This is a genomic window from Pseudogemmobacter hezensis (assembly GCF_013155295.1).
GTDB lineage: Bacteria > Pseudomonadota > Alphaproteobacteria > Rhodobacterales > Rhodobacteraceae > Pseudogemmobacter > Pseudogemmobacter hezensis.
The window spans coordinates 56,739-110,685 of the sequence record NZ_JABJXT010000007.1 but is presented as its reverse complement, the minus strand read 5'-3'; the positions used below and the strand labels follow the sequence as shown (position 1 = coordinate 110,685).

62 protein-coding genes, 1 tRNA gene and 1 pseudogene (2 of these 64 only partly in view) are annotated in these 53,947 nt (G+C 63.2%); 26 read left to right on the top strand and 38 right to left on the bottom strand.

Features of this window, described 5'->3' with window-relative positions; genetic code table 11:
- Nucleotides 1–1,634, bottom strand: partial view of a DNA polymerase III subunit alpha gene (gene dnaE / locus HOY34_RS09810; protein WP_172362256.1) — the beginning only. Its footprint begins 1,855 nt before the window's first position; 1,634 of the gene's 3,489 nt are visible here — the first part of the coding sequence; its start codon is at nt 1,632–1,634; its stop codon lies beyond the left edge, outside the window.
- Nucleotides 1,635–1,957: 323 nt separating this feature from the next.
- Between dnaE and HOY34_RS09805 the strand changes: the two genes are divergently transcribed.
- From HOY34_RS09805 to HOY34_RS09780, 6 genes are all read left to right on the top strand, one after another.
- Nucleotides 1,958–3,490 carry an ABC transporter ATP-binding protein gene (locus tag HOY34_RS09805; RefSeq protein WP_172362254.1) on the top strand — a complete coding sequence of 511 codons (1,533 nt, stop codon included), beginning with the start codon at nt 1,958–1,960 and terminating at the stop codon, nt 3,488–3,490.
- 96 nt (nt 3,491–3,586) lie between these two features.
- Nucleotides 3,587–4,681: an ABC transporter permease gene (locus HOY34_RS09800; RefSeq protein ID WP_172362252.1), complete on the top strand. Its 1,095-nt coding sequence runs from the start codon at nt 3,587–3,589 to the stop codon at nt 4,679–4,681.
- Nucleotides 4,678–5,607, top strand: a complete 930-nt coding sequence (locus tag HOY34_RS09795) for an ABC transporter permease (protein ID WP_172362250.1) — start codon at nt 4,678–4,680, stop codon at nt 5,605–5,607. The genes HOY34_RS09800 and HOY34_RS09795 overlap by 4 nt, the downstream gene beginning before the upstream one ends.
- 105 nt (nt 5,608–5,712) lie before the next feature.
- Nucleotides 5,713–6,804: a BMP family ABC transporter substrate-binding protein gene (locus tag HOY34_RS09790; RefSeq protein ID WP_172362248.1), complete on the top strand. Its 1,092-nt coding sequence runs from the start codon at nt 5,713–5,715 to the stop codon at nt 6,802–6,804.
- Between the two features lie 136 nt (nt 6,805–6,940).
- Nucleotides 6,941–8,722, top strand: coding sequence for an aspartate--tRNA ligase (aspS, locus tag HOY34_RS09785; protein ID WP_172362246.1), 1,782 nt, complete (start codon nt 6,941–6,943; stop codon nt 8,720–8,722).
- A gap of 177 nt (nt 8,723–8,899) precedes the next feature.
- Nucleotides 8,900–9,619 (top strand): GNAT family N-acetyltransferase, encoded by a 720-nt coding sequence (locus tag HOY34_RS09780; RefSeq protein WP_172362244.1) that lies wholly within the window; start codon nt 8,900–8,902, stop codon nt 9,617–9,619.
- 40 nt (nt 9,620–9,659) lie between these two features.
- Here the strand turns inward: HOY34_RS09780 and HOY34_RS09775 are convergent, their stop codons facing one another.
- The gene (locus HOY34_RS09775; protein WP_172362242.1) at nt 9,660–10,481 is read right to left on the bottom strand and encodes a response regulator; all 822 of its coding nucleotides are present in this window, start codon (nt 10,479–10,481) and stop codon (nt 9,660–9,662) included.
- A 228-nt stretch (nt 10,482–10,709) separates the two neighbouring features.
- On the opposite strand from HOY34_RS09775, the gene mce reads away from it, so the two are divergent.
- Complete coding sequence (mce, locus tag HOY34_RS09770) at nt 10,710–11,114, top strand: methylmalonyl-CoA epimerase (RefSeq protein ID WP_172362240.1); 405 nt, start codon at nt 10,710–10,712, stop codon at nt 11,112–11,114.
- Nucleotides 11,111–11,422, top strand: a complete 312-nt coding sequence (locus HOY34_RS09765) for a DUF1467 family protein (RefSeq protein WP_172362238.1) — start codon at nt 11,111–11,113, stop codon at nt 11,420–11,422. Before mce ends, HOY34_RS09765 begins: the two co-directional genes overlap by 4 nt.
- A 53-nt stretch (nt 11,423–11,475) precedes the next feature.
- Here the strand turns inward: HOY34_RS09765 and HOY34_RS09760 are convergent, their stop codons facing one another.
- The 3 genes from HOY34_RS09760 to fsa form a co-directional block, all read right to left on the bottom strand.
- The gene (locus HOY34_RS09760) at nt 11,476–12,225 is read right to left on the bottom strand and encodes an EI24 domain-containing protein (RefSeq protein ID WP_172362236.1); all 750 of its coding nucleotides are present in this window, start codon (nt 12,223–12,225) and stop codon (nt 11,476–11,478) included.
- A complete protein-coding gene (locus tag HOY34_RS09755) occupies nt 12,207–12,797 on the bottom strand; it encodes a nitroreductase family protein (RefSeq protein ID WP_172362234.1) in 591 nt (196 codons plus the stop codon). The genes HOY34_RS09760 and HOY34_RS09755 overlap by 19 nt, the downstream gene beginning before the upstream one ends.
- 158 nt (nt 12,798–12,955) lie before the next feature.
- Entirely contained in the window at nt 12,956–13,609 is a 654-nt protein-coding gene (fsa, locus tag HOY34_RS09750; RefSeq protein WP_172362232.1) for a fructose-6-phosphate aldolase, read from the bottom strand.
- A 114-nt stretch (nt 13,610–13,723) separates the two neighbouring features.
- Between fsa and HOY34_RS09745 the strand changes: the two genes are divergently transcribed.
- From HOY34_RS09745 to HOY34_RS09730, 4 genes are all read left to right on the top strand, one after another.
- A complete protein-coding gene (locus HOY34_RS09745) occupies nt 13,724–15,931 on the top strand; it encodes a primosomal protein N' (protein WP_172362230.1) in 2,208 nt (735 codons plus the stop codon).
- Nucleotides 15,932–16,080: 149 nt separating this feature from the next.
- Nucleotides 16,081–16,797 (top strand): DUF484 family protein, encoded by a 717-nt coding sequence (locus HOY34_RS09740; protein ID WP_172362228.1) that lies wholly within the window; start codon nt 16,081–16,083, stop codon nt 16,795–16,797.
- Nucleotides 16,798–16,823: 26 nt separating this feature from the next.
- Nucleotides 16,824–17,735 (top strand): tyrosine recombinase XerC, encoded by a 912-nt coding sequence (locus HOY34_RS09735; RefSeq protein WP_172362442.1) that lies wholly within the window; start codon nt 16,824–16,826, stop codon nt 17,733–17,735.
- 103 nt (nt 17,736–17,838) lie between these two features.
- Entirely contained in the window at nt 17,839–18,543 is a 705-nt protein-coding gene (locus HOY34_RS09730; protein ID WP_172362226.1) for a CDP-alcohol phosphatidyltransferase family protein, read from the top strand.
- A 136-nt stretch (nt 18,544–18,679) separates the two neighbouring features.
- Here the strand turns inward: HOY34_RS09730 and HOY34_RS09725 are convergent, their stop codons facing one another.
- From HOY34_RS09725 to HOY34_RS09710, 4 genes are all read right to left on the bottom strand, one after another.
- A complete protein-coding gene (locus HOY34_RS09725) occupies nt 18,680–19,516 on the bottom strand; it encodes an EamA family transporter (RefSeq protein WP_172362224.1) in 837 nt (278 codons plus the stop codon).
- 66 nt (nt 19,517–19,582) lie between these two features.
- Nucleotides 19,583–20,065, bottom strand: a complete 483-nt coding sequence (locus HOY34_RS09720) for a methylated-DNA--[protein]-cysteine S-methyltransferase (RefSeq protein ID WP_172362222.1) — start codon at nt 20,063–20,065, stop codon at nt 19,583–19,585.
- A complete protein-coding gene (locus HOY34_RS09715) occupies nt 20,062–20,703 on the bottom strand; it encodes a DUF1176 domain-containing protein (protein ID WP_172362220.1) in 642 nt (213 codons plus the stop codon). The genes HOY34_RS09720 and HOY34_RS09715 overlap by 4 nt, the downstream gene beginning before the upstream one ends.
- Nucleotides 20,704–20,778: 75 nt before the next feature.
- Nucleotides 20,779–21,708: a LysR family transcriptional regulator gene (locus HOY34_RS09710; protein WP_172362218.1), complete on the bottom strand. Its 930-nt coding sequence runs from the start codon at nt 21,706–21,708 to the stop codon at nt 20,779–20,781.
- A 130-nt stretch (nt 21,709–21,838) separates the two neighbouring features.
- Between HOY34_RS09710 and HOY34_RS09705 the strand changes: the two genes are divergently transcribed.
- Nucleotides 21,839–22,042 (top strand): YjiS-like domain-containing protein, encoded by a 204-nt coding sequence (locus tag HOY34_RS09705; RefSeq protein ID WP_172362216.1) that lies wholly within the window; start codon nt 21,839–21,841, stop codon nt 22,040–22,042.
- A gap of 92 nt (nt 22,043–22,134) precedes the next feature.
- Here the strand turns inward: HOY34_RS09705 and HOY34_RS09700 are convergent, their stop codons facing one another.
- Both HOY34_RS09700 and ileS read right to left on the bottom strand, forming a co-directional pair.
- On the bottom strand, nt 22,135–22,722 hold the full coding sequence (locus tag HOY34_RS09700) for a hypothetical protein (protein WP_172362214.1): 588 nt from the start codon (nt 22,720–22,722) through the stop codon (nt 22,135–22,137).
- 166 nt (nt 22,723–22,888) lie between these two features.
- A complete protein-coding gene (ileS, locus tag HOY34_RS09695; protein ID WP_172362212.1) occupies nt 22,889–25,798 on the bottom strand; it encodes an isoleucine--tRNA ligase in 2,910 nt (969 codons plus the stop codon).
- Between the two features lie 223 nt (nt 25,799–26,021).
- Between ileS and HOY34_RS09690 the strand changes: the two genes are divergently transcribed.
- The 3 genes from HOY34_RS09690 (at nt 26,022) to HOY34_RS09680 (ending at nt 28,209) form a co-directional block, all read left to right on the top strand.
- A complete protein-coding gene (locus HOY34_RS09690) occupies nt 26,022–27,263 on the top strand; it encodes an FAD-dependent oxidoreductase (protein ID WP_172362210.1) in 1,242 nt (413 codons plus the stop codon).
- 109 nt (nt 27,264–27,372) lie between these two features.
- The gene (locus HOY34_RS09685; protein ID WP_172362208.1) at nt 27,373–27,750 is read left to right on the top strand and encodes a DUF2237 family protein; all 378 of its coding nucleotides are present in this window, start codon (nt 27,373–27,375) and stop codon (nt 27,748–27,750) included.
- Between the two features lie 54 nt (nt 27,751–27,804).
- Nucleotides 27,805–28,209: a group III truncated hemoglobin gene (locus tag HOY34_RS09680; RefSeq protein ID WP_172362206.1), complete on the top strand. Its 405-nt coding sequence runs from the start codon at nt 27,805–27,807 to the stop codon at nt 28,207–28,209.
- 36 nt (nt 28,210–28,245) lie between these two features.
- Here the strand turns inward: HOY34_RS09680 and trpB are convergent, their stop codons facing one another.
- On the bottom strand, nt 28,246–29,478 hold the full coding sequence (gene trpB / locus HOY34_RS09675) for a tryptophan synthase subunit beta (protein WP_172362204.1): 1,233 nt from the start codon (nt 29,476–29,478) through the stop codon (nt 28,246–28,248).
- Nucleotides 29,479–29,619: 141 nt separating this feature from the next.
- Between trpB and HOY34_RS09670 the strand changes: the two genes are divergently transcribed.
- The 7 genes from HOY34_RS09670 (at nt 29,620) to HOY34_RS09640 (ending at nt 34,913) form a co-directional block, all read left to right on the top strand.
- On the top strand, nt 29,620–30,243 hold the full coding sequence (locus HOY34_RS09670; RefSeq protein WP_216654701.1) for a (d)CMP kinase: 624 nt from the start codon (nt 29,620–29,622) through the stop codon (nt 30,241–30,243).
- A 191-nt stretch (nt 30,244–30,434) separates the two neighbouring features.
- Nucleotides 30,435–32,114: a 30S ribosomal protein S1 gene (rpsA, locus tag HOY34_RS09665; RefSeq protein WP_172362202.1), complete on the top strand. Its 1,680-nt coding sequence runs from the start codon at nt 30,435–30,437 to the stop codon at nt 32,112–32,114.
- Between the two features lie 37 nt (nt 32,115–32,151).
- Nucleotides 32,152–32,451, top strand: coding sequence for a hypothetical protein (locus tag HOY34_RS09660; RefSeq protein WP_172362200.1), 300 nt, complete (start codon nt 32,152–32,154; stop codon nt 32,449–32,451).
- Between the two features lie 156 nt (nt 32,452–32,607).
- The gene (locus HOY34_RS09655) at nt 32,608–33,108 is read left to right on the top strand and encodes a hypothetical protein (RefSeq protein WP_172362198.1); all 501 of its coding nucleotides are present in this window, start codon (nt 32,608–32,610) and stop codon (nt 33,106–33,108) included.
- A gap of 272 nt (nt 33,109–33,380) precedes the next feature.
- Nucleotides 33,381–33,662, top strand: coding sequence for an integration host factor subunit beta (gene ihfB, locus HOY34_RS09650; RefSeq protein WP_172362196.1), 282 nt, complete (start codon nt 33,381–33,383; stop codon nt 33,660–33,662).
- Between the two features lie 211 nt (nt 33,663–33,873).
- On the top strand, nt 33,874–34,236 hold the full coding sequence (locus HOY34_RS09645) for a lipopolysaccharide assembly protein LapA domain-containing protein (RefSeq protein ID WP_172362194.1): 363 nt from the start codon (nt 33,874–33,876) through the stop codon (nt 34,234–34,236).
- Nucleotides 34,233–34,913: a phosphoribosylanthranilate isomerase gene (locus tag HOY34_RS09640; RefSeq protein ID WP_172362192.1), complete on the top strand. Its 681-nt coding sequence runs from the start codon at nt 34,233–34,235 to the stop codon at nt 34,911–34,913. The genes HOY34_RS09645 and HOY34_RS09640 overlap by 4 nt, the downstream gene beginning before the upstream one ends.
- 90 nt (nt 34,914–35,003) lie before the next feature.
- Here the strand turns inward: HOY34_RS09640 and HOY34_RS09635 are convergent, their stop codons facing one another.
- The 5 genes from HOY34_RS09635 to HOY34_RS09615 form a co-directional block, all read right to left on the bottom strand.
- Nucleotides 35,004–35,564, bottom strand: coding sequence for a F0F1 ATP synthase subunit B (locus tag HOY34_RS09635; RefSeq protein ID WP_172362190.1), 561 nt, complete (start codon nt 35,562–35,564; stop codon nt 35,004–35,006).
- A 4-nt stretch (nt 35,565–35,568) separates the two neighbouring features.
- Nucleotides 35,569–36,120 carry a F0F1 ATP synthase subunit B' gene (locus HOY34_RS09630; RefSeq protein WP_172362188.1) on the bottom strand — a complete coding sequence of 184 codons (552 nt, stop codon included), beginning with the start codon at nt 36,118–36,120 and terminating at the stop codon, nt 35,569–35,571.
- Between the two features lie 86 nt (nt 36,121–36,206).
- Nucleotides 36,207–36,443, bottom strand: coding sequence for a F0F1 ATP synthase subunit C (locus tag HOY34_RS09625; protein WP_172362186.1), 237 nt, complete (start codon nt 36,441–36,443; stop codon nt 36,207–36,209).
- A gap of 48 nt (nt 36,444–36,491) precedes the next feature.
- On the bottom strand, nt 36,492–37,202 hold the full coding sequence (locus HOY34_RS09620) for a F0F1 ATP synthase subunit A (protein WP_172362438.1): 711 nt from the start codon (nt 37,200–37,202) through the stop codon (nt 36,492–36,494).
- 56 nt (nt 37,203–37,258) lie between these two features.
- Nucleotides 37,259–37,615 carry an AtpZ/AtpI family protein gene (locus HOY34_RS09615; protein WP_172362184.1) on the bottom strand — a complete coding sequence of 119 codons (357 nt, stop codon included), beginning with the start codon at nt 37,613–37,615 and terminating at the stop codon, nt 37,259–37,261.
- Between the two features lie 235 nt (nt 37,616–37,850).
- Between HOY34_RS09615 and HOY34_RS09610 the strand changes: the two genes are divergently transcribed.
- Complete coding sequence (locus tag HOY34_RS09610) at nt 37,851–38,255, top strand: ArsR/SmtB family transcription factor (protein ID WP_172362182.1); 405 nt, start codon at nt 37,851–37,853, stop codon at nt 38,253–38,255.
- Between the two features lie 172 nt (nt 38,256–38,427).
- Here HOY34_RS09610 and HOY34_RS09605 read toward each other — a convergent pair whose 3' ends face one another.
- Nucleotides 38,428–38,661 (bottom strand): hypothetical protein, encoded by a 234-nt coding sequence (locus HOY34_RS09605; protein WP_172362070.1) that lies wholly within the window; start codon nt 38,659–38,661, stop codon nt 38,428–38,430.
- Between HOY34_RS09605 and HOY34_RS09600 the strand changes: the two are divergent.
- A pseudogene (locus HOY34_RS09600) lies at nt 38,660–39,157 on the top strand (transposase); the annotation flags it as partial. The gene HOY34_RS09605 and the pseudogene HOY34_RS09600 overlap by 2 nt on opposite strands.
- Before the next feature lie 541 nt (nt 39,158–39,698).
- Here the strand turns inward: HOY34_RS09600 and HOY34_RS09595 are convergent.
- The 3 genes from HOY34_RS09595 to HOY34_RS09585 form a co-directional block, all read right to left on the bottom strand.
- Nucleotides 39,699–39,962: a helix-turn-helix domain-containing protein gene (locus tag HOY34_RS09595; protein WP_172362180.1), complete on the bottom strand. Its 264-nt coding sequence runs from the start codon at nt 39,960–39,962 to the stop codon at nt 39,699–39,701.
- A gap of 324 nt (nt 39,963–40,286) precedes the next feature.
- Complete coding sequence (locus HOY34_RS09590; RefSeq protein WP_172362178.1) at nt 40,287–40,520, bottom strand: hypothetical protein; 234 nt, start codon at nt 40,518–40,520, stop codon at nt 40,287–40,289.
- A 288-nt stretch (nt 40,521–40,808) separates the two neighbouring features.
- Nucleotides 40,809–40,885, bottom strand: a tRNA-Arg gene (locus HOY34_RS09585).
- Nucleotides 40,886–41,285: 400 nt separating this feature from the next.
- Between HOY34_RS09585 and HOY34_RS09580 the strand changes: the two genes are divergently transcribed.
- A complete protein-coding gene (locus HOY34_RS09580) occupies nt 41,286–42,095 on the top strand; it encodes a division plane positioning ATPase MipZ (RefSeq protein WP_172362176.1) in 810 nt (269 codons plus the stop codon).
- Here the strand turns inward: HOY34_RS09580 and HOY34_RS09575 are convergent.
- From HOY34_RS09575 to HOY34_RS09495, 17 genes are all read right to left on the bottom strand, one after another.
- Nucleotides 42,064–42,231 (bottom strand): hypothetical protein, encoded by a 168-nt coding sequence (locus tag HOY34_RS09575; protein WP_172362174.1) that lies wholly within the window; start codon nt 42,229–42,231, stop codon nt 42,064–42,066. The two genes, HOY34_RS09580 and HOY34_RS09575, sit on opposite strands and share 32 nt — an antisense overlap.
- Before the next feature lie 297 nt (nt 42,232–42,528).
- Nucleotides 42,529–42,750: a 50S ribosomal protein L31 gene (gene rpmE, locus HOY34_RS09570; protein WP_172362172.1), complete on the bottom strand. Its 222-nt coding sequence runs from the start codon at nt 42,748–42,750 to the stop codon at nt 42,529–42,531.
- An 11-nt stretch (nt 42,751–42,761) separates the two neighbouring features.
- Complete coding sequence (gene rplS / locus HOY34_RS09565) at nt 42,762–43,136, bottom strand: 50S ribosomal protein L19 (protein WP_172362170.1); 375 nt, start codon at nt 43,134–43,136, stop codon at nt 42,762–42,764.
- 284 nt (nt 43,137–43,420) lie between these two features.
- Nucleotides 43,421–44,272 (bottom strand): tRNA (guanosine(37)-N1)-methyltransferase TrmD, encoded by an 852-nt coding sequence (trmD, locus tag HOY34_RS09560; protein ID WP_172362168.1) that lies wholly within the window; start codon nt 44,270–44,272, stop codon nt 43,421–43,423.
- Between the two features lie 178 nt (nt 44,273–44,450).
- Nucleotides 44,451–45,440 (bottom strand): hypothetical protein, encoded by a 990-nt coding sequence (locus HOY34_RS09555; RefSeq protein WP_172362166.1) that lies wholly within the window; start codon nt 45,438–45,440, stop codon nt 44,451–44,453.
- A 557-nt stretch (nt 45,441–45,997) separates the two neighbouring features.
- Nucleotides 45,998–46,504 (bottom strand): ribosome maturation factor RimM, encoded by a 507-nt coding sequence (rimM, locus tag HOY34_RS09550; RefSeq protein WP_172362163.1) that lies wholly within the window; start codon nt 46,502–46,504, stop codon nt 45,998–46,000.
- A 74-nt stretch (nt 46,505–46,578) separates the two neighbouring features.
- Nucleotides 46,579–46,938, bottom strand: a complete 360-nt coding sequence (gene rpsP, locus HOY34_RS09545) for a 30S ribosomal protein S16 (protein ID WP_172362161.1) — start codon at nt 46,936–46,938, stop codon at nt 46,579–46,581.
- A gap of 44 nt (nt 46,939–46,982) precedes the next feature.
- Complete coding sequence (locus HOY34_RS09540; protein WP_172362159.1) at nt 46,983–47,279, bottom strand: chorismate mutase; 297 nt, start codon at nt 47,277–47,279, stop codon at nt 46,983–46,985.
- Complete coding sequence (locus HOY34_RS09535; protein WP_172362157.1) at nt 47,276–47,809, bottom strand: GNAT family N-acetyltransferase; 534 nt, start codon at nt 47,807–47,809, stop codon at nt 47,276–47,278. Before HOY34_RS09535 ends, HOY34_RS09540 begins: the two co-directional genes overlap by 4 nt.
- Complete coding sequence (locus tag HOY34_RS09530; RefSeq protein WP_172362155.1) at nt 47,806–48,324, bottom strand: GNAT family N-acetyltransferase; 519 nt, start codon at nt 48,322–48,324, stop codon at nt 47,806–47,808. Before HOY34_RS09530 ends, HOY34_RS09535 begins: the two co-directional genes overlap by 4 nt.
- The gene (locus HOY34_RS09525; protein ID WP_172362153.1) at nt 48,321–48,887 is read right to left on the bottom strand and encodes a demethoxyubiquinone hydroxylase family protein; all 567 of its coding nucleotides are present in this window, start codon (nt 48,885–48,887) and stop codon (nt 48,321–48,323) included. The genes HOY34_RS09530 and HOY34_RS09525 overlap by 4 nt, the downstream gene beginning before the upstream one ends.
- Nucleotides 48,884–50,419 (bottom strand): signal recognition particle protein, encoded by a 1,536-nt coding sequence (gene ffh, locus HOY34_RS09520; protein WP_172362152.1) that lies wholly within the window; start codon nt 50,417–50,419, stop codon nt 48,884–48,886. Before ffh ends, HOY34_RS09525 begins: the two co-directional genes overlap by 4 nt.
- A 268-nt stretch (nt 50,420–50,687) precedes the next feature.
- Entirely contained in the window at nt 50,688–51,191 is a 504-nt protein-coding gene (locus HOY34_RS09515) for a SixA phosphatase family protein (RefSeq protein WP_172362150.1), read from the bottom strand.
- Complete coding sequence (locus HOY34_RS09510) at nt 51,188–51,835, bottom strand: ferredoxin (protein WP_253944354.1); 648 nt, start codon at nt 51,833–51,835, stop codon at nt 51,188–51,190. Before HOY34_RS09510 ends, HOY34_RS09515 begins: the two co-directional genes overlap by 4 nt.
- Before the next feature lie 111 nt (nt 51,836–51,946).
- Entirely contained in the window at nt 51,947–52,849 is a 903-nt protein-coding gene (gene argB, locus HOY34_RS09505; protein WP_172362146.1) for an acetylglutamate kinase, read from the bottom strand.
- Between the two features lie 86 nt (nt 52,850–52,935).
- Entirely contained in the window at nt 52,936–53,706 is a 771-nt protein-coding gene (locus tag HOY34_RS09500; RefSeq protein ID WP_253944364.1) for an ABC transporter permease, read from the bottom strand.
- A protein-coding gene (locus tag HOY34_RS09495) for an ABC transporter permease (RefSeq protein WP_172362142.1) crosses the window boundary here: on the bottom strand, nt 53,706–53,947 show its end. The gene runs 484 nt beyond the window's last position; only the last 242 of its 726 coding nucleotides appear in the window; its start codon lies off the right edge, out of view — the gene reads right to left on this strand; it ends in the stop codon at nt 53,706–53,708. Before HOY34_RS09495 ends, HOY34_RS09500 begins: the two co-directional genes overlap by 1 nt.

Genomic DNA, 53,947 nt, shown 5'->3' with positions numbered 1-53,947 from the left:
AACTGGGTGGCCGGGGTTTCCGAGCGCGGATCCTGATACAGCGGCACCAGCTCATCCAGCGGCCGGTCGCCGATCACCACACCGGCGGCGTGGGTGCCGGCCGAGCGGTAAAGCCCCTCGACCTGTTCGGCATATTTCAACAGCCGCCCGACGACCTCTTCCTTCGCGGCCTCACGCAGGCGCGGCTCATCGGCCAGCGCCTTGGTGATGGAAACCGGCTTGACCCCCTCAACCGGGATCATCTTGGCCAGGCGGTCGACCTGGCCGTAAGACATCTGCAGCACGCGCCCCACATCGCGCACCGCCATCTTTGAGAGCAACGCGCCGAAGGTGATGATCTGCGCCACTTTGTCATGGCCGTATTTTTCCTGCACATAGCGGATCACCTCTTCGCGGCGATCCATGCAGAAGTCGATGTCGAAGTCGGGCATCGAGACCCGCTCGGGGTTCAAAAACCGCTCGAACAGCAGCGCATAGCGCAGCGGATCAAGGTCGGTGATGGTCAGCACATAGGCCACCAGGCTGCCCGCCCCCGAGCCCCGCCCCGGCCCGACCGGAATATCGTGCTCTTTGGCCCATTTGATAAAGTCAGACACGATCAGGAAATAGCCGGGAAAGCCCATCCGCTCGATGATCGACAGTTCAAACTTCAGCCGTTCCTCATATTCCTCACGCGGTGCGGCCAGTGGGATCACCGCAAGGCGCTTCTCCAGCCCCTCCCAGGCCTGGCGACGCAGCTCTTCCACCTCATCATCGGCGAATTTCGGCAGGATCGGCTTGCGCTTATAGGCCATGAAGGCGCAGCGCTTTGCGATCTCGACGGTATTCTCCAGCGCCTCGGGCAGATCGGCGAAAAGCGCGCACATCTCGGATTCGGACTTCAGATAGTGCTGCGGCGTCAGGCGGCGGCGCGGCTCCAGCTGGTCGACATAGGCGCCCTCGGCGATGCAGATCAGCGCGTCATGCGCCTCATACATGTCGGTTTTGGGGAAATAGACATCATTGGTGGCAACCAGCGGCAGGCCAAGCGCATAGGCCAGCTCGATATGGCCGCGCTCTGACCCGGCCTCGGCGGGCGGCAGCTTGCCGCCCTCGCCCGGATGGCGCTGCAATTCGACATAAAGACGGTCGGGATAAATCGCCGCCAGCCGCTCCAGCAGCGCCCGCGCTTTCGGCTCCTGCCCGCCCTGCAACAGCCGCCCCAAAGGCCCGTCAGGCCCGCCGGTCAGGCAGATCAGCCCCTCGCCATGCGCGGCCAGCTGGTCAACCGTGACCTGCACCAGCTGACCCGCCTTATCGAGATAAAGACACGAGTTCAGCTTCATCAGGTTCATATAACCCGCCTCGGACTGCGCCAGCAGCACGATGGGCGCGGGCATCCGGGGCTTTTCGCCAGGCGCCGAGGGGTCATATTCCAGCGCGACCTGACAGCCGACAATCGGCTGCACGCCCGCATCCTTGCAATGGCTGGAAAACTCCAGCGCGCAGAACATGTTGTTCGTGTCGGTGACGGCAATCGCGGGCATTTCTGCCGCTGCGGCCAGTTTCACCAGCTTTTTGACCGGGATCGCGCCCTCCAGCAAAGAGTGCTCGGTATGGGTGCGAAGATGGATGAATCGGGGTGCGCCTGACATGGGGCCAACCTAACAACTGCCAGCCCCCCGTGAAAGGGGGCGGTTCGCCGCCTGCGCCCTTCACACCCCCTGCGCGAAAGACCCGGGCGAGAGAATCGGTCCCGGCGGATCACCCCCGATTTGGCCATGCATTCCGGCCTGGCTGGCCGCCCGGGCGGCATCAGGCGGCTGAAAATTCACGCATCCCCCGCCCGATTGACGATATCCGCGCCAGCAAACACCCGCAGGCCATTGCGGTCAGGGGCGCGGTGCAACTATTGAGGCCCGGATGGAAACCGGGATCAGGCCCGGCCCTCCGGACAGCAGAAAGGCAGAATGCGGGGATGACAGCCGCCACGGATGAGCTTTTGCGCCTCGAAGGCCTGACCAGGGCCTATCCCGGCGTGATCGCCAACAGCGATGTCTCGTTCACCATCCGGACGGGCGAAATCCATGCGCTTTTGGGCGAGAATGGCGCGGGCAAATCGACGCTGGTCAAGATGATCTATGGCCTCGTGCGCCCGGACCAGGGCCGCATGCTGCTGTCAGGCCGCCCCTATGCCCCCGGCCGCCCCGCCGAGGCCCGCCGCCAGGGCGTGGCAATGGTGTTCCAGCATTTCTCGCTTTTCGAGGCGCTGACGGTTGCGGAAAATGTCGCGCTCGGGATGGAGACCCCGCCCCCCCTGCGCATCCTGTCGGGCCGTATCCGCGAGGTGTCAGAGGCCTATGGCCTGCCGCTGGACCCTGCCCGCCATGTCGGCGACCTGTCTGCGGGCGAGCGCCAGCGGGTCGAGATCATCCGCTGCCTGCTGCAGGATCCGAAACTGCTGATCATGGACGAGCCGACCTCAGTGCTGACCCCCCAGGAGGTGGAAATCCTCTTTGGCACCCTGCGGCAGCTGGCGGCGGCAGGCACCTCGATTCTTTACATCAGCCACAAGCTGGAAGAGATCCGCAGTCTTTGCGATGAGGCCACGATCCTGCGGCGTGGCAGGGTGGTCGCCACCTGCACCCCGCGCGAGCGCTCGGCCCGCGAGATGGCCGAGCTGATGGTCGGCGCATCGCTTGCGGTGCCATCGCGCAGCCCCGCGACACATGGCGCAGTGGCGCTGCAGGTTTCGAACCTGTCGCGCCCCTCGCCGATCCCCTTTGGCACCCCCCTGCGCGAGATCAGCTTTTCACTCGCCAAAGGTGAGATCCTGGGCATCGCAGGCGTGGCCGGAAATGGCCAGGATGAGCTGCTGCTGGCGCTTTCAGGCGAGCTGCGTTCCGCGCCCGGGGCGATCACGCTTAACGGTCAGCCGATTGGCGCGGCAGGCCCGGCGCAAAGGCGCAAAGCAGGCCTCGTCGCCGCCCCCGAGGATCGCTATGGCCATGCCGCTGCCCCGGATATGAGCCTGACAGAAAACGCCTGGCTTACGGCGGGGGCGAGGATGCCCCTGTCGCGCAACGGCTTTGTCAGCTGGGGCAAAGTGCGCGATTTCGCAAAAGCGGTGATCCGGGATTACGACGTCAGAACGCCCGGGCCGGATGTGGCGGCAAGGGCGCTGTCGGGCGGAAACCTGCAGAAATTCCTGATGGGGCGAGAGCTGCAACAGGGGGCAGATGTGATCGTGATCAATCAGCCCACCTGGGGCGTGGATGCGGCAGCAGCCAGCGCAATCCGCCAGAAAATCCTCGACTGTGCGGCGGCGGGTGCTGCGGTGGTGGTGATCAGCCAGGATCTCGATGAGCTGATGGAGATCGCGGACACCTTCGCAGTGCTGAATGCTGGCCGCCTGACCGCCCCGCGCCCGATCCAGGGCCTCGACACCGAACAGATCGGGCTGATGATGGGCGGCGCCCACGGCATGGAGGAAGCGCATCTTGCAAACTGACGCGCAATGGGCAGCCACAAGCCCGATTTCTTGCAAGAAATCGGCCCAATTCCTTGCAAGGAATTGGTTGCGCAACGATGGCCCCGGGGGTGATCTGTGCTGAGGCTGGAAAAGCGCCCAAATCCCTCACGCTTCTGGCTGTGGTTCACGCCAGTGCTGGCTGTTCTTCTGACGATGACAGCGGCTGGCCTGCTGTTTGCGGCGCTCGGCTCGAATCCGTTCACCGTGATCCGAACCATTTTCTGGGAGCCTCTGGCCGGATCCAACGCCTCCTATTTCCGCGCTCAGCTCTTTATCAAAGCGGCCCCCCTGATCCTGATCGCGGTCGGGCTGGCGATGGGGTTTCGCGCCGGGATCTGGAATATCGGCGCTGAAGGCCAGTATATCATGGGCGCGGTCATCGGGGCCTCAGTCGGGCTTGCCTTTTACCCGACCGAAAACCGGCTGATCTTTCCGCTGATGGTCGCGGCCGGGGCTTTTGGCGGCTGGGCCTGGGCCATGATCCCTGCGATTTTGCGCACAAGGTTCAACACCAATGAGATCCTTGTGTCGCTGATGCTGGTCTATGTCGCCCAGGCGATCCTTGCAAAGGCCTCATTCAGCTTTCTGCGAAACCCCGAGGGCATGGGCTTTCCTGGCAGCCGCAACTTCTCGACCTATCCCGCCGCCCGCAATTTCGACCTGATCGAGCGCAGCGGCTTGCATTGGGGCGCATTCACCGCGCTGGCCGTAGCCGTTGCGGCCTATGTGTTGCTGACCCGCCATGGCATCGGCTTTCAGATCCGCCTTGCAGGCCAGGCCCCGCGCGCGGCCCGCTTCCATGGCGTCAGCCCGACGCGGCTGATAATCTTTTGCCTCGGCACCGCCGGGATCCTTGCAGGTATGGCCGGGATTTTCGAGGTCAGCGGCCCCGCCGGTCAGCTGACCGAGAATTTTGCCACCGGCTATGGTTTCACCGCGATCATCGTTGCCTTCCTTGGCCGGCTGAACCCGCTGGGCATCGTGCTGGCCGGGCTGTTGATGGCGCTGACCTATGTCGGCGGCAGCCTTGCGGAATCGCGCCTGAACCTGCCTGCGGCCTCGATCCAGGTCTTTCAGGGCATGCTGCTTTTCTTCCTGCTGGGCGTCGATGTGCTGACCAATTACCGCATCCGCCTGAGCCGCAGCCAAAGCAAAGGAGCGGGCGCATGATCATCGGCGGCATTGATATTGCGGTTCTGATGGCCTCGCTGATGGTGGGTTCGGTGCCGATCCTGCTGGCGGCCCTTGGCGAGACCGTGGTCGAGCGTTCGGGCGTCCTGAACCTGGGCGTTGAGGGGATGATGATCATCGGCGCCGTCTCTGGCTTTATCGCCGCCGTCACCTTCCAAAGCCCCATCCTGGGCTTTCTGGCGGGCGCGGCCTGTGGCGCGGCTTTCTCGCTGATTTTTGCCTTTCTGGTCCTTGTGCTGCAGGCCAATCAGGTTGCCACAGGGCTGGCGCTGACACTCGTCGGCATCGGCATCTCATCGCTGGCCGGACAGGGGTTCAACGGGATCAAACCGCCGGTAACGGGCGCGGTGCCGATGGGGCCGCTGCGCGACATTCCCTTCCTTGGGCCGATGCTGTTCCGCCATGACTGGGTGGTCTGGTTCGGGCTGGCCATGGTCGCGGTGACCTGGTGGCTTCTGAACCGCAGCCGCGCCGGGCTGATCATCCGCGCTGTCGGCGAGAACCATGAGGCCGCCCACGCCCTTGGCTATAAGGTCAACCGGATCCGCCTGCTCTGCATCCTTTTTGGCGGCGCGATGGCCGGAATCGGCGGGGCTTATATCAGCCTGGTGCGGGTGCCGCAGTGGACCGACAATATCACCAATGGCATCGGCTGGATCGCATTGGCCATCGTGGTCTTTGCCTCCTGGCGGCCCGGGCGCGTGCTGTTCGGGGCCTGGCTTTTCGGCGGGCTGCTGGTGCTGGGGCCGAACCTGCAGGCCGCAGAATACCGCATCCCGGTCGAGTATCTCAGCATGGCGCCCTATCTGATCACCATCGTCGTGCTGGTGGTGATGTCGGCGCGCAAAGGGGCCAGGATGGGCGCCCCGGCCTCTTTGGGGCAGAATTTCCACGCCTCTCGCTGAGGCTGGATCAGGGCCACGGGCCATGCCCGGGCAAGGTTTTCACGCCCCATAGCGGGGCAGAATTTGCGGGGGCACCAAGGCCCCTGCCACAACGGGGAGACTGTTATGAAACGCAGAAATCTGCTGGCGGGTGCCGCCATTGGCCTTGGCCTGTCGCTGACCAGCGGCGCGGCTATGGCGCAGGGCCTGGATCATGTGAAGGCCTGCTTCATCTATGTCGGCCCCATCGGTGACGGCGGCTGGACCTATCAGCACCATCAGGGCGCGCTGGCGCTGAAGGAAGAGTTCGGCGACAAGGTCGATATCGCCTGGCAGGAATCGGTGCCCGAGGGTGCCGACGCCGAGCGTGCCATCACCCAATTCGCGCTGGATGGCTGCAATATCATCTTCACCACCTCTTTCGGCTTCATGGACGCGACCCAGGCGGTCGCGGCGCAGTTCCCGGATATCAAATTCGAGCATGCCACGGGCTTCAAGCGCGACCAGCCGAATGTCTCGACCTATGACGCCCGCTTCTATGAGGGCCGCGCCGTCATGGGCACCATCGCGGGCCATATGACCAAATCGAATAAAATCGGCTATATCGGCTCTTACCCGATCCCCGAGGTCATCCAGGGCATCAACGCCTCTTACATCCACGCCAAAAAGGTGAACCCGGATGCGACCATGACCGTGGTCTGGGCCTATACCTGGTTCGACCCCGCCAAAGAGGCCGATGCCGCCAAAGCGCTGATCGACCAGGGCATCGACGTGATCCTGCAGCACACCGATTCCACCGCACCGCTGGCCGAGGCCGCCAAGGTCGAGGGCGTGATCGGTTTCGGTCAGGCCTCTGACATGTCGGCCTATAAGCCCGCGCCCCGCGTCTCGGCGATCATCGACAACTGGTCGCCCTATTACATCAAGCGCGTCGGCGCGCTGCTGGATGGCTCTTACGCGCAATCGGCCGCCTGGGAAGGCATCGCCGGCGGTGAGGTCGAGATCGGCGAAATCACCGAGGCCGTTCCGGCCGAGGTGAAAGCCGCCGCTGAAAAGCTGCGCGATGATATCGCGGCTGGCACCTACCACCCCTTCACCGGGCCGCTGAACAAACAGGACGGCTCGGAGTGGCTGGCTGATGGCGTGGTTGCCGATGACGCAGCCCTTGCCACGATGGATTTCTATGTCGAAGGCATCACCGGCGATATTCCGAAGTGATCTGACACGACAGAGACCCGTGAAAGGCCCGCTTTTGGCGGGCCTTTTGCTGTTCAGAGGGGCGCGGGCTTGACTTCGCGCGGCACTCGGCGTTTTACCGGGGCCGATGAAACACACCTCTGAAAGGGGAACGCCGATGCACGCCTATCGCAGCCATACCTGTGCAGGCCTCAATAACGCCAATGTCGGCGAGACCGTGCGCCTTTCGGGCTGGGTGCACCGTGTGCGCGACCATGGGGGCGTGCTGTTCATCGACCTGCGCGACCATTACGGCATCACCCAGGTGCTGGCCGACAGCGACAGCCCGGCCTTTGCCGAACTGAGCAAGGTGCGCTCGGAATGGGTGATCCGCATTGATGGCCGCGTGAAGGCGCGTGACGCCAGCCTGATCAACACCAAAATCCCGACCGGCGAGATTGAGGTCTATGCGACCGACGTCGAGGTGCTGGGCCCGGTTGATGGCGACCTGCCGCTGCCGGTCTTCGGTGAGACCGAATATCCCGAGGAAACCCGCCTGACCTATCGTTTCCTCGACCTGCGTCGGGACACGATGCACAAGAACATGATCCTGCGCTCGAACGTCGTGCGCTGGCTGCGCAATGCCATGTGGGATCAGGGCTTTAACGAATTCCAGACCCCGATCATCACGGCGTCTTCGCCCGAGGGCGCACGCGACTTCCTGGTGCCCTCGCGTCTGCATCCGGGCAAATTCTACGCCCTGCCCCAGGCGCCGCAGCAGTTCAAACAGCTGATCCAGGTGGCGGGCTTTGACCGCTATTTCCAGATCGCGCCCTGCTTCCGCGACGAAGACCCGCGGGCTGACCGCTCGCCCACCGATTTCTACCAGCTCGATATCGAGATGTCTTTCGTCACCCAGGAAGACGTTTTCGCCGCCGTGCAGCCGGTGCTGCAGGGCCTCTTCGAGAAATTCGGCGAAGGCCGCAAGGTCCATGCCGACTGGCCGCTGATCTCTTATCGTGACGCGCTGAAATGGTATGGCTCGGACAAGCCGGACCTGCGCAACCCGATCAAAATGGTCGATGTCTCGCAGCACTTCCGGGGCTCGGGCTTTGCGATCTTTGCAAACCTTCTGGAAAATGAGGGCACCGAGGTTCGCGCCATTCCCGCGCCGACCGGCGGCTCGCGCAAATTTGCTGACCGCATGAATGCCTTCGCGCAAAAAGAGGGCCTGCCGGGCATGGGCTATATCTTCTGGCGCAAGGCCGAAGATGGCTCGACCGAGGCGGCTGGCCCGATCGCCAAAGCCATCGGAGCAGAGCGCACCGAGGCAATCCGGGTTGAACTGGGCCTTGCCGAGGGCGACGCGGTGTTCTTCCTGGGCGGCAAGCCCGATGTGTTCGAATCGGTTGCCGGCCGCGCCCGCAATGAGATCGGCCGCGAGCTGGGTCTGACCGATGTGAACAGCTTCCGCTTTGCCTGGATCGTCGATTTCCCGATGTATGAGAAGACCGATGACGGCAAGATCGACTTCTCGCACAACCCCTTCTCGATGCCGCAGGGCGGGCTTGAGGCGCTGTCGGGCGATCCGCTGAACGTCTATGCCTATCAGTATGACCTGGCCTGCAACGGCTATGAGATCATCTCGGGCGGCATCCGCAACCATAAGCCGGAAATCATGTATAAGGCCTTTGAGCTGGCCGGATACCCGAATTCCGAGGTCGACAAGCGCTTCGGCGGCATGGTTAAGGCGTTCAAATACGGCGCCCCGCCCCACGGCGGCTGCGCGGCAGGGATCGACCGGCTGGTCATGCTGCTGGCGGATACCACCAATATCCGTGAGGTCATCATGTTCCCGATGAACCAACGCGCCGAAGATCTGCTGATGAACGCGCCCTCGGAACCCACCAATGAGCAGCTGCGCGAGCTGCGGCTGCGGGTGATCCCGAAAGACGCCTGAGACCTGCGCGGTCTGACAGATCTGAGACTGACCGGCCCGCCTGCGACAATGATCGCGGCGGGCCTTTTCATGCCCAGACCTTTCCAGATGCGCCGTGAAAATAAGTCCAGGGGCGCTGCCGCTTGCCTGGCCCCGACCAGCCCCCTAGCCTGAGTGGACATCCCCCAGAGGTGCGCCATGTCCGATCTGCCTGAACCCGCCTTCGGCGAGCCCTTGCCGAACTGGCAGCCCCCGCCCAGGCCTGAGGCGCTGCATCTGTCTGGTCGCGCCGTCGCGTTAGAGCCGCTGGATGCAGACCGCCACGCCGCCGCGCTTTTCACCGCCTTTGACGGGGATGCGCGGCTTTGGGATTATATGGGCAATGGCCCCTTCGCCTCTGCCGCCGACTATCATGCCTGGGCGCAGGCTGCCCAGGGCGGGCGGGATCCGTATTTCCTCGTGCTGCGCGATCTGAAAACCGGGCTTTACGGCGGGATCGCCGCCTATCTGCGCATCACGCCTGAGGCGGGCACAATCGAGGTCGGCCATATCTGCATCTCGCCCGCCATGCAGCGCGGAATCGCTGTCACCGAGGCGATGTCGCTGATGATGGATTGGGCGTTCCGGCAGGGGTATCGGCGCTATGAATGGAAATGCAACGCGCTGAACCTGCCTTCACGCAGGGCCGCGCAGCGGCTGGGCTTCAGCTATGAGGGCGTCTTTCGCCAGCATATGATCGTCAAAGGCCACAGCCGCGACACGGCCTGGTTCTCGGTCATCGACAAAGACTGGCCTGCGCTGTCTGCGAAAATCCAGACCTGGCTGAAGCCTGACAACTTCGACGCGCAGGGCCGCCAGAAAGCACGGCTGTCAGCGGCCACGCGTGATCTTTTGGCCTGTGCTGATCCCGCCCTCTGAGCCCTTCCCCGACCAGAGCCCGCGCGCCAAAAGACCCAGGTCAGGCCTGGGCAGAGCCCGAGGTCGCAGCCGGGTGCTGCGCCCCGCCTGCGCCGACAGCGCGCTGCAAGCGCGGTGTCAGATGCGGCTTCCGGGCCGGGTGAAGGCCGTCAGATGTGGCGATTATCGGCATCTGGCGGATCTTTTCGCTGATCAGATCGCGGATTTGGCCGCGATCACGGCTGCTGCTGATCGCATCGGCTGCTGATTTCAGCGCCGGATCACCGCTTTGCAGCGCAAGCCCCGCCAGAAAGCCCTGCAGCCAGGTTCGCGCATCCTCACCTTTGCCATTTGCCAGCGCCGCCTCTGCCAGCCGCAGATCATCGCGCAGGGCCAGCGGATCGGGGGTGATCTCTGCCTCAAAGGGGGCGCTGCGCATCTCTCGATCCCCCAGATGCGACAGGATGACCGCCTGAAAGCCTGCCAGATCGGGCAAAGGCTTGCCGAGAAAGCCAACCGCCCCCGCCGCAAAGGACCGCTGAGCGCCGTTTTCATCCCCGCTCATCCCCAGCACGACCGGGCCGCCATCCCGGCACAGGCCGCGGATCAGATCCTCACCCCGCCCGTCGGGCAGGCCGAGATCGATGATCACCACATCCGGCCGGTAAAGCCCCAGATGCGAGGCCGCGACGCCAAGACTGTCAGCCCGCCGGATACGTGCCCCCGATCGCTGGCACATCAGGCGCAGCGCCTCACTGGCGAAGCGACTGTCTTCGACGATCAGCAGCGTCAGCCCGCGCAGGGGCAGCGCCTGGATCGTCGGGGCCATTCCAGGCACCATTGCAGGAAGCATTACAGGCGTCGCGGGGGGGCGCGGGGACATCGCAGCATTCCTTTTACTGAGCAGCTGACCCCAGCCTGGCATGACCGGGTGAATCGCGCGTTAACAGCGCCACCGCAGCCCGGCCCCAGCAGGCGCTGGCTTGCGGCGCAGCACCTGGGCCTTGCCCCGCAGGCTGTCGCGGCGCATAAGCAGGCTGTCAGCCCCGTCAGGCCGCCCGATGGCACCATCTGCAGGACGGTCGGCCATCCCTTGCCCAGGAGATTACCGATGATCGGACGTCTGAACCATGTCGCCATCGCCGTGCCCGACCTTGAGGCCGCCTCGCGTCAGTATCGTGACACGCTGGGCGCGAAGGTCGGTGCCCCTCAGGATGAGCCAGACCATGGCGTGACGGTGGTCTTTATCGAGCTGCCCAATACCAAGATCGAGCTGCTCTACCCGCTGGGAGAGGCCTCACCGATCCGGGGCTTTCTTGAGAAAAACCCGGCAGGTGGTATCCATCACATCTGCTATGAGGTCGATGATATTCTGGCCGCGCGCGACCGTCTGCAGGCGCAGGGCGCACGCGTGCTGGGGACGGGCGAGCCGAAGATCGGTGCCCACGGCAAGCCCGTGCTCTTTCTGCACCCCAAGGATTTCAACGGCTGCCTCGTGGAACTGGAGCAGGTATGAACCTCACATCCGCCATCGTCCTTTTCGCCATCACCTGGTTTCTGACCTTTTACATCGTGTTGCAGCTGCGCACCCGCACCCAGGCCGAGGCCGGAGAGGTGGTGCCAGGCACGCCCCCTGGCGCGCCCGCCGAAGAGACGGTCGGCCGCAGCGCCCTGATCGCCACCGGCTTTGCAGCGGTGATCTGGGCGGCGATTTCAGGGGTGATCCTGTCGGGATGGTTCACCATCTATGACATTGATTTCCGTGGCGTTCTTGACAAAGACGCCTATGAACAGGCGCAGCAGGCCGAGCCCGCCGCCCAATAGGCGCCCAATAGACGCCCGCCGCCCAACAGACCTGGCCGTTCTGCCCGTGGCCCCTAACCGCTGCTGTGCGTTGCAGGCGCGGCGGTGCGGATGCGGTGGAAGATATGGGTGAACCACAGCGCCCCCAGCCAGGGAGCAGCCAGGTTCAGAATCGGCACGCTCAGCGATAGCGCCAGTGCCATGCCTGCCAGCCAGACTGCGCCGGACGCCTGTGACAGCATCCGGCCCGCCGCTGCGGGCGAGAGGTGGCGCAACGCGATCAGGGTAAAATACTCACGCCCGAGCAGGCGGCCATTCACCCCGAACCAGACGATCAGCGCAAAAAAGCCAATCAGCGGCAGCAATAGCAGCATAACCACCGCCGCCAGCAGATTGGCGACCAGCAACAGCCCGATGAAGTTCACCAGCCGCTTCAGGCGACTGTATCGCGCCGCTTTTGGCGGACGCATTCCCGGCCAGCGCAGCCGCTCGACCGGGGCGGCGACCTCATCCATCGACAGGCCCGCAAAGACTGCGGCCACGGGCACCATCAGAAAACTGGAGGCCGCCAGCAGCAAAAGCCAAAAAGTTGCGCCTGTCAGGGCCAGTTCCTCTGGCAAGGCGCTGTCCAGCCCGCCATCAGCCGCGCCGATGTCACCGCGCGATATCAGGACCAAAAGCAATATCGCCCAGGCCGCCACCAGCAGCGCCCCGGTCAACAAAAGCGACAGGGCCCCGGTCCGCCGGATCTGCGGCTTGCGCAGAATGCGCCATGTATCGCGCCAGGCGCGGCGCAGCAGCCCGTTCAGCCGCCCAATCCCCATTGCACCACCCGGGCCGGATCGGGGCGCGGCCGGTCGGTGAAGGCCCGCGCCGGGGTGGCGATATGGACGATACCCGCCACGCTTTCCTCTGCGCTGCAGCCAAAGGCACGCGCGCGGAAGACCGCATCATGCGAGGGCCAGCCGCTCAGCCAGTTTGCCCCCCAGCCCGCCGCCGTTGCGACTGTGACCAGGTTCATGCAAAGCGCCCCTGCCGAGAGGACCTGCTCGGCCTGCGGGATCTTGTCCGAGATTTTCGGCGAAGAGATCACCGCCACCGCCATGAGGCCGCGATCAAACTGGCCGCGGGCCTTTTCGGTCTTTTCCGCATCCGCCCCCAGCTCTTTCGCCCGCGCCTCGGCCAGATCGGCCAGGCGAATGAAATCGGGTTTTTCCAGCACGATCAGCCGCCATGGCTCCAGCTTGCCATGATCGGGAACCCGCAGGGCGATCTGCAAAATCGCCGCCAGCTCTTCGTGCGAGGGCACGGGCGCGGTGAACATTTTCGCAGGCTGCGACAGGCGGGTGGCCAGGAATTCCAGCGCTTCGGGGGCTTCGGGGTTTTTCGCGGGCATTCTTGTCTCCTCAGAGGGGCTGATGCAGGCTAATGCCTTGGGGCAAAAGAGGCCAGCCTCAGGCGTCCCCACCTTTCAACTCCCCGCCTCAACTCCCCGCCTTTCAAAATGAAAACGGGGGCCGAAGCCCCCGTTTACGCCTGGTCCTGATCTGACGATCAGAGGATTTTCTGGCCGGTCTTGGCCCAGTCTTTTGCGAATTGCTCCAGACCCTTGTCGGTCAGGATGTGATTCGCCATCGACTTGATCACCGAAGGCGGTGCGGTCATCACATCGGCGCCGATCAGCGCGCAGTCTTTCGCGTGATTGACCGTGCGCACCGAGGCCGCCAGGATCTGGGTGTCAAAGCCATAGTTGTCGTAAATCGTGCGGATGTCCTGGATCAGATCCAGACCATCGAGGTTGATATCATCGAGACGGCCGATGAAGGGCGAGATGAAGGTCGCGCCCGCTTTTGCCGCCAGCAGCGCCTGATTGGCCGAGAAGCACAGCGTCACATTGACCATGCGGCCCTCATCTGACAGCACTTTGCAGGCCTTCAGACCGTCCCAGGTCAGCGGCACTTTCACCGCGATATTTTCGGCGATTTTCGCCAGTTTGCGGCCCTCGGCGATCATGTCATCGGCTTTTTCAGCCACGACCTCGGCCGAGACCGGGCCGGAAACGATCGAACAGATCTCTTTGGTGACTTCCAGGATGTCACGGCCCGATTTCAGGATGATCGAGGGGTTGGTGGTCACACCATCCACCATGCCGAGATCATTCAGCTCGCGGATCGCATCCACATCGGCGGTATCTACAAAGAACTTCATGGCGTCATGCTCCCATTGGGCAGGCAAGGGTGGAGTAAGGGGATCGAGGCGGGTATTACCGCAAAGCGGCCCGGGGTGAAAGAGGGTCCGGGAATTGAAATGTGAGCGCTAACGGTGACAGAGCCAGCCGGATCATATGAACGCGATTTCGCCGCAGGCGAGACGGTCGCGGTTCTGACGACCGAACCGCTTGGCCCGTTCCTTGACTATCGCGCCCCCGAAGGCGGCTGCGGCACCGGCGATTTCGTCGAGGTGCCGCTGGGCCCGCGCAAGGTGCTGGGGGTGGTCTGGGGGCCGGGGGTTGGCGATTTCGACCGCGCGAAACTGCGCAGCATCGCCCGGGTGCTGGACGTGCCCCCCATGCGGGCCGAGCTGCGGCAGTTCCTGACGCGGGCTGCCGATTACACCATGACCTGGCTGCCCTCGATGCTGCGGCTGGCGACGCGGGCGCCGGGGCTGACCAGCCCGCCCTCGATGCGCAAGGTGTTGCGGCTGTCGGGCCCGGTGCCCAATCAGCTGACCGACGCCCGCCACAGGGTGATCGAGGTGCTGCGCTCCTTCGGGGGGGCCCCCGTGCTGGCGGCTGAACTGGCCGAGGCGGCCTCTGTCTCGGCATCCGTCGTCAAGGGGCTGGTGAAACTGGGCGTGCTGACCGAGGAAGAGGCGCCCCGCGATCTGCCCTATCCGCGCCTGAACGCCGATGCGCCCTCGCGGCTGGCAGGCGATCAGATCGCCGCGGGTGAGGCCCTGCGCGACTGGGTGGCGGCGGGTGCCTTCCAGCCCGTCATGCTGAAAGGCGTCACCGGATCGGGCAAGACCGAAGCCTATCTCGAAGCCGTGGCCGAGGCGCTGCGGCGCGGGCGGCAGGCGCTGGTGCTTCTGCCCGAGATCGCGCTGACCGCCGATTTTCTGTCACGTGTTCAGGCCCGCTTCGGGGCCCGCCCCGGCGAATGGCACTCCGGCGTCACCCAGACCGAGCGGCGGCGGCTGTGGAAAATGGCCGCCACCGGCGATGTCGGGCTGGTGGTGGGGGCGCGTTCGGCGCTGTTCCTGCCCTTCCAGGATCTGGCGGTGATCGTGGTCGATGAAGAGCATGACACCTCTTACAAGCAGGAAGAGGGGGCGCTTTACAACGCCCGCGACATGGCGGTGCTGCGCGGCTCGATCACCGGCTGCCCGGTGGTGCTGGCCTCGGCGACGCCCTCGCTGGAGACCTGGGTCAATGCCGATCAGGGGCGTTATCGGCGGCTGGATCTGACGGCGCGGTTTGGCACCGCCGAGCTGCCGCAGATGCGGGCCGTGGACATGCGCGGCGAGAAGCTGCCCGCAGATCGCTGGATGTCCGAGACCCTGGCCAAAGGGGTCGAGGGCCGCGTAAAGGCCGGGGAACAATCGCTTTTGTTCATCAACCGCCGTGGCTATGCGCCCGTCACGCTGTGCCGCGCCTGCGGCCAGCAGGTCGGCTGTGATCATTGCGATGCGCGGATGGTCGAGCACCGTTTCCTCAAACGGCTGATCTGCCACCAATGCGGCGCGTCAAAACCGATCCCCGAGGCCTGCCCCTCCTGCGGGGTCGAGGGGCGCATGGCCGCCATCGGCCCCGGTGTCGAACGGCTGGCCGAAGAGGTCACCGCCCGCTTCCCCGAAGCGCGGATCGCGGTGCTGTCGTCAGACCTCTTCGGCTCGGCCCGGGCGCTGAAGGCGCAGATCGAGGCGATTGCCGCAGGCGAGGCCGATATCATCATCGGCACCCAGATCGTGGCCAAGGGGCACAATTTCCCGCATCTGACGCTGGTGGGTGTGATCGACGCCGATCTGGGGCTGCAGGGCTCTGACCTGCGCGCGGCCGAGCGCACGTTTCAGCTGATGCGCCAGGTGGCGGGCCGCGCCGGGCGGGCGGGCAAGCCGGGCGAGGCCTGGCTGCAGACCCACCAGCCCGAGCATCCCGTGATCCGCGCCATCCTCGGCGGTGATGAAGAGGGCTTCTGGCGGGCCGAGGCCGAAGAGCGCCGCGCCGCAGGTGCGCCCCCCTTTGGTCGCATGGCCGGGATCATCCTGTCGGGCCCCGAGCTGCAGCCGCTGTTTGATTTCGGGGCCGATCTTGCCCGCGCCGATGGGCCGCTGCGCCGCATCGGGGCCGAGATTTTCGGCCCCGCCCCCGCCCCCATCGCACGCGTGCGCGGGCGCCATCGCGTCAGACTGCTGATCAAGGCCCCCAGATCCGCCCCCCTGCAACAGGCGCTGACGCAATGGCTGCGACAGCGCCGCCAGCCCAAAGACATCAAACTGGCCATCGATATCGACCCGCAGAATTTCCTCTGAACGGTGCGGGGGAAGGCTGCGCCGGACCTGCCGCAGATATGCCACTGACCCGGCGCTTTGCGAAACGGGTGCAGGAAATGCTTCCCCGCGCTTTCCCTTTTTTGCTATATACCGCCCCAGATAAGCAAAAATAATCCGAGCAAATATCAATGATCGAACCTGACCTGCGCGACCGCATCCTTGCGGAGCCTGAGAACCTGCTGGATGACCGCGACCTGATGAATGCCCTGGTGGCCGCGAATGAGCGCACGATGGGATCAAATGTCGTCGATCTGCGCGGGCTGGCGATGCAGCGGCTGGAATCGAAACTGGACCGGCTGGAAGACACCCATCGCTCGGTGATTGCCGCCGCCTATGAAAACCTGGCGGGCACCAATCAGATCCACCGCGCGATCCTGCAGATGCTGGACCCGCTGGATTTTTCAGAGTTTCTGGCCGGGCTTTCGGGTGATGTCGCCGCCACTTTGCGGGTGGACCGGATCCGTCTGGTGCTGGAAAGCGCCGCCCCCCCCGCAGAGGGCAAGGCCGATCCCGCGATGGAACGGCTGAGCGATGTGATGATGATCGCGGGCTCGGGCTTTACCTCGGCCTATATCGCAGCGGGCCGCACGGCGCCCTTGCGCATCGTGACGCTGCGCCCGCTCAGCCCGCGCATGAAAACGGCCAGCGAAAAAATCTATGGCGCTGAGGCAGGCTTTATCGGCTCTGAGGCGCTGCTGCGGCTTGATTTCGGGCCCGGCCGCCTGCCCGGCATGCTGGCGCTTGGGGCCGAGGATCCGCATCAGTTCCGCCCGACCCAGGGCACCGATCTGCTGACCTTCTTCGCCGGCATATTCGAGCGCAGCATGCGCCGGTGGCTGTCGTGAACGACCTGATAGCGCTGACCCCACAGATGCGGGCAGCGCTGAGCGACTGGCTGGCGGGGCTTTCGGCGCTGAAGGGGGCCTCAGACCATACGATCACCGCCTACCGCCATGACGTGCTGGGCTGGCTAAGCTTTCTGGCCCATCACACCGGATCGCCGCCCGGCCCGCAACAGCTGGCCGGGCTGAGCCAGGCCGATCTGCGGGCCTGGATGGCGCATGAGCGCGGGCGCGGTCTTTCGGCCCGCTCGCTGGCACGGGCGCTGGCATCGGCCCGCAGCTTTTCGCGCTGGCTGACCGAGCGTGAGGACCTGCCCGGCGAGGCTTTGGTGCTGCTGTCCGCCCGCGCGCCGAAATACCGCCGCCGCCTGCCGCGCCCTTTGTCCGAAGATCACGCCCAGGAGATGATTGAGACCGTCGCCCTGCAGGCACGCGGCGACTGGCAGCAGGCCCGCGATATGGCGGTGGTCACGCTGCTCTACGGCTGCGGCCTGCGGATTTCCGAGGCGCTTTCCTTGACCGGGGCCGATGCGCCCCTGCCCGATATGCTGCGCATCACCGGCAAAGGCGGCAAGACGCGGCTGGTGCCGGTACTGCCGGTGGCGCAGCAGGCGGTGGCGAATTACCTGCGCCTCTCGCCCTGGGGAGCTGAGCGCGACGCCCCGCTTTTTCGCGGCACCAGGGGCGGGGCGCTGAACCCAAGGCTGATCCAGAAAGCGATGGAGCAGGCGCGAATGCAGCTGGGGCTGCCCGCAAGCGCGACACCGCATGCAATGCGCCACAGCTTTGCCACCCATCTCCTGTCAGCAGGCGGCGATCTGCGCACCATCCAGGAATTGCTGGGCCATGCCTCGCTTTCCACCACCGAGGCCTATACAGCCGTCGATGCCGCCCGCCTGATGGATGTCTATAACTCCGCCCATCCCCGCGCCCGCCTTTAACGGGGGCGTCCTGAGGGGCGAACCTGCCGATCACCGCATGCCAGACGGGATTCCCGACCAGCCAGAGATTGCACTTCCGTCAATAATCCTGCATGAGACCCCCATGTCAGATCGCTACAAGGCCCTTTCCGTCCACCTGCTGACCGCCTCCGGGGCGGTGCTTTCGATGCTGGCCATGCTTGCCGCCGTCGAAGCGAAGTGGAGCCTGATGTTCCTTTGGCTGGTGGTGGCGCTGATCGTCGACGGGATCGACGGACCGCTGGCGCGCAAATTCGACGTTCAGAAAAACTGGCCGACCTATGATGGCGTGCTGATGGATCTGATCGTCGATTACCTGACCTATGTTTTCATTCCCGCCTATGCGCTGTTCAAATCCGGTCTGCTGACCGGCTGGACGGGCTGGATTGCGATCATCGTGATCGTCTTCGGCTCTGTCGTCTATTTTGCCGACACGCGGATGAAAACCAAAGACAAAAGCTTTGCCGGCTTCCCCGCCTGCTGGAACATGGTTGTTCTGGTGCTCTTCGCGGTGGCGCCCTCGCAGGGGATCATCCTTGCCATCGTGATCCTGCTGTCGGTGGCGATGTTCTCGAACCTGAAGTTCATCCACCCCACCCGCACAAAGCGCTGGCGCAATATCTCTTTGCCGGTTTCGGTGGCCTGGATCGTATTTGCCGCCTGGGCCGCCTGGATGGATTTTGCCGAAGGCAGCCTTTCGCATTGGGGCCTGATCGTTACATCGCTTTATCTGGCGCTGGCAGGCATCCTGCAGCAAATCATCCCCGAGAAAGTCCGGCGCCTCCGCTGAAACGATCTGTCTGCGGCTGCAGACAAAAGCCTCGGGCCGCGGTATTCCAACCAGAAAATAGGCGGCAGGATCTTCATCTGTCCTTAAATATCCCGGGGGTAAGCGGCTTTGCCGCAAGGGGGCTGGCCCCCTTTCCTCAGAAGCGCGTCAGTATCACGCCGGATATGATGACAAGCGCCGCGACCAGCTTCTCCCGGCTCATCCGCTCGCCAAAGGCCAACCAGCCGATCAGCACCGCGAAAAGGATAGAGGTCTCTCGCAGCGCCGCCACCAGCGCGATTGGCGCGAAGGTCATCGCCCAGACGGAAATCGCATAGGCCCCAAAGCTTGCCGCCGCCCCGATTGTGCCCATCCGCCAGGCATGCCCGCCCGCAGGGATCACCGCCCTGCCGCGCAGGGCCAGCATGCCAAGCGAGAAAATCAGCCCGTCTGCCACGAAGACCCAGGCGATATAGGCCACCGCATTGCCAGAGATCCGCGCCCCCTGGCCGTCGATCAGCGTATAGGTCGCAGTCGCCAGCGCCGAGCCAAGCGCAAAGGGCACCAGGCGGCGGTTCTCGCCGCTGGCGAATACCCCGCGTGCCATCAGAAGGATCCCTGCCGCCAGGATGGTGATCGCCAGATACTGGCGGTTGCTGAGCTGGTCGCTCAGGACAAACACCCCCGCCACCGCGACAATCATCGGGGCCGCGCCACGGGCAATCGGGTAGACGCGGCTGAGATCTCCACGCTCATAGGCGTAAGAGAGGAAGAATTTATAGGCGAAATGGGTCAGCCCGGCCGCGATCACCCATGGAATTGCCGCCGGATCAATCGGCCCGGCCACAAAGGCCACCGCCAGACCAATCGGCACCTCCATGATGGAAAGGATCACCATGGCCCCGATCTTTGAGGTGCCAAGTTTGATCAGCGCATTCCACAGCGCATGAAGGAAGGCTGCCGCCATAACGGCCAGAAAGACGCCGAGTGTCACGATGCCAGGCCGTTAAGAAACCGTTACACGCTCCCTGGCATGCCCGGCCTGGGCGGGCAAGCCCCCTCAGATCAGCAGACCCGCCGCCCCCTCCAGCCGCAAGAGGGCGACCTTGGTCTCAACCCCACCCGGGGCCGAGAAACCGCCTAAGCTCTTTGCGCCCAAAACCCGGTGGCAGGGGATCAGGATCGGGATCGGATTGGCCCCGCAGGCCTGGCCCACCGCCTGGGCAGGGGCGCCAACCAGCTTTGCGATCTGCCCATAGCTGCGCGTCTCGCCAAAGGGGATCGCGGCCATGGCGCGGCGCACCCGCTCTTGCAGGCCCTGCCCCCAGTCCAGCGGCAGATCAAACACCTGCAGATCACCCGCGAAATAGGCCGCTATCTGACGCAGCCCCTCACGGGCCAGCGGGCTGGGCGTGCCCACCTGCTCCTCCCAGACCAGTGCCGTGATCCGCTGCCCGTCATCGCGCAGCGAGACCGGGCCGAAAGGGGTCTGGCAGCTCGCGCTGGTTGCCGGGCTGTCTGAGGGTTTATGCGGCTGCGTCACCGGAAATCGACCAGAGTGACCGGGTTGATTTCTCCATCATAGCTGGCATCCGCCTCGAAATGCTGCAGCCGGAAGGCGCGGTCCTGCAGGCTCCAGAGGCTGCTATCCGAGGCATCGCCCAGCCCGCGCCAATAGGTATGGGCCCGGATGGTCAGGGTGGCGGGATCAAATTCGGCATTTATCGCCAGCAGATCGGCGCTCCAGCCGTTGATTTTCAGCACGCTGACCACGCTGTCGGCCTCGCCGGGGGCGGCGGCCTCTTCGTCATATTCGATCTGCAGCGTCGGGCAGGCCAGGGCCACGGGTTGCACCCCGCCGCCCTCATCCATGATCATAAAAACCTGCGCAGTATTATAGGCATAGAGGGCGCAGCTGAACTGCCAGACGGTCACCGGCTCTGGCTCGCCCCAGCTGCTGGGGGCCAGAACCTCATGGCGCTGCGGGGCCTCGACCAGGCTGCCATCCTCTTCAAAGGCACCGGCACAGCTTTCGCTGAAGCTCGCTGAGAAGAGGGCGATTGCCGCATCGTCTGCGCCAGTTCCAGTGCCTTCGGCCTGGGCAGGGGCCGGGCCTGCGCAAAGGCAAAGGGCCAGCGAAAGCGCTGAGATGCGGGCGGGCGAGTGGGAAAAGCGGATCATCGGGCCTCCGGTTGCCAAAATACAGTGCCATGCAGCGGGCCCGCCTGCCAAGCCCTGCCCAGCCTCGCACCACCCCTACATGCGGGGCGCCAAAGCCTGGGCCTCGGGCGAAAGTGGCTCTGCCGCGCCGGGTGTGCGGGCGACGGTCAGCGGGCGGAAGGCCTCTCGCAACACCGCCGCCATCCCCTCAATCGCGGGCGAGGTGCCGCGTGGATTGCGCCGCAGCAAGACCCGCGCCGAATCAATCGCCGGGAACCCCTCTTCGGCGGTCAGCTCGCGGCAGCCTGCGGGGATGGTCGAGCGCGACAGCGGCGAAATCGCCATCCCATTCGTCACCGCATTGCGCATGCCGCTGGCCACATCGCAATACCAGGCGCGCCGCCAGCGCATGCCCTGGTGGTTCAGCGAGGCCTCGGCAAATTCGCGGCACCATTCGCTGTGCAGATAGACCGCCACCGGAACCGGGCTGCGCAGATGCTGCATATGGGTGATCGAGGTGACCCAGACGCTGGGGTCGATCGTTAAAAGCTCGCCCTCCTGGAAATAGCTGGTGTCATGGATCACCGCGATATCAAGGCGGTCCTCTTCCAGCGCGATCAGCTGACGGTCAGAGTGGTCGCATAAGACCGAGACCTGCAGCCCCTCATGGCGCTCATCAAAGGCGGCCAGCGCGCGCGGCAGGATGGTGCCGGAGTATTCATCCGGGATGCCAACCCGCACCGGCCCGGTCAGGGGCTTTTCGCGCAGGGCCAGCGCTGCCTCATCCAGCAGCGCCACCACCCGCTGCGCATAGGGCAAAAGCTGCTCGCCGCGTGCGGTCAGGGTGACGCCCCGGGCCTGGCGCTCGAACAAAGGCTGGCCGAGGTTGTCCTCAAGCCGGCGGATCATCAGGCTGACCGCCGATTGCGTGCGCCCGATCCGCGCCGCCGCCAGCGTGACAGAGCCAGACTCGGCCACCGCCAGAAAACCGCGCATCAGATCGCTTTCGAGATTTGGCTGTCCCATCCGCCCACCCTATCCGTCAGACCTGTCCGGCCAACCCATCAACAAAACTCATCGCAGATATTAAATCTATTCGTTTGAGAAATGTCAAAGCCGGACGCATATACAGCCCAACCGTTTATTGGAGGCTAAAATGTTCACCCGTCTGAAATCGCTGATGCAGCTGCGCCGTTCGACCGCGTTCCTGCTTAATCGCGCGGATGATCGGTTGCTGGACGATATCGGCCTGACCCGTGGCGATCTTCTGGCCATGCATGAGGGCCTTGGCGATGACAGCGGGGCCGCCAATGCGCGCATCCTGCTGCCGCTCTGGCTGGGCCGCAAACACGCCACCTGAGCTGCGCCTGCCTTACCGAAAAACAAAAACGCCGACAGGATCCCTGTCGGCGTTTTTCATTGTCCAATAAGCGCTTTGACCAATCGGCCCTTTCAGAGATAACCCGCCTGCCCTGCCTGGCTGCGCAGCTCTTCGCGGCTGAGATCCAGCACCGTCTCGCCCGCATGGCTGACGGTGGCGCGGGTTTTGTCGATACGGAAGATATCCTCACCGACCCGGAACACGATCTCAGGGCTCAGCGCCAGAAAGCCGCGCTTTGCCGAAAGCGTGTAAAGCGTTTCCTCAAAGCCCTGCTCGCGGTCGCGGTAATAAAGCGCCATCAGCTGCGGCAGCTGCATGCGCAGCGCCTGCGCCCCGGCCTTGCGGGCATCGGGCAGCGGCACCTTGAAGACCCGCGACGGGCCAGAGGCCAGCTTAAAGGTGACATCATCGCCGAAAATCTCGCCGCTTACCTTTTGCACCGTGCGCTTTTGGCGCGGGTTTGCGGGGATCTCCTGGTATTCGGCGCTGAACGACTCGCGGGCGCGGATCGGCTGGCGATCAGAGACCGAGACGACGCGCATCTGCGGCGCCTGCTCTCCGGCGATCAGCGCAAGGCCCACCAGCAGCGTGTCGCCAAAGAAGGCCCGCGCCCGATCAAGCGTCTGGGGCGCTGCGACTTCGCTGACCTGGATATTCATCGGCGGGATCCCTGGGCTAAGTAACTCCTGGCCCAAAATCCCGGAAAACCTGGCCGAATTCAGAACAAATTGGGGTGATCTTTGGGCCAGATCCCTAAAATACCGTTAAGAAAGCCGCGCCCCGGTTGGGGACGCGGCTTTTTAACCGTTGTTCAGATTGTCTGCCTCAGCCCAGGGTGCTGTTGCAGCGAGCGCAGGTCTCGGGATGCGCATGGCTGCCGACATCGGGCAGGATCTGCCAGCATCGCTGGCATTTCGCGCCCTCGGCCGGGTGGAACACCACGCGGATCGCGGGCGTATCGGCCAGTGCAAAGGCCCCTTCCGGCGCAGCCGCATCCGAGAGGCTGATCCCCGAGGTGATGCAGATATCGGCAAAAGCGACCGAGTTCAGCGCCGCCAGCATCGCGCTGTCAGAGACATAGACGCTGGGCTTTGCCTCAAGGCTGGCGCCGATCACCTTGGCGGTGCGCTCGACCTCCAGGGCGCCGGTCACCACGCGGCGGGCAGCGCGAATCTGCTCCCATTTCGCGGCGAGGGCGTCGTTTTTCCACGCCTCGGGCGTTTCGGGGAAGTCCTGCAGGTGGACCGAGGCCTCATCGCCCGGGTGGCGCGACAGCCAGACATCCTCCATCGTGAAGGGCAGGATCGGCGCAAGCCAGGTGGTCAGGCGCTGGAACAGGAGATCCAGCACCGTGCGCGCGGCACGGCGGCGGAGGCTGTCCGGCCCGTCGCAATAAAGCGCATCCTTGCGGATGTCGAAATACCAGGCCGAGAGATCCAGTGTCGCAAAGTTGAAGAGCGTCTGGAACACGCCCGAGAAGTTGAAGGCGCGGTATTCGCGGCGGATTTCCGCGTCCAGCTCGGCCAGGCGGTGCAGCACCCATTTCTCCAGCTCGGGCATCTCGGATTCGGGAAGGCGCTCGGCCTCTTCAAACCCGGCCAATGCGCCCAGCATGAAACGCAGCGTATTGCGCAGACGGCGATAGCTGTCGGCGGTGCCTTTGATGATCTTCGGCCCGATGCGCTGATCCAGCGTGTAATCGGTCTGCGCCACCCAAAGCCGCAGGATATCGGCGCCATATTCCTTGATGATCTCTTGCGGTGCGACGGTATTGCCGATGGATTTGGACATCTTCATGCCCTTCTCATCCAGCGTAAACCCATGCGTCACCACATTGCGGTAAGGCGCCCGCCCGCGCGTGGCCGAGGCCTGCAACAAGGACGAATGGAACCAGCCGCGATGCTGGTCGGTGCCCTCAAGGTAAACATCCGCGATGCCGTCATCGGTGCCGTCGGCGCGGTCGCGCAGCACGAAAGCATGGGTAGAACCCGAGTCGAACCAGACATCCAGCACATCAAAGACCTGGTCATAATCCGACGGATTGACCACGCCTTCGAGCGCTTTTTCCTTGAATCCTTGCACATACCAAACATCGGCACCGTCTTTCTCAAACGCCTCGGTGATGCGCTGGTTGACGGTGTCGTTGCGCAAAAGGAAATCAGGGTCGGTCGGTTTCGCGCCTTTTTTGGTGAAACAGGTCAGCGGCACGCCCCAGGCGCGCTGGCGCGACAGCACCCAGTCGGGGCGATGCTCGATCATGGAATGCAGGCGGTTCTTACCGGAAACGGGCGTGAACTCGACGAGATCCTCGATCGAGGTCAGCGCACGTTTGCGGATCGTATCACCGAACTCGCCCAGGCCGTCATTCAGCTTTGCGTCGATGGCGGCGAACCATTGCGGCGTGTTGCGGAAGATCACCGGCGCTTTCGAGCGCCAGCTGTGCGGATAGCTGTGCTTGATCTTGCCCTTGGCCAAAAGCGCACCCGCATAGGCCATCTGCTTGATATTCGAGACATTGGCCGGGCCTTCCTTGCCATCGGCCAGGATGATGTGCTGGCCTGCAAACAGGGGAAGATCGGCGCGGTAGCTGCTGTCCTCGGTGACGTTATAGGTCATCGGCAGCCTGAATTTCAGGCCCATCTGATAGTCGTCATCGCCGTGGCTGGGCGCGGTGTGAACGAAGCCGGTGCCCGCATCATCGGTGACGTGATCGCCGGGCAGCATGGGGACATCGTAGTCCCATTCGCCATTTGCGCCCTCAACCCCGTGATAGGGGTGTTTCAGGATCACGCCGTCAAACTCGGCGGTCGCCACGTCGCGCAGCCGGGTCCAGGCCTCGACCTTCGCCGCAGCCTTGACGCCTTCTGCCAGCGCATCGGCGAGGATCAGGGTCTCGCCCACCACCGCCGTCGATTTTTCATCAACCGCATCAACGCGATAAAGGCCATAGGCGATCTCTGGCCCGTAAGCCACCGCGCGGTTTTGCGGGATGGTCCAGGGGGTCGTGGTCCAGATCACCACGCTCGCGCCCTCAAGGCCCGAGACAGGCTTAAACCGCACCCAGACCGTGTGGCTGGTGTGGTCGTGATATTCGATCTCGGCCTCGGCCAGGGCGGTTTTCTCAACCGGAGACCACATCACAGGCTTCGAGCCCTGATAGAGCGAGCCATTCATCAACAGCTTCATGAAATCCTGGGCGATCACCGCCTCGGCATGATAAGCCATTGTCAGGTAAGGATCTTCCCAATTGCCATAGACACCCAGGCGCTGGAACTCATCGCGCTGGACATTCACCCAACCCTCGGCAAAGCGACGGCATTCCTGGCGGAAATCGACGATATTGACGTCGTCTTTGTTCAGGCCTTTGGCGCGATATTGCTCTTCGATCTTCCACTCGATCGGCAGGCCGTGGCAGTCCCAGCCCGGCACATAGCGCGCATCATGGCCCATCATCTGATGGCTGCGGGTGATGATGTCCTTGATCACCTTGTTCAGCGCGTGGCCGATATGCAGATGGCCATTGGCATAGGGAGGGCCGTCATGCAGCACGAAAGACGGGCGGCCCGCCTTTTCGCGCAGACGGTTATAGACGCCAAGGCGCGCCCAGCGGTCCAGCCAGCCCTGCTCGCGGTTGGGCAGGTCGCCACGCATGGGGAAATCGGTCTCAGGCAGGAAAACGGTGTCGCGGTAATCGGTGCCGGTTTCAGCGGTCGTATCGGTCGTATCGGCGCACATGTGATGCGGTCCTTATCAAAGGTGAATGGCTGCGCCCGGCCCCCGCGCCAGTTGCTGCGGGGCATGGCCGTGCGAAATCTCCCGGCGTGCTGGATTTCAGCGCGCCGGGCCGCTAATTCGGACACCCGGAGACCGGGCAAAGATCGCAAATGGATACGCCATGATACGCGCCTTATAAGCGCGGCGAAATCGCGGGTCCAGAGGCGGGTTGAAGGAGTGATGAATGCAGGCCCAGGGAAAAGCGCTGAAAATTGCGGTGATCGGCGCGGGCATGGGGGGGCTGGCGGCCGCCAGCCTGCTGGCGCGTGATGGTCACCGTGTCACCCTGATCGAGCGGTTTGAAAGCCCGCGCCCGCTTGGCTCGGGGCTGATGGTGCAGCCGGTGGGGCTGGCGGTGCTGGATGAGCTGGGTCAGGGCGATGCGGCCCGGGCACTGGGCGCGCCGATCCGGCGCATGCGCGGCTGGTCTGCACAGGGCCTGGACGGGACGGCGACGGGTTTGACGGGCGCATTCCACGAAGCGCTGCAGGGCCGTGACGCGCTTGACGTGCATTACCCCCCGCAAGAGCCCGCCTTTGCAATGCTGCGGGCCAGCCTGTTCCATGTGCTTTGGCAGGCGATGCAGGCGTCAGATCTGCAGCTGATCACCGGCGAGACGGTGGTTCGCGCCCTGCCCTATGGCGGGGGCCGGGTGCTGCATTCGGAACACGGCGAGATCGGGGCCTTTGACCTGGTGGTCGATGCCTCGGGCGCGGGCTCGGCCCTGTCGCCGCTGCGGGCGCGGGCGCTGCATTACGGGGCGATTTGGGCGCATGTGCCATGGCCCGAGGCCTCGGACATGTCGCAAGACCAGCTGCGCCAGCGTTATTTTCGCGCCAGCCGCATGGCCGGGCTGATGCCGATCGGCAGCCTGCCGGGCGAAAGCCAGCGCCGCGCCGCCGTGTTCTGGTCGATGTCGCGCCCCGAGTTAGAGCAATGGGGCGAGGACCGCTTTGACGCCTGGAAGGCCAGCGCCAGCACCTTCTGGCCGCAGATGCAGCCCTTCCTTGCCGGGCTGACCAGTGCCAGCCAGATGACGCCCGCTTTTTACAGCCACGGCACATTGCGCCGCCCCTACGCGCCCGGGCTGGTCTTTATCGGCGACGCGGCCCATCGCGCCAGCCCGCAGCTGGGCCAGGGGGCGAATATGGCGCTGCTGGATGCGCTGGCCCTGCGCGAGGCGCTGCGCGGCCCGCCGGATGAGGCGCTGACCGCCTATGCCCGCATGCGGCGCTGGCATGTGCGGCTTTACCAGCTGTTCAGCGCCTTTCTGACGCCGGCCTATCAGTCTGACAGCCGGATCCTGCCGCTGATTCGGGATTTTGGCCTCGCCCCGATCTCACTGGTGCCGCCGGTGCCCTGGCTGCTGACGCGGCTGGTTGCGGGGCGGCTGATCCCGCCGCTGGCCTCAAAGCGCTGGCCCTAGATATGCTGGCCCTGGTTATGCTGGCCCTGGTTATGCTGGCCTCTGATCCGCGCAGAGTTGACCCCGTGCCGCGCAGCGATCAGGCTGGCCGCATCAGAAAGGTTGTCCCATGAAATACCCATCCGTGAACGTGCTGGGCACCGCGCTTGAGGGCTGCTCAACCCGCCCTCTGACCGGGTTCTTCCGCGATGGCTGCTGCAACTCCGGCCCGACCGATCAGGGCCTGCACACTGTCTGCGCCGAGATGACGGCCGAGTTCCTGGCCTTTTCCAAATACCTGGGCAATGACCTCTCGACGCCGCGCCCGGAGTTTGGCTTCGCCGGGCTGAAGCCGGGCGATCAGTGGTGCCTTTGCGCCAGCCGCTTTTTGCAGGCCCATGATGAGGGCGCCGCGCCAAAATTGCGGCTGAAAGCCACCCATCTGGCCACGCTTGAGATCGTCCCGCTGGAGGTTCTGCGCCTTTATGCCACCGATAGCGAGAGCTGAGCGCTTTCACTTATCAAACATTGCCCCCCCCATTTACCCCCGGAAAACCGCCCCATGTCGCTTGCCAGATTCCCTATTTCCGACATTGAGCTGCGCGGCGTGGTGCATGACTTCTATGCAGAGATCCGCCGCCATCCGGTGCTGGGCCCGGTCTTTGCCGCCCATGTCAGAGACTGGCCAGAGCATGAGGAAAAGATCATCGCCTTCTGGCGCAACGCCATTCTGCCCGGGGAAAGCAAAGACGGGCGCAGGTATGACGGCAATCCGATGGCCGTTCACAAGGCTGCGGGAAATGTGCGGGCGGGGATGTTCATCCCCTGGCTCAGGCTGTTTGATACTGTGCTGCAGCGTCGTCTGCCGCCGGAGACCGCCAGCGCCTGGTCGGCGCTGGCGCATCGGATCGGGCGCGGTCTCAGCCTGGGACTGCAGGACTTCGGGGGGATTCCAAAACTGAAATAGCCCCCAGCAGTCCCCTGTCAGCCCGGCAGTCCCGGATCAGCCCTGGATCTCGACACCCAGATGGCGGGCGACGGTGAAGATATCCTTGTCGCCGCGCCCCGAGAGGTTGACGACGATGATGTGATCCTTCGGCAGCGTCGGCGCGATTTTGATCACATGCGCGATGGCATGCGACGGCTCGAGCGCGGGGATGATGCCCTCGGTCTGGCAAAGCAGCTGGAAGGCCGCCAGCGCCTCATCATCGGTCACGCTGACATATTCGGCACGACCGATATCATGCAGCCAGGAATGCTCGGGCCCGATGCCGGGGTAATCAAGACCGGCCGAGATCGAGAAACCTTCGAGGATCTGGCCATCCGCATCCTGCAACAGATAGGTGCGGTTGCCGTGCAGAACACCCGGGCGGCCGCCGGTCAGGCTGGCGCAATGCTGCATCCGCTCATCCACGCCTTTGCCACCGGCCTCAACGCCGATGATCTTCACCGTTGGATCGTCGAGGAAGGGGTGGAAGAGGCCCATCGCATTCGATCCGCCGCCGATGGCTGCGATCACGGTGTCAGGCAGACGGCCCTCGCCTTCCTGTTCCTGCAGCTGCTCGCGGGTTTCACGGCCGATGATCGACTGGAAATCGCGCACCATCGCCGGATAGGGATGCGGGCCTGCGACGGTGCCGATGCAATAGAAGGTGTCGCGCACATTGGTGACCCAGTCGCGCAGCGCGTCATTCATCGCGTCTTTCAGCGTGCCACGGCCCGAGGTGACCGGCACGACCTCGGCGCCCAGAAGGCGCATGCGGAAGACGTTCGGGGCCTGACGCTCGACATCATGGGCGCCCATATAGACGATGCATTTCAGACCAAAGCGCGCGCAGACGGTCGCGGTGGCGACGCCATGCTGGCCCGCCCCGGTTTCTGCGATGATGCGCTTTTTGCCCATGCGGCGGGCAAGCAGGATCTGGCCCAGCACGTTGTTGATCTTGTGGCTGCCGGTGTGATTGAGCTCTTCGCGCTTGAGGTAGATCTTTGCGCCGCCGAGGTGTTCGGTCAGGCGGGGGGCAAAGTAGAGCGGGTTGGGGCGGCCGACATAGTATTTCCAGAGGTCGGCCATCTCGTCCCAGAAGCTCTGGTCGGTTTTGGCGCGTTCGTATTCGGCTTCGAGATCGAGGATCAGCGGCATCAGCGTTTCCGAGACGAAACGTCCGCCATGAATGCCAAAGCGGCCGCGCTCATCCGGGCCGTTCATGAAGCTGTTGATACCGTCCTCGGCCATGCTGTGATCCCCTGTTCAGACGCGACAGGTGTAGCGCCGTTGACAGCCGGGGAAAAGGGGGCGCTGCCCCCTCGCCGCGTTGCGGCTCTCCCCCGGGATATTTATAGACAGATGAAATTGGATCAGGGAGCGGCCGGGCAGATGTCTGAGGTGGTTTTTACGGTGGCAATCGACGGGCCGGCAGCGGCGGGCAAGGGCACGATCAGCCGGGCGGTGGCCGAGCGGTTCGGCTTTGCGCATCTGGATACCGGGGCGCTTTACCGGGCGGTGGGCGTGAAGGGCGGCGATCCGATCCTGGCCGCGCAGACACTGGAGGCGGCGGATCTGCAGCGCGGTGATCTGCGCAGCCTGGAGGCAGGTCAGGCCGCCAGCCGGGTTGCGGCCATTCCCGAGGTGCGGGCAGCGTTGCTGGAGTTTCAGCGCCGATTTGCGCGCCGGGACGGCGGCGCGGTGCTGGATGGGCGCGATATCGGCACGGTGATCTGCCCTGCGGCTGAGGTGAAGCTTTATGTGACAGCCAGTGCCGGCATCCGGGCACGGCGGCGCTGGCTGGAGCTGGGCGGCGAGGCAGGCCCCAAACCCTTTGAGGCGGTGCTGGCCGAGGTGGTCGAGCGCGACGAACGTGACATGAACCGCGCCGACGCGCCGCTGAAGCCTGCGGAGGATGCGCTGATCATCGACACCTCTGATCTGAGCATCGAAGAGGCGGTGGCGGCGGCGGTGGCGGCGGTCATCGCCGCCCGTGCGGCGTCTCAGGGCGAATAAGGGCCACCCGGGCCTTTGCCTGTTGCCCTTTTGCTTGCTGGGGCAGCCGATTTCCTTTATAGGCGGCACATCCCGCGCTTGAGTCGTCTTGTCCCGGTTTATCGGGGAAGCAGGCGTTTTGTCACGGGGCCAGCAAAGACCGGCGGAGCCAACCGCATGGCCAGAAAACACCAAAAAGGAAAACACCACTTATGTGCGCTAAAAACGCTATGGACGAATTCGAAGCCCTTCTTGCTGAAAGCTTCGAAATTGACACCCCCGATGAGGGCACGGTTGTCAAAGGCAAGGTCATCGCTATCGAAGCGGGCCAGGCCATCATCGATGTCGGCTACAAAATGGAAGGCCGCGTCGATCTGAAAGAATTCGCAAATCCAGGCGAAGCCCCTTCGATCAATGTTGGCGACACCGTCGAGGTCTATCTGGACCGCGTCGAGAACGCCCGTGGCGAAGCTGTCATCTCGCGCGAGAAAGCTCGCCGCGAAGAGGCATGGGATCGTCTTGAGAAAGCCTATGCTGACGAGATCCGCGTCGAAGGCGCGATCTTCGGCCGCGTCAAAGGCGGCTTCACGGTTGACCTGGGCGGCGCTGTTGCCTTCCTTCCGGGCAGCCAGGTTGACGTGCGCCCCGTGCGCGACGCTGGCCCGCTGATGGGTATGAAGCAGCCGTTCCAGATCCTGAAAATGGATCGCCGTCGTGGCAATATCGTGGTTTCGCGCCGTGCGATCCTCGAAGAGAGCCGCGCCGAACAGCGCGCAGAAGTCATCGGCAACCTGCACGAAGGTCAGGTTGTGGACGGCGTGGTCAAGAACATCACCGAATATGGTGCCTTCGTTGACCTCGGCGGCGTTGACGGCCTGCTGCACGTCACCGACATGGCATGGCGCCGTGTGAACCACCCGTCGGAGATCCTGTCGATCGGCGAGACCATCAAGGTCCAGGTCATCAAGATCAACAAAGAAACCCACCGTATCAGCCTGGGCATGAAACAGCTGCAGAACGATCCGTGGGATGCTGTTGAAAAAGCATATCCGATCGGTTCGGTCCACAAGGGCCGCGTCACCAATATCACCGATTACGGCGCCTTTGTTGAGCTGGAAGCCGGTGTTGAGGGCCTGGTTCACGTCTCGGAAATGTCCTGGACCAAGAAGAACGTGCACCCCGGCAAGATCGTTTCGACCTCGCAGGAAGTCGAAGTCATGGTGCTGGAAATCGACTCGGCCAAGCGTCGCGTTTCGCTGGGCCTGAAGCAAACCATGCGCAATCCGTGGGAAGTTTTCGCGGAAACCCATCCGGTTGGCTCGACCATCGAAGGCGAAGTCAAGAACATCACCGAATTCGGTCTGTTCATCGGCCTCGACAACGACATCGACGGCATGGTTCACCTCTCCGACCTGTCCTGGGACAAGCGCGGCGAAGAGGCGATCCAGGAATACCGCAAGGGCGACATCGTCCAGGCAGCGGTTTCCGAAGTCGACATCGAGAAAGAGCGTATCTCGCTTTCGGTCAAAGCCCTTGGCGAAGACACCTTCTCTGATGCTGTTGACGGCGTGAAGCGTGGCTCGATCATCACCGTGACGGTGACCGCGATCGAAGAAGGCGGCGTCGAAGTTGACTACAACGGCACCAAGAACTTCATCCGCCGCTCGGACCTGGCACGCGACCGTGGCGATCAGCGCCCCGAGCGTTTCAATGTCGGCGACAAGGTTGATGTGCGCGTGACCAATGTCGACAGCAAGACCCGCAAGCTGGGTCTGTCGATCAAAGCACGTGAGATCGCCGAAGAGCAGGAAGCTGTTCAGCAATACGGTTCGTCCGATTCGGGCGCGTCGCTCGGCGACATCCTCGGCGCAGCCCTCAAAGGCGACCGCTAAGCGGATCCGGCGTCGGGCTTTACCGCCTGATTGCCATATGACAGCATCGAAAGGCCGGGAGCGCATCCCGGCCTTTTCCTTAGGTGGTACCATGCATCCCTTGCGTCAGTTCCTGTTGGAAATCGGTGAGCGCCTGCGCTCGGATGAGATGGCGGCGCGGGTGCAGGGCGACTGGAAGAGGCCAGGATCGCGCCCCATAGTGCGGATCGCCCCCCCCGCCAGCCCTGCCGAAATCACGGAACCTGAAGCCCGAACAGGCCAGACGCTCCCGGAAGAGCTGTGCGAAGTTTTGGGCGAAGTTCTGGGCGAAGTGAGCCGCGAAATTCACATTGAATGATCCTTGCGCAGCCGGAAGCCCTTCAGCTTCCGCAAACGCGCCCCTGTCCTCGCGGTCGACCTGCCAGAGGCGTTTATGCATAAGTGTTACGGCGATGCTCCCGATGGCACCCGCTGCTCACCCTCACAACTGGTTCCCCGTTTCATAAATGGGAAGATGAGCTTTGGCGTCAGTGTCCTCGAGAACGCATTCATCAAGCATGCAGAATTACTTGAAGATCATTCGCCGCTGCCCTTCATGGCGCTCTCAGATGCCGGGTATTTCTACGATATTCACACCTTTCTCAGCCGAGGCTTTCCCGTCTCGGTCTCCCCCTGCGAAGATTGGCTGGCGATAGACCGTCATGCAGGCGCGAACACCATGTTGCAGTTCAGCACCAACGTATTTGACACCGGTGCCACTGAGATCAGCCTCGGTCTCGTGCCGTTCCTCGCAGTTCAGGCCGCCTTGGGACCGACAGAACCTGACCTGGACTCAATAAGAGCATTTTCAACCGGGTATACTCAGATACCTGCGCGCGGAGGATTAAACAGTCCAACCGGCTTCGCGATAGACACCCCCAATAGCATGATCTGGCGCGACTGGTTCTGGGGCGGCCAGCCACCGATGCCCCCCGACAGCCTGATGCAGCGGTGTCGTGGCCCCGTCATCGGCTAAGGGTATGGGCTGAAAATCACAGGCCAATACCCGAAACGATTCGTTTCTCTTATATGGCAAGCCCCTGAAAGGCAGCCTCATCAGGCGGCTTTGCGCCATGTCCTGGCGGCTTGTAGCAGGGTTCCGCATAGGACAGCCCCTCAGCCGGGGCTCAGCACCCGCCAGGCTCTTGTTTTCATTTGCCTCATGCCGGGTTTTATTCTTATATTCCCAGATACTCGTCGTGCCCGCAAAACCGGGCCCGCCACAAGCAGCGTAATGGGAGAGACCGGATGATCCGCTCGGAACTGATCCAGAAGATCGCAGACGAGAACCCGCATCTGACCCAACGCCATGTCGAGCGTATCGTGAACACCGTTTTTGAAGAGGTGATCGAGGCGTTGTCGCGCGGTGATCGGGTTGAGCTGCGCGGCTTTGGCGCCTTCTCGGTCAAAGAACGTGACGCCCGCACCGGGCGCAACCCGCGCACCGGCGAGGCGGTCGAGGTCGAGGACAAACGCGTGCCCTTCTTCAAGACCGGCAAGCTGCTGCGCGACCGCCTGAACGGCCGCTGACAAAGCGCGATAACCCGCCTTTCAGACACTGGCGTTTTCAAACACTGGCGTAATTCACCCTGGATCTGCCTGGCCTGTCGGGCAGTATGCGGCTGCGGGTTGAACCCGGGCAGCGGAAGGGTGATATTCCCCGGCAGGGGCCTGGACATGCCCCGATGATATTCCCGGAAAGGGGCGATGGCCCCGCCCGGACTGAACGGAGTGGCAGATCATGTTGCGTTACCTTCGCCTTATTTTTGTAGCTGTCACAGGACTTGTTCTGCTGACACTGGCGCTGGCCAACCGGGGCACGGTGACGCTGCGCCTTGTGCCAGAGGGGATCGGCAATATGCTGGGCATCGGCCCGGGCTGGTCGCTGCCGCTTTTCGTGGTGATCCTGGGTGCAATCGCGCTTGGCATTCTGGTGGGCTTTGTCTGGGAGTGGCTGCGCGAGATGCGCCTGCGCCAGACCGCAAAGACCCAGACCAAAGCCGTCGCCCGGCTTGAACGCGAACTGGCGGTTCTGAAAGACAGCAATTCGGTGCCGCCAAAGGATGAGGTCCTGGCGATCCTGGCGGCGGATGACGCGAAATGAGCGCCGCAATCCGCGCCAAGATCTGCGGGCTGCGCCACCCGGCCGAGGTCACAGCGGCAGCGGCCGCAGGCGCGGCCTATGTGGGCTTTGTGTTCTTTGGCAAGTCACCCCGCAATGTCACCCCCGAAGAGGCCCGCACAGCCGCGCTGAGCGCACCTGACGGCCTGTGCAAGGTGGGGCTGGTGGTCGATGCCGATGACGCAGCGCTTGATGCAATACTGGCCCAGGTGCCGCTGGATATGCTGCAGCTGCATGGCCATGAAAGCCCCGAGCGCGTGGCCCAGATCCGCCAGCGCTTTGGCCTGCCGGTGATGAAGGCCATCGGCGTCGCGGATGAGGGCGATCTGGCGCCCCTTATGGAATATGCGCTGGTCGCCGATCAGCTGCTGATCGACGCGAAACCGCCCAAAGATGCCGCCCTGCCCGGCGGCAATGGCCTTAGCTTTGACTGGCGGCTGGTGGCGCAGCGGCGGTGGCTGAAGCCCTGGATGCTGGCAGGCGGGCTGACACCCGGCAATGTCGCCGAGGCGATCCGGCTGACCAATGCCCGCCAGGTCGATGTCTCTTCCGGCGTCGAAAGTGCGCCAGGCGTCAAGGATCTGGCAAAGATCACGGCCTTCACGAAAGCCGCCCTCGGGCCCGCGCAGGCCGACCCGGCCATCCCCCGCCTGCGCTGAGCACAGGCCGGGAAAAGCCCCAGGGAAAGGGCCACCAGATACGAAAAAAGCCCCGGAAAACCGGGGCTTTTTTAAATCTTTCAGCGCAGATCAGTGCAGCTTTGCATCAACCTGGGCAATCGCATCGTCAATCGATGCTGCCGCCCATTCTTCGCTGCTGTTCTTCGCCAGCAAATCGCCGGCTGCCGCAACAGCAACTGCCACCGCACGTTCCCGAACCTGACGGACCGCGGTCTGCTCTGCCAGAGCGATTTGCTCTTCGGCAGCCTGCAGACGACGCTCGATCGAGATCTTCAGATCCGCACGCGCCTTGTCGGCGGCTGCACGGGCCTCGTCCTTCGCGGTTGCGATGATGCGCTCAGACTGCTCCAGCACTTCTTTTTGCTTGCGCTCATAAGAAGCGAGGATGGTCTTTGCCTCTTCACGCAGGGCGCGGGCCTCTTCCAGCTCGGCCTTGATGGTGGCCGCACGCTTGTCAAGCAGACGCCCGATCATCCCCGGCACGCCTGCATAAAGCAGGATGCCGACAAAGATCAGGAAGGCGATCAGAACGACGAAATCGGTACTGCCCAGCGAGAAGAACGGGCCCGAAGCCGCCATTGCAGGTGACGCGGTCAGCGCGGCTGCGGCGGAGATGAGAAGTTTTTTCATCGCCTTATCCTTTCAGCCGGGCATTGATCGCAGCGGTCACCGAACGCGCATCAGCCGCACCACCCAAAGCCGAAACCAGCTCTTTCGCGGTGTCTTTTGCGACGGCCTGCACCGCCTCTTCAGCGCCGGCGCGGATCTCGGCGATCTTCGCTTCGGATTCCGTCACACGTGCCGTGATTTCCGCATCTGCTTTGGCCGTTGCCTGATCCAGGTCTTTCTGGATGTCGGCTTTTGCCGCTGCGATGATCTTCGCAGCCTCGGTGCGGGCGGTGGCCAGCGCCTCATTATAGGCTTTCTCAGCCTCAAGCGCCTTGAGCTTCAGCTCTTCGGCGGCGGCGAGATCATTGGTGATCGTTCCCTTGCGCTCTGCCAGAACCGCACCGATGCGCGGCAAGGCAATACGCGAGAGGATCACGAACAACACCACCAGCGCGACTGCCAGCCAGAACACCTGATTGGGCATCCAGTCTGTGCAGAGCTGCGGCATGCCCTTGGCGCCGCCTGCGTCATAAAGGCACTCCTGGTGCCAGTTAACGCCGTGGGTTTCCGTTGCCATAATGCTCTCCGTCGATCTCTTCTGAACAGGAAGGGCGCCAGCCGTTGCCGACCCGCGCCGCTTCCCACTTATCCGTCAGAAGCAGATCAGACTGCGAACATCAGCAGCAGAGCGATCAGGAACGAGAAGATCCCGAGAGCTTCTGCGAAAGCGATGCCGACGAAGAGGTTTGCGGTCTGCGATTGTGCAGCCGACGGGTTGCGCAGAGCGCCTTCGAGGAACTTGCCAACGATGTTACCCACACCGAGACCAGCGCCAGCCAGACCGAATGCTGCAAGGCCTGCACCGATGTATTTGCCGAATTCTGCGAGTTCGCCGCCCATGTGATATACTCCTGTAAGCTGGGAATGGCTGAGATTTAGACCCGGACCTTAGTGATGGGCGTCGCCCACCGCGTCTTTCAGATAGACGCAGGTCAGGATGGTGAAGACATAGGCCTGAACAAAGGCCACGAGCACCTCAAGCGCATAGATGCCAACGGCACCTGCGATCGCGAGCGGCGAGATGATCGCCATCGAGGCAAAGCCCGCGAAAACCTTCAGAACGGCGTGACCTGCCAGCAGGTTGCCTGCAAGACGGATCGAATGCGAAACCGGGCGCATGATGTAAGAGATGATCTCGATCACCGCGAGGATCGGGCGCAGCGCCAGCGGTGCCGACGAAACCCAGAACATCGAGAAGAAGCCAAGACCCTTACGTGCCACACCGATCAGCGTCACCCCAAGGAAAACCAGCATTGCCAGCGACGCAGTCACGGCAACATGCGAGGTGGTGGTGAAGCTCATGGGCAGAAGGCCCAGCAGGTTCGACAGCAGGATAAAGAGGAACAGCGTCATGACATAGGGGAAGTATTTCACCCCGTCATGGCCTGCGACTTCCTCAACCATATTGTGGATGAAGCCGTAGAAGACCTCGGCGATCGACTGCATGCGGGTCGGGATGATGCCGCGATGGCGGGTTGCCAGCACGAAAAGCGCGAAGATCGCAATGATCGCCACACCCATCCACAGCGTCACATTGGTCGGCGTGTACCAGTTGACCGGACCATCGCCGAACAGCGGCTTCACGACGAACTGATCCATCGGATGGATCGCAAAACCGCTTGCGCCTTCAGCCGTTGTGCTCTCTGCCGCCACGTTCACTTTCCTTCATCCGGGGCGACCTGTGCCGCCTGACTGTCTCTTGCGGCCGCCGCCGCGCGTTTCTCTGCGTCTTCGCGCGCCGTGCCCATCATCGTGCGGACACCAGCCACAAAGCCGAGCAGCGAGAGGATCACCAGAAAGATGGGCAGCGTGCCGAACAAATGATCCAGCCCGTAACCGATCCCCGTCCCGACCATGATGCCGGTTGAAAGCTCGATCACCATCCTCCAGGCAAGCTCGCCATGCGAGATTCCCTTTGCCACCGAGGTTCGCTGCGGCTTCGCCTTGCCCTTCAGATCTTCCAGTCGCTGTTCCAGCGCTCTCAGCCTGCCAGGATCGGGTTCAGACGCCATTTCGCCCCCATGACACTTCGTTGCCTTCTATGCGGCACCGCCCAATGAGTCAACCTTACGTGAACAGCCCGCCACCCAGGGCAACCGATTGTTTTCAATATGTAATCGAAATTAGCACGCGCCGCCGCATCCGCATCCGGCGCAAAAACGGGCCATTCCGGGCCCGGGGCGACATTCAACAAATCGGTTGACTATGCGGGATTGCGCGGCCCGCGTTGGCGGGTGATATTGCATCATGTCCCAGCCCGCCCCTCCTGCAACCTCGCCCTCTGCGCTGCCCAATGATCCGGCGCTGGATCTAACCTTCGCCGCGCTTGCCGATCCGACGCGCCGCGCGATCCTTGCAATGCTGCTTGAGGACGATATGGCGGTCACCGATGTGGCCGAGCCGTTTTCGATCAGCCTCGCGGCAATATCAAAGCATCTGGCGGTGTTGGCCGAGGCCAGGCTGATCACCCGCGAGCGTCGCGGCCGGGTCGTATGGTGCAAGCTGGATCCCGGCGCCCTGCGCGCGGCCTCGGTGTGGATGCAGGCCTTTGGTCAGTATGAGCCGGTGGATCTAGACCAGTTCGAGCGCTTCCTGGAACAGGAGTTCGCATCTGAAACAGATGGATCCCGGCTCGTTCATACTGACAAATGACGAAGCCAGAACCTGATGCCGGCGCGGTGACTGGCTTCTGCGAGAAGCCAGCGTCTGTTGTCATCACAGCCATGTCCTTGTGCCGCTGTGGAAACACACCAGGCCGGCGAGAGAGGTGCCTCGGTTTATCTGAACAGGTTCCGGGCGTTTTCTAAGTGGTTTTCCGCCTCGTTCAGGCCGCTGCCGCTTCGGGCATCGACTGGTTGAAGTTGGCTTGGTCGAAAGTGTTCCCGTCAAGCGACGAATGCGGGCGGCGGCTGTTGTAGAAGCTCAGGTAATGCCCGAACTGCAGCGGCGACAGGACCTCGACCGCCTTCACCTCGACAAATGTGGTGACCTGCCCCCCCCCGGAAGTTCCCTCGCCGTGATCTAGAGTCTGCCCAACCTGAAAAGGAGCAGACGACATGAGGAAAAGCCGTTTCACCGAAGCTCACATCATCGGGATGCTCAAAGAGCAGGCGGCAGGTTTACCGACCTCCGAGTTGTGCCGCAAGCACGGGTTGAGCCCTGCGACTTTCCACAAGCTGAAGGCCAGGTATGGCGGGATGGACCTGTCCGACGCCAAACGGCTGAAGCAGCTTGAGGACGAGAACGCAACGCTTAAGCGCCTGCTGCCCGACGCGATGGTCGACAATGTGCTGCTTAAGGATCTGCTGGGAAAGCCCTGACGACGCCGATGCAACGGCGGGACGCAGTGCTGCGGGCGATAAAGGTGGAGCCGGTAAATGCCTCCGGTTCAAATGAACCGGCGACGTGCGACCTCTCAGCGTCGGGCCTGCGTCCTGATCGGTGTCGATCCGAAGACGGTGCGGCGTGAGAGGCCGCCCGACAACCCGGAAATCCGTGAGGAAATGCACAGGATCGCCGAGAAGCGTCGCCGCTTCGGGTATCGGCGCGTGGGCACGCAGAGCATTCTCTTCGCGGATCAGCACCTGCACGAAACGCATAACATCTGCAATCGTGGGAGACTTTGTGTCGAGGCCGAACTTGTCCCAGGCCTGCGTCATCAGCACTTGCACGCGATCGTTGATGCGCGCCACCCAGTTACCCCTGAGATGATGCAGAGGGATAACTGCATCGAGCGGGTCCTCTACAGGATGAAGATTGTCGTAAATCGCCATGTATCGAACGAGAATTCGACCTTTTAACAGTGCCCAGATGTTCTTACTTTTCCCGCCGCGGGGTGCGTTCAGGTGTATCTTTTGCCCAAAAAGTGCTTGGGCGATAGCTACAATGGATTTCCGATTTCCAGGTTGAGCGATCAGATTCGCGCCGCCGAAACGCTGCGCAGATCGCCCATTGCTCCGTCGGCGCAACCGCGCCAAATTCAACCGCCGACTCTGGTGTCAGCTGGATGAGCATCGGGGGGCACAGCAATGGTCTGCAGCGGGTCGCGATATCTCAGGGAGCGCCCCGCTGCAGACCCGCGATATCGTCGCGTGGTTAGTGGGGCCGGTCCCCGCCGGTTTCGATCCACTGTGTCAGTGCCGAGGCGTAATATCTTATACTGCCACCGCATTTCACGAACTCTGGGCCGGTCCCTTTGTACCTGTAGGCCTCAAGGGTGTGGACTGAGGTTCCAAGGTGTTCTGCTGCTTGTCTGGTCGTCAGCAGGAGATCTGCAACTTTTGCGGCGGTCAAGCTCGCGATGATGGAATAGAGCTCATCGACAATGACTTTGCGGATGACCTCTTCGAACCGGATCATGTCGCTCTCGCGCAAACCGCCCTGATAATTCTTGAACGAATTCAAGTTTTGCCTAGAAATATGGCGTGTGCATGTGCATCGCGCCAGATGGACCTGAGGAAGCCCTCAGATCGTCAGAGGTTGCCTGACAAGAGGTTCGGATCGCGGAATTCACGCAACTCCGAACCGGGTAACCATATACCGTTTAACAAATATTCATACGAAACCCGACAGGAGGCAAAATCGCGGGCTTACGATAAAGTTAGTCCGTGGGAGCCGCACCGCAAGTGGGACTGCGAAATTTGACCTCTGGCGAAGCGCAATGTTCCGCCAGAGGCATTATCGTTACGGCATCATACCGTTCTGGCGGAAAAGACGACCATCCACGTAGACAGCGGGCGTTACAAGGGCGCCTGAAAGGAATTCCTCTACCTCAGTGTCGGTCATCGCATCGATGGCTTCTTCGCACAGATCTGCCAAATCGCTGACGAGAACCCCATCAGGCTGCATGTCACAGACGATGGTAAGCCGCCGCAGTTTCACCTCAAGCTGCCCGCGCTGGTTTTGAGAAATTTGCATCTGATCACTCTTTCCTGGATCAAACGGGCAATGCCCGGTGTGGATGGCTGACAAGAGAGTGGATGGGCTGTTGGGTGCGGCTGACGTTGCGTCAGAAAGTGGCGTACCGCTGCCGAAAGCTTCGTTGGATACGGTGCTTTGCAGGCGAATTTCACACCGTCCGAGTGTTTCTCCGCAACCATATGAAACAAAACAATAAAATGAATACCGTCGTCTGAACCTTGTTTCCGAGAGCCGCGCACAAATCTCGGAGTTCTCCCTTAAGATGCTGATCTTACGTGGAAAAAATGGCGATCCCGGGAGGACTCGAACCCCCGACCAGCCGCTTAGAAGGCGGCTGCTCTATCCAGCTGAGCTACGGGACCGCGTTTTGCGGCTTTTCGATTTGACGTCGGATCCGGGCCGCAATCCGGTCTTCGTTTTGGTGCATACCCTGTAACGCCCTGCCAGGAAAAGCGTTTTTTTAAGCTGAGCACCCGGGCTTTGTTGAACTGGCCGGTTTGCTGACGGATTCACGTTTTCGAGTCAGCGGGTTAGATTGGGCCATGAGCAAGCCTGCCCCCTTTGCCGCAGGACGAACTGCTCCAGCTATAGCCGTTATTTGAAACACCAGGGCTATCTGATGCTCTGGTTTGACCCGAAGTGGTCGTGGTTCCCGGCCCCGAACGGCGATGCCCGTTGCAATCCAGCCAGAAAAGGGCTTCCTCTTTTGCTTCGACCTTGCCAATAGACATGCTGGAATAGTCCTGAAAGAGAGCCACTGCCATGGCGCATATTATCGTTGTTGGAAATGAAAAAGGCGGCTCGGGGAAGTCCACCACCTGCATGCATGTCGCAACGGCTCTGGCGCGAACCGGGCACCGGGTGGGCGCATTGGATCTGGACCTGCGTCAGCGCACCTTTGGCCGCTATGTCGAGAACCGCCGCGCCTGGCTGGCCAAGGCCGGGATCGACCTGCCCTCGCCCGATTACCGCGAAATGCCCGAGGCCGACCCCGGCACGCTGGTCGACGGCGAGAACCCCTTTGACCAGCGCCTGACCATGGCTGTCTCAGCGCTGGATCCAATCAAGGATTTCATCGTGATCGATTGCCCCGGCAGCCATACCCGGCTGAGCCAGGTGGCGCATTCGCTGGCCGATACGCTGATCACGCCGCTGAATGACTCATTTGTGGATTTCGACCTTCTCGCCCGGATTGATCCCGAAAGCGGCAAAGTCAAAGGCCCGTCGATCTATGCCGAGATGGTCTGGGGCGCCCGCCAGCTGCGGGCCCAGGCAGGGCTGAAGCCCATCGACTGGATCGTGCTCAGAAACCGTCTGGGCGCGCAGGCCATGCATAACAAGAAGAAGGTCGGTGCCGCGCTGGAGGATCTGTCGCGGCGCATCGGTTTTCGCGTTGCCCCCGGCTTTTCCGAGCGCGTCATCTTCCGCGAGCTGTTCCCGCGTGGGCTGACGCTGCTGGATCTGAAAGACACCGGGGTCGAGCAGCTGAACCTGTCGAACGTTGCCGCCCGCCAGGAGCTGCGCGACCTGATCAACGCGCTCAGACTTCCTGGTGTGCAGGCTGCGTTCTGAACAGAACAGCGCGCGAGACTGACACCTGGCGCACGGCATCCAGTTTCTTCAGACGGGCGTCGAACACGTCGTCGGTCTCGGGCTGAACCTCACGCTTTGCGGTGAGGTTGTAAAAGAATTCCAATGCCTTGCCCATGATCCGTTTCCTTCTCTGCACATGCCGCGCGCCTGATCACATCTGGCAGCGGGCCGCTTCGTTTTTCTGAGGCCAGGATCGCTCTGAACCGGGGCAGGTTTGTGGCAGAGCGCGGTTGAAACATGGGCCATGCGGATCACCTGCGCGACAGACTGTTTCTCTTACGTGGCGAATCATCCCCGCCCAGGCCAATGCAACCCGGCGCAAACGATGCGGCCGCGATCATCAGCCAGGCCTCAGGCAATAAAAAAAGGCGCATCCGAAGATGCGCCTTTTCTGAACTCTGCGGGCGTGGTTTCAGAAACCAAGGCCTGCATATTTGTTTTTGAACTTCGACACGCGGCCGCCGGTGTCCATCAGCTTGGCCGACTGGCCGGTCCAGGCCGGGTGCGCCAGCGGGTCGATGTCGAGCGCCAGCGTGTCGCCCTCTTTGCCCCAGGTCGAACGGGTCTGGTAGGTCGAGCCATCGGTCATTTTCACTTCGATGAAGTGATATTCGGGGTGAATGCCCTCTTTCATCTCGGCTCTCCTTATTCCGATTTGGCTTTATAGGTGCTGTCTTCGGCGATACGGGCCGATTTACCGCGACGGGCGCGCAGGTAATACAGCTTGGCGCGACGGACTTTACCGCGGCGAACCACTTCGATCGAGTCGACATTGGTCGAATAGAGCGGGAACACGCGCTCGACGCCTTCGCCGAAGGAAATCTTGCGGACGGTGAACGAGGCTGCAAGCGTCGCGCCGCCTTTGCGGGCGATGCAAACGCCTTCATAGGCCTGCACGCGCGAACGGCTGCCTTCGGTCACTTTGTAGCCGACGCGAATGGTGTCGCCAGCTTTGAAATCAGGGATCTTCTTGTCGAGGGCAGCAATTTGCTCTGCCTCGATCTGAGCGATCAGGTTCATCGCATTTCTCCGTTTGCCTGTGGTTTAACTCCACAGAGGTGATCCTTGCCGAGCGCTCATGGTCTTCTTCCGGGTCCCTGCACCGCATTGCTGCGACAAGCCCGCCTGAGTTCGGTTCGGTTGGCTTTGCCTTTCGGCAGACCGCCCCCCGTATCCGCTGCCGCCGAAGAAAGCGGTTAGATCAGACATAGGGAATCGGGTCCGGCTGGCTTTCGCCCCCAGACCCGCTGGCTATATGCTGGCGGCTGCAATCGGTCAAGCGCCGCAGCAGGCCCTGCCCCCTCTCAGCGATCCTCACGCTGCAAAAAGGTCTGCCAGAGATCGGGGCGGCGGGCTTCGGTAATCTTTTCCGATTCCGCACGCCGCCAGCGGGCGATTTCGCGGTGATTGCCTGAACTCAGCACGGCAGGGATTTCACGCCCCTCCCAGATCGCGGGGCGGGTATATTGCGGATGCTCCAGCAGACCATCCGAGAAACTTTCCTCGACCGCAGATTCAGCATTGCCCAGCACGCCGGGCCGCAGGCGCAAAACCGCGTCCAGAACCGCCTGGGCCGCGATCTCGCCCCCGGTCATGACGAAATCGCCCAGGCTGATCTCTTCGATCTGCCAATGGTCCAGCAGGCGCTGATCGACCCCTTCGAACCGCCCGCAAAGCATGGTGACCCCTGCCCCCGCCGCCAGCCGCCGCGCGGTCGCCTGATCAAATGGCCGCCCGCGCGGCGAAAGATAGACCACCGGCCACTCGGCCCGCCCGGCGCTGACGCCTTCCATCGCGGCGCTCAGGGCGCGGTCTGTCACATCGGCGCGCAGCACCATGCCGGCCCCGCCGCCCGCCGGTGTGTCATCGACATTGCGATGCCTGCCCTCGCCGTAGTTGCGCAGGTCATAGGTGTTCAGCCGCCACAGCCCCTGATCCAGGGCTTTTCCGGTCAGAGACAGCCCAAGCGTGCCCGGAAAGGCATCCGGGAACAGGGTCACGATCCTGGCCTCGAAAGAATTGCGCAGCACGCGCGGCTCTTCCATCAGGTCGCGCGGCTTCAGCGCGACCTGCATTTTAAGCCTGCCATGGCTGCGGCTGGCCGCAGGCTCTGCAACTGTCGGGGACTGGGGCTCTGGCCGGGGATCATCATTCATGATTGCGATTTAGCGCCAAACCCGCCCTGGTGAAAGAGGACAAAGCGGGCCCCTTTCAGAACCCGCCTGCAAAGAGACAGCGGATAGAGCGCCGTTTCAGCGGCCCAGCCCCTGCGCGCCCTGCCCCTGCGCGGCCTGACCAGCATCGCGGCCAGTATCCCGGCCAGTATCATGCACCCTATGCCGAGGTCGTTTTCGCAGCGAAGCCGCGTGGCCCCGATGCCGCCCCTGATGCGGGGCGGGTGGCCGCATTTTTCTGCGCCGCGTTGGGCGGTTCCGGGACCAGTTTCGCCAGCTCTGCCGCCAGATCCGCCAATGCCAGTGCCGCCGTCCCGCCTGCGCTGTTTGCGGCCAGATCTGTCACCACGGCGCGGGGCGGGAAGTAATGCGCGGCCGAGGGCTGCTTTTGCAGCAGGGCACGGCCCCGCAGCGCCAGCAGCGCCAGCAGATCATCCGAGGTGCCTGCCGCGGCAAAAGCGGTGCGGATCTCTCCGGGGACCGCGAATTGTGATTGCGGCAGCGGATCGGTCGACTTCAGGATGACCGCGCGGCGCAGCGCGACATGTTCATTCGCGGGGCTGGTATCAAGGCTGGCCGCCAGCACGGCAAGGCGCGACCAGATATCGCCGGTGTCAAGATAATGGTCCAGCGCATCCAGCATTTGCCCGGCATCAGCCCGGCCGCGCTCTGACAGGGCAAACAGCTCTGACATCGCCAGCTGGGCCGAGACCGCAGGCCGCGCCTCGCCGCTTTGGGCGGCTGCCCACAGATCCTGATCAATCGTCTCATCGTTTTCCAGCGCCAGCTCCGGGCTCCAGACCAGGCGCATCAGCGGCAGCGCCAGCAGGGAAAGGCAAAGCGGCAGCGTCGGGTGGAAAATCGGCAGGTAGCCAAGAACGCCACCCAGCCCACGCCCGACCCCGAACAGCACCGCCACAAACAGCGTCTGCGACACCAGCAGCGTCAGCGTCAGCAGCAAGGCATCCGGCTTCAGCCATTCAGCGCCGCTTTGCGGCCATCTGTGCGGGCGCAACAGAACCAGCCAGAGCATGAAGATCGCAATGAAAGGCGGCAGAAGCGCGGGGCCGAACCCGGCCAGGCCCGCCAGCAAAGGCCCCATGTAAAGCTGAACCGTAGCCCCCTGAAGCAGACTTTTGCGATGGTTCACGACCCGCATCCCCTTAAGCCCGGCGCAAACATCCTGTCAGCACCCGTTTAACATATGGACGAGGCCTCAGCCCCGCCGCCATCCGCGCTGATCCCAGGAATGCCAAGGCTTGCCCTGCGACCGCTGCCCACCACAAACAACCGGCAGACGGTGCAGCCAGAAGAGAGGCCAGCCATGGCAAAATAATGGCGCATCGGTGGCGCGGGCCAGAAATCGCCGTTTCTTGCGCGGGTTGGCGCCTGGCGATTGCGGCAACATAGCGATAGAGGAAGCATTCTCTCTGTTCTGGCACCAATCGCCTGCAGTCCGGCCCGAAAGGGCAATACGGCTTGTGGTTGTCCGCCAGCTGTTTCCGCGGAAAGAACAATGTTCCCGCAAATCAACAAGGAACCCGCCCTGCAATCCTCAGCATGGGGCGGGCGCGGGCGCGCAAAAGCCCCGCCCTGACATATCGACACAGATCATGATCTATAAGCCGCCGGGCCCTGGAGCGCCCAGACTTGGACCGCCCCGGCCTGCATCGCCCCGAAAAGGCCCGACAGGGCCCTTCGCAAAGGTCAGTCCAGCCCCTCGGGCAGGTCAACGATCAGCAGACCCGCCGCCAGATCCACGGTCGGCACGGTTGCGCGGGTGAAGGGCAGCAAAAGCGGCGAGGCTTTGCCGGTCAGCCGGATCTCGATCAGATCGCCAGCACCGTGGTTGTGCACCGCAATCACCGTGCCCAGCCCCGTGCCACCCGGGTCACGCACCGCAAGGCCGATCAGATCGGCATAATAGAATTCATCATCGGGCAGCCTGGGCAACCGCTCACGGGCCACATAAAGTTCTGTCCCGCGCAGCGCATCGGCTGCGTCTTTATCCGTCACGCCAGAGAGGCGGGCCCCGATGCCACCGGCCACCGGGCGCGTCAGCGTCACCGCAAAGCTGCGGCTGCCGTCTTTCGTGGTCAGCGGGCCGTAAGCGGCAATATCCGTTGGCTCGGCGCAAAAGCTTTTAAGCCGCACCTCTCCGCGAACGCCAAAGGCCCCCGCGACAGAGCCGACACAGACCCGATCTTCCGACATATCCCGCTCCGTTCGCTGGTTCAGGCGCGGCTGTCGGGGGCAGACATTACCCGCCCCCGACAGCGCAGTTCAGATCACTCTTCAGCAGCAGCCGGAGCTTCCGAACGGGCAGCTTTCTTCGCGGCGCGCTCGGTCATTGCTTTGCCCGGAACAGCCGATTTCGGGTTCGAGCGGACTTTCTTCTCTTTCAGGCCAGCGGCTTCCAGGAAGCGCTGCACGCGGTCGGTTGCCTGTGCGCCCTGGCCCAGCCAGTATTGGATGCGCTCGACGTTCAGAACCACGCGGGTTTCATTGTCTTTGGCCAGCAGCGGGTTGTAGGTGCCCAGCTTCTCGATGAAACGGCCGTCGCGCGGCATGCGCGAGTCGGATGCAACGATTGCGTAGAACGGGCGCTTTTTCGAGCCGCCACGGGCGAGACGGATTTTCATAGCCATGGTTTTTCTCCTTCAGATGGCTTGGACGCGGGCGCGGGGCCCGCTTATTTCTGCAGTTTCTCGTGATGCCTGATGACTTCGGAAATGATGAAGGTCAGGAATTTCTTGGCGAATGCCGGGTCGAGTTTGGCCTCTTCGGCCAGACGCTCCAGGCGTTCGATCTGACGCGCCTCGCGGGCGGGGTCGGATGGGGGAAGGTCGTGCTCGGCTTTCAGCCGGCCAACCGATTGGGTGTGCTTGAACCTCTCGGCCAGCGTATAGACAAGGATCGCGTCCAGCCGGTCGATCGACTCGCGGTGTTCTTTCAGCAGTTCGGCGGCGCGGGCGGTGGGATCGGTCATTTCTTCTCTCCCCTGGCGGGCTGCGGGTGGCGCCAGATCGTCATCGGCTTGCCAAAAATCTCATCGTCGCGCTCTGGGGTCGCGTCAAGGCGACGGGCCAGCGCAATCGAACGGTGATTGTCACGCGCGATCATGCTGATCGCCGTGGTCCAGCCCAATGCGCCAAAGGCATGGTCGCGGACGGCAAAGGCCGCCTCGGTGGCATAGCCGAACCCCTCATGCGCGGCGTCCCAGAGGTTCCAGGCCAGCTCTGGCTCGGGCCAGGCGGGCGGGCTGAGGTGCCCGGCCAGGCCGATGGTTTCCCCCGTATCCGTAAGGGTGACCGCAAAAAGCCCGTGACCGCGCAAAGCCCAATGGCCGATCACCATCGAAAAGGTCTCAAAGGCGCCTGCCGCATTGGTCGGGCCGCCGGTGAAGGCCGCGCGGGGGCTGGTCATATAGGCGGTGAAGGCCGGCAGATCGCGGGCCTGCGGCGCCCGCAGCGTCAGGCGCAGAGTGGTCAGAACCGGGGTGCCTGTCAGCGCGATCATGCGGCAGCCTCCGCCTTCAGCGGGAAATGCCACAGAACCGCATCTGCCAGATGCGGCGATGGCGCGGTGCTTTCGACGCCGCCGATCTTCCGCGCAACCGCCTTTGACGCGTGGTTGTCGCGGTGGATCGAGGTGACGGCCCCGGCAAAACGCCCATCCGCCGCCATCCAGTCATGGACCAGCCGCGCCGCCTCGGATGCGATGCCGCGCCCCTCAGCCTCGGCGCTCCAGAGCGACCAGGTCAGATCGACCGGCGCATCCATATCGAAATGCAGCGGCCCGGCATGGCCCAGCGGCGCACCGCTGGCGCGATCGGTGATGGTAAAGCGGCCATAGCCGCGCAGATGCCACTGGCCGATCATGCTGGCGAATTTCTCAGCCGCCTGGGCCGGGGTCTTTGCAGCGCCGACATAGCGCGTCCGCGCGGATCCCGCGAAAGCGGTGAAGGCAGCAAGGTCGCCCGCCTCGGGCGCGCGCAGGATCAGCCGATCCGAGGTCAGGGTCACAAAGCTCATGCTGCGGCCCCCAGGTCACGGCGCATCCGCGAGGATTCGCCCCAGGTGGAGAGCCAGATCACCAGATTGACGCTGTGACGCACCAGCGCCTGAAAACCACGGCTGGCCCAGGTGTCACGGGTCTTTTCAGCGCGGGCCAGATCAAGATGGCCCTCTTCCTCGGCACGGATGCTGTCAATCAGATCATGCAGCGCGCGATCACGGTCTTTCAGAAAATCCAGCTGATCGGTCAGATGGTGGTGCACGGTATCCTCGACCGCCTCTGTGCAGGCCCAGATCAGGTTCGGCCCCAGCAGGGTAGAGGCCGCGCCCAGAAGCCAGCCGCCCATGCTCCACAGATACATCGCGCGGCAGGGCCGCCCGCCACGCTCGCGCAGCGCGGTGTAAAAGAGGTCGCAATGCTCAACCTCATGCGCCTTCAGCACTGCCAGCTTTGCGCCCAGTGCCGGCCAGATATGGCGGCAAATCGCAATCTGCGCACCATAGATCCGGATCGCGCCGTATTCACCGGCGTGATTGACCCTGGCGATGCGGATCGCTGAGAGGCGCTCGGCAGGCGTCATTTCTTGCGCATCATCCCCGAAAGGCCCGCAGGCAGCGTCACGCCGCGCGGCATGCCAGGCATCTGGCCTCCCAGCCCGGGCAATCCGCCCATCCCACCTGCGCCCATGCCACCTGCGCCCTGCTGCATGCCCTTGGCCATTTCAGCCAGTTGCTCTGGCGACATTTTCGAGGGGTCGGGCATAGCGCCGCCTTTGCCCATGAACTGGCGGATGAGGTTTTTCATCATCCCGCCTTTGCCCATCTTCTTCATCATATCGGCCATCTGCTTGTGCTGTTTCAGCAGACGGTTCAGCTCTGCCACTTCCAGCCCCGCCCCGGCGGCGATCCGCTTTTTGCGGCTGGCCTGCAGCATATCGGGATTGGCGCGTTCGCGTTTGGTCATCGAATTGATCAGCGCGATCTGACGCTTCAGCATGGAATCGTTCAGCCCGGCCTCGGCCGCCGCCGTCTGATGTTTGGACATGCCCGGAAGCATCCCCATCAGCCCCTGCATGCCGCCCATTTTCAGCATCTGATCCAGTTGCATCTTCAGGTCGTTCATATTGAACAGACCTTTTGAGAAGCGCTTGGCCATCCGCTCGGCCTGTTCGGCCTCAAAGGTTTCCTGCGCGCGTTCAACCAGGGCAACGATGTCACCCATGCCAAGGATGCGGCCCGCGACGCGCTCGGCGTCAAAGACCTCGATGGCGTCCATCTTCTCGCCAAGGCCGACAAAGCGGATCGGCTTGCCAGTGACAGCCCGCATCGAAAGCGCCGCACCGCCGCGCCCGTCACCATCCATCCGCGTCAGCACGACGCCGGAAATGCCGACCTTGCCATCAAATTCCGAGGCGACATTGACCGCGTCCTGGCCGGTCAGACCATCGACCACCAGCAGAACCTCGCGCGGCTGCGCGATGTCGCGGACGGCCTGGACCTCATCCATCAGCACTTCGTCGATATGCAGACGGCCTGCGGTATCGAGGAACAGCACATCATAGCCGCCAAGGCTGGCCTGAGTTTTGGCGCGTTTGGCGATCTGCACCGCGCTTTCGCCTTTGACGATCGGCAGGCTGTCGACGCCGATCTGACCCGCCAGAATCGCCAGCTGCTCCATCGCGGCGGGGCGCTGCGTGTCCAAAGACGCCAGCAGCACGCGCTTGCCGTTGCGGTCTTTCAGACGCTTGGCCAGCTTGGCGGTGGTGGTGGTTTTGCCCGAGCCCTGCAGACCGACCATCAGGATCGTCGCGGGCGAATTGTCGATCTTCAGCGCATCCGCCGGGCCTTCACCCTGCAGCGTGCGCACCAGCTCGTCATGGACGAACTTAACAACCATCTGACCGGGGGTGATCGATTTCGTCACCGCCGAGCCGGTCGCCTTTTCCTGCACCCGTTTGATGAAATCGCGCGCGACCGGCAGCGAGACATCGGCCTCAAGCAGCGCGACCCGCACCTCACGCATCGCCGAGATAACATCGGCCTCGGTCAGAGCACCCTGTTTCGTCAGGCGATCAAAGACGCCACCAAGGCGTTCTGAAAGGCTTTCAAACATGCGCGGTCTCCTCGCGTGGGCAGGTTTGCCCCCTGGATATGGGGCGGCGGCAGGTCGGGACAATGCGGTTTCGCACCCGTGGGCGCAAACGCGCTGACGGATGGCGATCCCGGGCATAGCCCAAGGGACCGGAAGCCTTTTGCCTCCGGGGAATTGGTTCTGCGATACGCTTGCAGGGCGGCCGAGTCAAGTCAGCCTTGGGTCAACCTTGGGTCAACGGCAGGTCAGAGGCGGGTTTTGGGCCGAAAATCCGGCCCAAAGCGACGGCTCAGGCCTCGATTTCGCGCGGCACGATGAAGTCGACGGTGACGCCCTGGCCAAAGCCCGCCTGCGCCCAGGTCTCGACATCGAAGTCGGCAACCAGCGTGGCCCCGGTCGGATAGCGGGTGAATTGCGACGAGATCGGCGTGCGTGCCACCAGACGATGGGCAAATTCGGCGATGCCGGGATTGTGGCCCAGCATCATCACGCAATCAGCCGTGGCCTTGCGCAGAACCGTCAGCATCACATCGGGGCCTGCATGATAGAGAGCGGGTTTCAGCTCTAACGTGGCACCCTCGGGCAGCCCCCGTGAGATGCCCGACCAGGTCTCCCATGTGCGCAGGGCGTCCGAGCACAGCACCTGCCCCGGCAGATAGCCGCGCGAGGCCAGCCATTGCCCCAGATCCGCTGCCGCCGCCTGGCCCCGCTCATTCAGGGGGCGATCGTGATCCGCCATGGTCGGGTCGTCCCAGCTGGATTTGGCGTGGCGGGTCAGGATCAGGCGTTTCATTTGTGGAACTGGCTCATGTGATAACCGGAATGTTCCGGCAGTCTTGCATAACCTGCGGACAGCGGGCAAGCGCGGCGCGTGATGCAACCCGCATTCAGGCAATCGGCGCCCGCGGGCTGATCCAGAAAGGCGTGGCAGCCGGGCACATCATAGCCCGCGCGCCCCAGCACCCCCGCCGGGCATGCGCGAAGGCAAGGGGCCGCACAGCTGTCGCAGGGCCTGGTGGCGGGGGCGATCTCAAAGCGTTCGCGCAGGGCCAATGCACCGCGAAAGCTGACCATCAGCCCCTGCCCGGCATGAACCAGCAGCCGGACCGGGCTGTCCCAGACCTGGCCCGAGCGCAGCGCCCAGGCGTAAAACGGATGAAAAGGCGGGCCGCCAAAGGGGAAAAGCGCTTTCCCGCCAATCTGGCAGGCCAGCCGCCCGATCACCCGGCGCGACCAGCGGTCCACCGGATCGGGCCTGCCATCCCATTCTTTCTGTGCGGTCAAATGCGGCCAATAACCCGGCTCTTTCGGGCCGATCAGCACCAGGGTCTGCGCGAATTTCCAGATCCCGGCCTCACCCGGATCCGGATTGAAGCCGCCAAGCACCGTCAGGAAATGCGGCGCAAGCCGCGCCTCCAGGTCGTGCAAGCCTGTCAAAGATGTGATCTGCGGCATCCTCTGCACCAGCGCCCGCCCAAAGGGCAAAGCGCCCGATGGATGGGGCAGCTTAACGCGCAACCCCAGCCGGTGCCAATCAGAAGCGACGCCTCAGCCGCGTTTCACGCGCGGCTTTACCCGGGGCTCGGTCGAGCGGATCTGGCTGCCCGCACCGTGATCGGTGAACAGCTCCAGCAGGGCAGCATTGGGGATCCGGCCATCAAGGATCGTCACGGCGCGGACGCCTTCATCAATGGCTTTCAGCGCGGTCTCGGTCTTGGGGATCATGCCGCCCGCGATCACACCCTCGGCCGTCAGCGCCCGGATTTCGTCAGGCGAAAGCGAGGTCATCACCTGACCGTCAGCCCCCTTCACGCCCGCCACATCGGTCAGCAAAAGCAGCCGGTCCGCTTGCAAAGCACCCGCAATCGCGCCCGCCGCCGTGTCACCATTCACGTTGAAGGTTTCATTGTCGTTCATGCCCGTCGCCACCGGGGCGACCACCGGAATGATGCCCGCCAGATAAAGATCGCGCAGCACCTGGACATTCATCTCTACCGGGCGGCCGACAAAGCCCAGTTCCGGGTCGTCGGCCTCACAGACCATCAGGTCGTCATCCTTGCCCGAGATGCCGACAGCGCGCCCGCCCGCATCCATGATCGCCTGGACGATACGCTTGTTCACCAGCCCCGAAAGAATCATCTCGACCACTTCGACCGTGGCCTTGTCGGTCACCCGCTTGCCGCGCACGAATTCCGACTTGATGCCCAGCTTCGAGAGCATCTCATTGATCATCGGCCCGCCGCCATGCACCACCACCGGATGCAGACCGACCTGTTTCATCAGCACGATGTCGCGGGCAAACTCGGCCATCGCGCCATCATCGCCCATCGCATTGCCGCCGAATTTCACCACCACCACTGCGTCTTCATAGCGCTGCAGATAGGGCAGCGCTTCCGAGAGCATTTTCGCGGTATTCCGGGCGTCTTGAACGGTCAGGGTCTGCTGCTTCATGGGGGCCTCCGGGTTGATATCGCCCCATAGGCCTTTCGCCCCGCTTTGCCAAGCAAAACAGGGCGATTGCGGGCATGATCTGCCTGTCAGGGCTGGCGGCGGGGCTGACGCCCCTCAAACCAGCGAAACAGCGCCACGATGATGCCTGCCAGCACCAGATAGACCGCCGCCAGCAGGAAAAGCGGCTCGTAGATGATCAGCGTGTCCTGGCGCACGCGGCTGGTGACGGCATAGATCTCAACCACGGTGATCGTGGCCACCAGCGGCGTCGCCTTCAGCTGCAGCACCGTCTCACCGCCCAGCGTCGGCAGAACCGAGCGCAGGGCCAGCGGGAAAGAAATGCGGCTGAGGATCTTGCGCCTTGGCATGCCCATGGCCCGCGCCGCCTCCAGCTGACCGCGCGGGACCGAGGCGAAGGCACCGCGCATCACCTCGCCCTCATAGCCGGCGAAAGACAGGGACAGCGCGACCAGCGCATAGGGCCAGGCCTGGCGCAACAGGGGCCAAAGATCGCTTTCGCGGATCCAGGGAATCGAGGGGAACAGCGCCCCCAGCCCGAAATAAAGCAGCCAGATCTGCAGCAAAAGCGGCGTGCCACGGATCACCGTGCAAAAGGCCTGCGCCGGACGCGCCAGATACCAGGGGCCAGAGGCCTGGGCCAGCCCCAGCGGCACCGCCAGGGCAAAACCGATCACCAGCGACAGCACCAGCAGCCAGACCGTGCGCCAGATCCCCTGCCCGATCATGGGCGCGTATTTCGGCAGCCAGCTCCAGTTGCCGGCCAGCACGATCCAGACGACCAGCGCCAGCGCAATCATGAGCATCACGATCCGATGGGGTTGCAACATCACGCGCATCATCTGCCCCCCGCCGCCCGGGGCGGATCACCGCGCCGCGCCCAGCGTTCCAGCCGCGCAAATCCCCAGGTCGAAAGAATTGAAATGGCCAGATAAATCGCCCCCGCTGCCAGGAAAAAGGTGAAGAAGGCCTTGGTGGTATTGGCGGCCTGACGGGTGGCCAGCGTCAGCTCGCTGAAGCCCACGATCGCCAGCAGCGCCGTGTCCTTGGTCGCAATCAGCCAGAGGTTGGAAAGACCCG

Excerpts from the sequence above, each read along its gene's own strand:
- trpB (WP_172362204.1), bottom strand. The coding sequence starts at position 29,478 with ATGGCCGAGGACGGTATCAACAGCTTCATGAACGGCCCGGATGAGCGC.
- HOY34_RS09575 (WP_172362174.1), bottom strand. The coding sequence starts at position 42,231 with ATGGGCAAGGCATTGGAATTCTTTTACAACCTCACCGCAAAGCGTGAG.
- HOY34_RS09655 (WP_172362198.1), top strand. The coding sequence starts at position 32,608 with ATGAGCTTTGGCGTCAGTGTCCTCGAGAACGCATTCATCAAGCATGCA.
- HOY34_RS09735 (WP_172362442.1), top strand. The coding sequence starts at position 16,824 with ATGCGGGCAGCGCTGAGCGACTGGCTGGCGGGGCTTTCGGCGCTGAAG.
- rplS (WP_172362170.1), bottom strand. The coding sequence starts at position 43,136 with ATGAACCTGATCGCTCAGATCGAGGCAGAGCAAATTGCTGCCCTCGAC.
- fsa (WP_172362232.1), bottom strand. The coding sequence starts at position 13,609 with ATGAAGTTCTTTGTAGATACCGCCGATGTGGATGCGATCCGCGAGCTG.
- rpmE (WP_172362172.1), bottom strand. The coding sequence starts at position 42,750 with ATGAAAGAGGGCATTCACCCCGAATATCACTTCATCGAAGTGAAAATG.
- HOY34_RS09760 (WP_172362236.1), bottom strand. The coding sequence starts at position 12,225 with ATGGGGATTGGGCGGCTGAACGGGCTGCTGCGCCGCGCCTGGCGCGAT.
- HOY34_RS09590 (WP_172362178.1), bottom strand. The coding sequence starts at position 40,520 with ATGCAAATTTCTCAAAACCAGCGCGGGCAGCTTGAGGTGAAACTGCGG.
- HOY34_RS09610 (WP_172362182.1), top strand. The coding sequence starts at position 37,851 with ATGTCCCAGCCCGCCCCTCCTGCAACCTCGCCCTCTGCGCTGCCCAAT.
- ffh (WP_172362152.1), bottom strand. The coding sequence starts at position 50,419 with ATGTTTGAAAGCCTTTCAGAACGCCTTGGTGGCGTCTTTGATCGCCTG.
- HOY34_RS09640 (WP_172362192.1), top strand. The coding sequence starts at position 34,233 with ATGAGCGCCGCAATCCGCGCCAAGATCTGCGGGCTGCGCCACCCGGCC.
- HOY34_RS09615 (WP_172362184.1), bottom strand. The coding sequence starts at position 37,615 with ATGGCGTCTGAACCCGATCCTGGCAGGCTGAGAGCGCTGGAACAGCGA.
- HOY34_RS09780 (WP_172362244.1), top strand. The coding sequence starts at position 8,900 with ATGTCCGATCTGCCTGAACCCGCCTTCGGCGAGCCCTTGCCGAACTGG.
- HOY34_RS09595 (WP_172362180.1), bottom strand. The coding sequence starts at position 39,962 with ATGATCCGGTTCGAAGAGGTCATCCGCAAAGTCATTGTCGATGAGCTC.
- aspS (WP_172362246.1), top strand. The coding sequence starts at position 6,941 with ATGCACGCCTATCGCAGCCATACCTGTGCAGGCCTCAATAACGCCAAT.
- HOY34_RS09715 (WP_172362220.1), bottom strand. The coding sequence starts at position 20,703 with ATGATCCGCTTTTCCCACTCGCCCGCCCGCATCTCAGCGCTTTCGCTG.
- HOY34_RS09660 (WP_172362200.1), top strand. The coding sequence starts at position 32,152 with ATGACAGCATCGAAAGGCCGGGAGCGCATCCCGGCCTTTTCCTTAGGT.
- HOY34_RS09765 (WP_172362238.1), top strand. The coding sequence starts at position 11,111 with ATGAACCTCACATCCGCCATCGTCCTTTTCGCCATCACCTGGTTTCTG.
- HOY34_RS09630 (WP_172362188.1), bottom strand. The coding sequence starts at position 36,120 with ATGGCAACGGAAACCCACGGCGTTAACTGGCACCAGGAGTGCCTTTAT.
- HOY34_RS09685 (WP_172362208.1), top strand. The coding sequence starts at position 27,373 with ATGAAATACCCATCCGTGAACGTGCTGGGCACCGCGCTTGAGGGCTGC.
- HOY34_RS09535 (WP_172362157.1), bottom strand. The coding sequence starts at position 47,809 with ATGATCGCGCTGACAGGCACCCCGGTTCTGACCACTCTGCGCCTGACG.
- HOY34_RS09705 (WP_172362216.1), top strand. The coding sequence starts at position 21,839 with ATGTTCACCCGTCTGAAATCGCTGATGCAGCTGCGCCGTTCGACCGCG.
- HOY34_RS09730 (WP_172362226.1), top strand. The coding sequence starts at position 17,839 with ATGTCAGATCGCTACAAGGCCCTTTCCGTCCACCTGCTGACCGCCTCC.
- HOY34_RS09680 (WP_172362206.1), top strand. The coding sequence starts at position 27,805 with ATGTCGCTTGCCAGATTCCCTATTTCCGACATTGAGCTGCGCGGCGTG.
- HOY34_RS09530 (WP_172362155.1), bottom strand. The coding sequence starts at position 48,324 with ATGAGCTTTGTGACCCTGACCTCGGATCGGCTGATCCTGCGCGCGCCC.
- HOY34_RS09710 (WP_172362218.1), bottom strand. The coding sequence starts at position 21,708 with ATGGGACAGCCAAATCTCGAAAGCGATCTGATGCGCGGTTTTCTGGCG.
- ihfB (WP_172362196.1), top strand. The coding sequence starts at position 33,381 with ATGATCCGCTCGGAACTGATCCAGAAGATCGCAGACGAGAACCCGCAT.
- HOY34_RS09525 (WP_172362153.1), bottom strand. The coding sequence starts at position 48,887 with ATGACGCCTGCCGAGCGCCTCTCAGCGATCCGCATCGCCAGGGTCAAT.
- ileS (WP_172362212.1), bottom strand. The coding sequence starts at position 25,798 with ATGTGCGCCGATACGACCGATACGACCGCTGAAACCGGCACCGATTAC.
- HOY34_RS09775 (WP_172362242.1), bottom strand. The coding sequence starts at position 10,481 with ATGTCCCCGCGCCCCCCCGCGACGCCTGTAATGCTTCCTGCAATGGTG.
- HOY34_RS09670 (WP_216654701.1), top strand. The coding sequence starts at position 29,620 with ATGTCTGAGGTGGTTTTTACGGTGGCAATCGACGGGCCGGCAGCGGCG.
- HOY34_RS09740 (WP_172362228.1), top strand. The coding sequence starts at position 16,081 with ATGATCGAACCTGACCTGCGCGACCGCATCCTTGCGGAGCCTGAGAAC.
- HOY34_RS09790 (WP_172362248.1), top strand. The coding sequence starts at position 5,713 with ATGAAACGCAGAAATCTGCTGGCGGGTGCCGCCATTGGCCTTGGCCTG.
- rpsP (WP_172362161.1), bottom strand. The coding sequence starts at position 46,938 with ATGGCTATGAAAATCCGTCTCGCCCGTGGCGGCTCGAAAAAGCGCCCG.
- rpsA (WP_172362202.1), top strand. The coding sequence starts at position 30,435 with ATGTGCGCTAAAAACGCTATGGACGAATTCGAAGCCCTTCTTGCTGAA.
- HOY34_RS09620 (WP_172362438.1), bottom strand. The coding sequence starts at position 37,202 with ATGGATCAGTTCGTCGTGAAGCCGCTGTTCGGCGATGGTCCGGTCAAC.
- HOY34_RS09605 (WP_172362070.1), bottom strand. The coding sequence starts at position 38,661 with ATGTCGTCTGCTCCTTTTCAGGTTGGGCAGACTCTAGATCACGGCGAG.
- HOY34_RS09700 (WP_172362214.1), bottom strand. The coding sequence starts at position 22,722 with ATGAATATCCAGGTCAGCGAAGTCGCAGCGCCCCAGACGCTTGATCGG.
- trmD (WP_172362168.1), bottom strand. The coding sequence starts at position 44,272 with ATGAATGATGATCCCCGGCCAGAGCCCCAGTCCCCGACAGTTGCAGAG.
- HOY34_RS09635 (WP_172362190.1), bottom strand. The coding sequence starts at position 35,564 with ATGAAAAAACTTCTCATCTCCGCCGCAGCCGCGCTGACCGCGTCACCT.
- argB (WP_172362146.1), bottom strand. The coding sequence starts at position 52,849 with ATGAAGCAGCAGACCCTGACCGTTCAAGACGCCCGGAATACCGCGAAA.
- HOY34_RS09500 (WP_253944364.1), bottom strand. The coding sequence starts at position 53,706 with ATGCGCGTGATGTTGCAACCCCATCGGATCGTGATGCTCATGATTGCG.
- HOY34_RS09690 (WP_172362210.1), top strand. The coding sequence starts at position 26,022 with ATGCAGGCCCAGGGAAAAGCGCTGAAAATTGCGGTGATCGGCGCGGGC.
- HOY34_RS09755 (WP_172362234.1), bottom strand. The coding sequence starts at position 12,797 with ATGCCCGCGAAAAACCCCGAAGCCCCCGAAGCGCTGGAATTCCTGGCC.
- HOY34_RS09645 (WP_172362194.1), top strand. The coding sequence starts at position 33,874 with ATGTTGCGTTACCTTCGCCTTATTTTTGTAGCTGTCACAGGACTTGTT.
- HOY34_RS09625 (WP_172362186.1), bottom strand. The coding sequence starts at position 36,443 with ATGGGCGGCGAACTCGCAGAATTCGGCAAATACATCGGTGCAGGCCTT.
- HOY34_RS09515 (WP_172362150.1), bottom strand. The coding sequence starts at position 51,191 with ATGAAACGCCTGATCCTGACCCGCCACGCCAAATCCAGCTGGGACGAC.
- HOY34_RS09795 (WP_172362250.1), top strand. The coding sequence starts at position 4,678 with ATGATCATCGGCGGCATTGATATTGCGGTTCTGATGGCCTCGCTGATG.
- HOY34_RS09580 (WP_172362176.1), top strand. The coding sequence starts at position 41,286 with ATGGCGCATATTATCGTTGTTGGAAATGAAAAAGGCGGCTCGGGGAAG.
- rimM (WP_172362163.1), bottom strand. The coding sequence starts at position 46,504 with ATGTCGGAAGATCGGGTCTGTGTCGGCTCTGTCGCGGGGGCCTTTGGC.
- HOY34_RS09805 (WP_172362254.1), top strand. The coding sequence starts at position 1,958 with ATGACAGCCGCCACGGATGAGCTTTTGCGCCTCGAAGGCCTGACCAGG.
- mce (WP_172362240.1), top strand. The coding sequence starts at position 10,710 with ATGATCGGACGTCTGAACCATGTCGCCATCGCCGTGCCCGACCTTGAG.
- HOY34_RS09540 (WP_172362159.1), bottom strand. The coding sequence starts at position 47,279 with ATGACCGATCCCACCGCCCGCGCCGCCGAACTGCTGAAAGAACACCGC.